Origin of the sequence: Tessaracoccus sp. OS52 (assembly GCF_020687685.1) — a bacterium.
Lineage (GTDB): Bacteria > Actinomycetota > Actinomycetes > Propionibacteriales > Propionibacteriaceae > Arachnia.
Genome location: NZ_JAJEWM010000001.1, coordinates 1,927,840 through 1,985,175, shown reverse-complemented (window position 1 = coordinate 1,985,175; position 57,336 = coordinate 1,927,840). Strand labels below are relative to the sequence as shown.

General features: G+C 68.6%; 51 protein-coding genes and 1 tRNA gene (2 of these 52 cut by a window edge). 36 read left to right on the top strand and 16 right to left on the bottom strand.

The genetic code is table 11. From position 1 onward, the window contains the following. The 3 genes in view from LKO27_RS09390 to LKO27_RS09380 are tightly spaced (at most 42 nt apart) and all read left to right on the top strand, a layout consistent with a single transcriptional unit that may run on beyond the window. Positions 1-416, top strand: partial view of a carbohydrate ABC transporter permease gene (locus LKO27_RS09390; protein WP_227737131.1) — the final stretch only. 451 nt of this gene lie to the left of the window's left edge; 416 of the gene's 867 nt are visible here — the last part of the coding sequence; its start codon lies off the left edge, out of view; its stop codon occupies positions 414-416. A gap of 42 nt (positions 417-458) precedes the next feature. Further along, positions 459-1,835 (top strand): extracellular solute-binding protein, encoded by a 1,377-nt coding sequence (locus LKO27_RS09385; RefSeq protein WP_227737130.1) that lies wholly within the window; start codon positions 459-461, stop codon positions 1,833-1,835. Positions 1,836-1,867: 32 nt separating this feature from the next. Further along, positions 1,868-4,552, top strand: a complete 2,685-nt coding sequence (locus LKO27_RS09380; protein WP_227737129.1) for a glycoside hydrolase family 2 protein — start codon at positions 1,868-1,870, stop codon at positions 4,550-4,552. A 115-nt stretch (positions 4,553-4,667) separates the two neighbouring features. On the opposite strand, the gene LKO27_RS09375 is transcribed toward LKO27_RS09380, so the two are convergent. From LKO27_RS09375 to LKO27_RS09355, 5 genes are all read right to left on the bottom strand, one after another. After that, the gene (locus tag LKO27_RS09375; RefSeq protein ID WP_227737128.1) at positions 4,668-5,213 is read right to left on the bottom strand and encodes a hypothetical protein; all 546 of its coding nucleotides are present in this window, start codon (positions 5,211-5,213) and stop codon (positions 4,668-4,670) included. Positions 5,214-5,250: 37 nt separating this feature from the next. Then, on the bottom strand, positions 5,251-6,477 hold the full coding sequence (gene rocD / locus LKO27_RS09370) for an ornithine--oxo-acid transaminase (RefSeq protein WP_227737127.1): 1,227 nt from the start codon (positions 6,475-6,477) through the stop codon (positions 5,251-5,253). Beyond that, positions 6,474-7,325, bottom strand: a complete 852-nt coding sequence (gene ddaH, locus LKO27_RS09365) for a dimethylargininase (RefSeq protein ID WP_227737126.1) — start codon at positions 7,323-7,325, stop codon at positions 6,474-6,476. Before ddaH ends, rocD begins: the two co-directional genes overlap by 4 nt. A gap of 143 nt (positions 7,326-7,468) precedes the next feature. Next, positions 7,469-7,870 carry a hypothetical protein gene (locus tag LKO27_RS09360; RefSeq protein ID WP_227737125.1) on the bottom strand — a complete coding sequence of 134 codons (402 nt, stop codon included), beginning with the start codon at positions 7,868-7,870 and terminating at the stop codon, positions 7,469-7,471. Positions 7,871-7,891: 21 nt separating this feature from the next. Beyond that, entirely contained in the window at positions 7,892-8,629 is a 738-nt protein-coding gene (locus LKO27_RS09355; protein ID WP_227737124.1) for a hypothetical protein, read from the bottom strand. A 291-nt stretch (positions 8,630-8,920) separates the two neighbouring features. On the opposite strand from LKO27_RS09355, the gene LKO27_RS09350 reads away from it, so the two are divergent. Then, positions 8,921-10,693 carry a bifunctional UDP-sugar hydrolase/5'-nucleotidase gene (locus tag LKO27_RS09350; protein ID WP_227737123.1) on the top strand — a complete coding sequence of 591 codons (1,773 nt, stop codon included), beginning with the start codon at positions 8,921-8,923 and terminating at the stop codon, positions 10,691-10,693. Between the two features lie 25 nt (positions 10,694-10,718). Here LKO27_RS09350 and LKO27_RS09345 read toward each other — a convergent pair whose 3' ends face one another. From LKO27_RS09345 to LKO27_RS09335, 3 genes are read right to left on the bottom strand one after another with little or no spacing between them, the layout of a single operon-like run. Continuing rightward, positions 10,719-11,552, bottom strand: a complete 834-nt coding sequence (locus LKO27_RS09345; RefSeq protein ID WP_227737122.1) for an ABC transporter permease — start codon at positions 11,550-11,552, stop codon at positions 10,719-10,721. Further along, positions 11,539-12,480: an ABC transporter ATP-binding protein gene (locus LKO27_RS09340; RefSeq protein ID WP_227737121.1), complete on the bottom strand. Its 942-nt coding sequence runs from the start codon at positions 12,478-12,480 to the stop codon at positions 11,539-11,541. The genes LKO27_RS09345 and LKO27_RS09340 overlap by 14 nt, the downstream gene beginning before the upstream one ends. After that, on the bottom strand, positions 12,477-13,694 hold the full coding sequence (locus tag LKO27_RS09335; protein WP_227737120.1) for a hypothetical protein: 1,218 nt from the start codon (positions 13,692-13,694) through the stop codon (positions 12,477-12,479). The genes LKO27_RS09340 and LKO27_RS09335 overlap by 4 nt, the downstream gene beginning before the upstream one ends. A gap of 72 nt (positions 13,695-13,766) precedes the next feature. Here LKO27_RS09335 and LKO27_RS09330 point away from each other — a divergent pair, with 72 nt between their 5' ends. Next, positions 13,767-14,429: a response regulator transcription factor gene (locus LKO27_RS09330; protein ID WP_227737269.1), complete on the top strand. Its 663-nt coding sequence runs from the start codon at positions 13,767-13,769 to the stop codon at positions 14,427-14,429. After that, complete coding sequence (locus LKO27_RS09325; protein WP_227737119.1) at positions 14,426-15,775, top strand: ATP-binding protein; 1,350 nt, start codon at positions 14,426-14,428, stop codon at positions 15,773-15,775. Before LKO27_RS09330 ends, LKO27_RS09325 begins: the two co-directional genes overlap by 4 nt. A gap of 85 nt (positions 15,776-15,860) precedes the next feature. Here LKO27_RS09325 and LKO27_RS09320 read toward each other — a convergent pair whose 3' ends face one another. Next, complete coding sequence (locus tag LKO27_RS09320) at positions 15,861-16,940, bottom strand: ScyD/ScyE family protein (RefSeq protein WP_227737118.1); 1,080 nt, start codon at positions 16,938-16,940, stop codon at positions 15,861-15,863. A 345-nt stretch (positions 16,941-17,285) separates the two neighbouring features. Between LKO27_RS09320 and chvE the strand changes: the two genes are divergently transcribed. From chvE to LKO27_RS09265, 11 genes are all read left to right on the top strand, one after another. Beyond that, positions 17,286-18,485, top strand: coding sequence for a multiple monosaccharide ABC transporter substrate-binding protein (gene chvE, locus LKO27_RS09315; RefSeq protein WP_227737117.1), 1,200 nt, complete (start codon positions 17,286-17,288; stop codon positions 18,483-18,485). A 67-nt stretch (positions 18,486-18,552) separates the two neighbouring features. Continuing rightward, on the top strand, positions 18,553-20,085 hold the full coding sequence (gene mmsA, locus LKO27_RS09310; protein ID WP_227737116.1) for a multiple monosaccharide ABC transporter ATP-binding protein: 1,533 nt from the start codon (positions 18,553-18,555) through the stop codon (positions 20,083-20,085). Then, positions 20,085-21,254 (top strand): multiple monosaccharide ABC transporter permease, encoded by a 1,170-nt coding sequence (gene mmsB, locus LKO27_RS09305; RefSeq protein WP_227737115.1) that lies wholly within the window; start codon positions 20,085-20,087, stop codon positions 21,252-21,254. The genes mmsA and mmsB overlap by 1 nt, the downstream gene beginning before the upstream one ends. A gap of 112 nt (positions 21,255-21,366) precedes the next feature. Continuing rightward, the gene (gene glmU, locus LKO27_RS09300) at positions 21,367-22,845 is read left to right on the top strand and encodes a bifunctional UDP-N-acetylglucosamine diphosphorylase/glucosamine-1-phosphate N-acetyltransferase GlmU (RefSeq protein ID WP_227737114.1); all 1,479 of its coding nucleotides are present in this window, start codon (positions 21,367-21,369) and stop codon (positions 22,843-22,845) included. Between the two features lie 9 nt (positions 22,846-22,854). Continuing rightward, positions 22,855-23,838, top strand: coding sequence for a ribose-phosphate diphosphokinase (locus LKO27_RS09295; protein ID WP_227737113.1), 984 nt, complete (start codon positions 22,855-22,857; stop codon positions 23,836-23,838). Between the two features lies 1 nt (position 23,839). Further along, the gene (locus LKO27_RS09290) at positions 23,840-24,790 is read left to right on the top strand and encodes an L-lactate dehydrogenase (protein ID WP_227737112.1); all 951 of its coding nucleotides are present in this window, start codon (positions 23,840-23,842) and stop codon (positions 24,788-24,790) included. A gap of 105 nt (positions 24,791-24,895) precedes the next feature. After that, a complete protein-coding gene (locus tag LKO27_RS09285) occupies positions 24,896-28,267 on the top strand; it encodes a phosphodiester glycosidase family protein (RefSeq protein WP_227737111.1) in 3,372 nt (1,123 codons plus the stop codon). Positions 28,268-28,448: 181 nt separating this feature from the next. Then, positions 28,449-29,195 carry an ABC transporter ATP-binding protein gene (locus LKO27_RS09280; RefSeq protein ID WP_370629967.1) on the top strand — a complete coding sequence of 249 codons (747 nt, stop codon included), beginning with the start codon at positions 28,449-28,451 and terminating at the stop codon, positions 29,193-29,195. Next, on the top strand, positions 29,195-31,612 hold the full coding sequence (locus tag LKO27_RS09275; RefSeq protein ID WP_227737110.1) for an ABC transporter permease: 2,418 nt from the start codon (positions 29,195-29,197) through the stop codon (positions 31,610-31,612). The genes LKO27_RS09280 and LKO27_RS09275 overlap by 1 nt, the downstream gene beginning before the upstream one ends. An 85-nt stretch (positions 31,613-31,697) precedes the next feature. Beyond that, complete coding sequence (locus tag LKO27_RS09270) at positions 31,698-32,594, top strand: GTP-binding protein LepA (RefSeq protein WP_227737109.1); 897 nt, start codon at positions 31,698-31,700, stop codon at positions 32,592-32,594. Between the two features lie 59 nt (positions 32,595-32,653). Further along, positions 32,654-33,400 carry a HEAT repeat domain-containing protein gene (locus tag LKO27_RS09265; protein WP_227737108.1) on the top strand — a complete coding sequence of 249 codons (747 nt, stop codon included), beginning with the start codon at positions 32,654-32,656 and terminating at the stop codon, positions 33,398-33,400. Here the strand turns inward: LKO27_RS09265 and LKO27_RS09260 are convergent. Next, positions 33,360-34,460 carry a HEAT repeat domain-containing protein gene (locus LKO27_RS09260; protein WP_227737107.1) on the bottom strand — a complete coding sequence of 367 codons (1,101 nt, stop codon included), beginning with the start codon at positions 34,458-34,460 and terminating at the stop codon, positions 33,360-33,362. The genes LKO27_RS09265 and LKO27_RS09260 overlap by 41 nt on opposite strands. Positions 34,461-34,616: 156 nt before the next feature. On the opposite strand from LKO27_RS09260, the gene LKO27_RS09255 reads away from it, so the two are divergent. The 12 genes from LKO27_RS09255 (at position 34,617) to LKO27_RS09200 (ending at position 46,977) form a co-directional block, all read left to right on the top strand. Next, positions 34,617-35,255 (top strand): 50S ribosomal protein L25/general stress protein Ctc, encoded by a 639-nt coding sequence (locus LKO27_RS09255; protein WP_227737106.1) that lies wholly within the window; start codon positions 34,617-34,619, stop codon positions 35,253-35,255. A gap of 5 nt (positions 35,256-35,260) precedes the next feature. Next, complete coding sequence (gene pth, locus LKO27_RS09250; protein ID WP_227737105.1) at positions 35,261-35,857, top strand: aminoacyl-tRNA hydrolase; 597 nt, start codon at positions 35,261-35,263, stop codon at positions 35,855-35,857. Between the two features lie 18 nt (positions 35,858-35,875). Next, positions 35,876-39,376 (top strand): transcription-repair coupling factor, encoded by a 3,501-nt coding sequence (mfd, locus tag LKO27_RS09245; RefSeq protein ID WP_227737104.1) that lies wholly within the window; start codon positions 35,876-35,878, stop codon positions 39,374-39,376. A gap of 78 nt (positions 39,377-39,454) precedes the next feature. Further along, entirely contained in the window at positions 39,455-39,949 is a 495-nt protein-coding gene (locus tag LKO27_RS09240; protein WP_227737103.1) for a hypothetical protein, read from the top strand. A 37-nt stretch (positions 39,950-39,986) separates the two neighbouring features. Continuing rightward, positions 39,987-40,601, top strand: a complete 615-nt coding sequence (locus LKO27_RS09235) for a MazG family protein (protein WP_227737268.1) — start codon at positions 39,987-39,989, stop codon at positions 40,599-40,601. Positions 40,602-40,640: 39 nt separating this feature from the next. Next, complete coding sequence (gene eno / locus LKO27_RS09230; RefSeq protein ID WP_227737102.1) at positions 40,641-41,921, top strand: phosphopyruvate hydratase; 1,281 nt, start codon at positions 40,641-40,643, stop codon at positions 41,919-41,921. Between the two features lie 31 nt (positions 41,922-41,952). Beyond that, a complete protein-coding gene (locus tag LKO27_RS09225) occupies positions 41,953-42,606 on the top strand; it encodes a septum formation initiator family protein (RefSeq protein WP_227737101.1) in 654 nt (217 codons plus the stop codon). Positions 42,607-42,644: 38 nt separating this feature from the next. Further along, a complete protein-coding gene (locus LKO27_RS09220) occupies positions 42,645-43,106 on the top strand; it encodes a DUF501 domain-containing protein (protein ID WP_227737267.1) in 462 nt (153 codons plus the stop codon). Continuing rightward, positions 43,103-44,023, top strand: coding sequence for a diol dehydratase reactivase ATPase-like domain-containing protein (locus LKO27_RS09215; RefSeq protein ID WP_227737100.1), 921 nt, complete (start codon positions 43,103-43,105; stop codon positions 44,021-44,023). Before LKO27_RS09220 ends, LKO27_RS09215 begins: the two co-directional genes overlap by 4 nt. 13 nt (positions 44,024-44,036) lie before the next feature. Then, positions 44,037-44,114, top strand: a tRNA-Leu gene (locus tag LKO27_RS09210). Positions 44,115-44,141: 27 nt separating this feature from the next. Further along, positions 44,142-45,659 (top strand): deoxyguanosinetriphosphate triphosphohydrolase family protein, encoded by a 1,518-nt coding sequence (locus LKO27_RS09205; protein WP_227737099.1) that lies wholly within the window; start codon positions 44,142-44,144, stop codon positions 45,657-45,659. A gap of 22 nt (positions 45,660-45,681) precedes the next feature. Next, the gene (locus tag LKO27_RS09200; protein ID WP_227737098.1) at positions 45,682-46,977 is read left to right on the top strand and encodes an alkylhydroperoxidase domain protein; all 1,296 of its coding nucleotides are present in this window, start codon (positions 45,682-45,684) and stop codon (positions 46,975-46,977) included. Here the strand turns inward: LKO27_RS09200 and LKO27_RS09195 are convergent. Further along, positions 46,974-47,924 carry a DMT family transporter gene (locus LKO27_RS09195; RefSeq protein ID WP_227737097.1) on the bottom strand — a complete coding sequence of 317 codons (951 nt, stop codon included), beginning with the start codon at positions 47,922-47,924 and terminating at the stop codon, positions 46,974-46,976. The two genes, LKO27_RS09200 and LKO27_RS09195, sit on opposite strands and share 4 nt — an antisense overlap. Before the next feature lie 26 nt (positions 47,925-47,950). Continuing rightward, positions 47,951-49,441, bottom strand: a complete 1,491-nt coding sequence (locus tag LKO27_RS09190; protein WP_227737096.1) for an MDR family MFS transporter — start codon at positions 49,439-49,441, stop codon at positions 47,951-47,953. Between the two features lie 109 nt (positions 49,442-49,550). Here LKO27_RS09190 and LKO27_RS09185 point away from each other — a divergent pair, with 109 nt between their 5' ends. Together LKO27_RS09185 and LKO27_RS09180 are read left to right on the top strand one after the other, a co-directional pair. Next, complete coding sequence (locus tag LKO27_RS09185) at positions 49,551-50,159, top strand: TetR/AcrR family transcriptional regulator (protein WP_227737095.1); 609 nt, start codon at positions 49,551-49,553, stop codon at positions 50,157-50,159. A 103-nt stretch (positions 50,160-50,262) separates the two neighbouring features. Continuing rightward, entirely contained in the window at positions 50,263-51,111 is an 849-nt protein-coding gene (locus LKO27_RS09180; protein WP_227737094.1) for a Bax inhibitor-1/YccA family protein, read from the top strand. On the opposite strand, the gene LKO27_RS09175 is transcribed toward LKO27_RS09180, so the two are convergent. After that, positions 51,096-51,797, bottom strand: coding sequence for an NUDIX hydrolase (locus LKO27_RS09175; RefSeq protein WP_227737093.1), 702 nt, complete (start codon positions 51,795-51,797; stop codon positions 51,096-51,098). The two genes, LKO27_RS09180 and LKO27_RS09175, sit on opposite strands and share 16 nt — an antisense overlap. A gap of 89 nt (positions 51,798-51,886) precedes the next feature. Between LKO27_RS09175 and LKO27_RS09170 the strand changes: the two genes are divergently transcribed. Further along, a complete protein-coding gene (locus LKO27_RS09170; RefSeq protein WP_370629966.1) occupies positions 51,887-52,771 on the top strand; it encodes a neutral zinc metallopeptidase in 885 nt (294 codons plus the stop codon). A 3-nt stretch (positions 52,772-52,774) separates the two neighbouring features. Here the strand turns inward: LKO27_RS09170 and LKO27_RS09165 are convergent, their stop codons facing one another. Then, positions 52,775-53,806: a hypothetical protein gene (locus tag LKO27_RS09165; protein WP_227737091.1), complete on the bottom strand. Its 1,032-nt coding sequence runs from the start codon at positions 53,804-53,806 to the stop codon at positions 52,775-52,777. 32 nt (positions 53,807-53,838) lie between these two features. Between LKO27_RS09165 and LKO27_RS09160 the strand changes: the two genes are divergently transcribed. Then, positions 53,839-54,015, top strand: a complete 177-nt coding sequence (locus LKO27_RS09160; protein ID WP_227737090.1) for a hypothetical protein — start codon at positions 53,839-53,841, stop codon at positions 54,013-54,015. Between the two features lie 7 nt (positions 54,016-54,022). On the opposite strand, the gene msrA is transcribed toward LKO27_RS09160, so the two are convergent. Continuing rightward, positions 54,023-54,685, bottom strand: a complete 663-nt coding sequence (gene msrA / locus LKO27_RS09155) for a peptide-methionine (S)-S-oxide reductase MsrA (RefSeq protein ID WP_227737089.1) — start codon at positions 54,683-54,685, stop codon at positions 54,023-54,025. A gap of 26 nt (positions 54,686-54,711) precedes the next feature. Further along, on the bottom strand, positions 54,712-55,413 hold the full coding sequence (locus LKO27_RS09150; protein WP_370629994.1) for a uracil-DNA glycosylase: 702 nt from the start codon (positions 55,411-55,413) through the stop codon (positions 54,712-54,714). A 70-nt stretch (positions 55,414-55,483) separates the two neighbouring features. Between LKO27_RS09150 and LKO27_RS09145 the strand changes: the two genes are divergently transcribed. The 3 genes in view from LKO27_RS09145 to LKO27_RS09135 are tightly spaced (at most 19 nt apart) and all read left to right on the top strand, a layout consistent with a single transcriptional unit that may run on beyond the window. Further along, a complete protein-coding gene (locus LKO27_RS09145; protein WP_227737087.1) occupies positions 55,484-56,281 on the top strand; it encodes a hypothetical protein in 798 nt (265 codons plus the stop codon). A gap of 1 nt (position 56,282) precedes the next feature. After that, positions 56,283-56,681 carry a DUF2089 domain-containing protein gene (locus LKO27_RS09140; protein ID WP_227737086.1) on the top strand — a complete coding sequence of 133 codons (399 nt, stop codon included), beginning with the start codon at positions 56,283-56,285 and terminating at the stop codon, positions 56,679-56,681. Positions 56,682-56,700: 19 nt separating this feature from the next. Continuing rightward, on the top strand, positions 56,701-57,336 hold the beginning of the coding sequence (locus LKO27_RS09135) for a DUF2254 domain-containing protein (protein WP_227737085.1). Its footprint extends 678 nt past the window's final position; the window shows 636 of its 1,314 coding nt (coding positions 1-636); the start codon lies at positions 56,701-56,703; its stop codon lies beyond the right edge, outside the window.

Here is a 57,336-nt window from a genome sequence, read left to right as displayed (position 1 = left end):
AGGCGCTGGTGATGCCCCGCATCGCCGCCCCGCTCGGTGTGTTCCTGATGACCCAGTTCTACGCCAAGATCCCGCTGGAGGTTGAGGAGGCCGCCCGCGTGGATGGGGCCGGCCCGTGGAAGACGTTCTTCCTCATCATGCTGCCGCTGGCGCGTCCCGGAATGGTGGCGCTGGGCATCTTCACCTTCGTCCAGACGTGGAACGACTACCTCTGGCCCCTGGTGTCGGCGACGAAGGCGGAGATGTTCACCATCACCACCGGGCTGGCCTCACTCCAGGGCAACTTCGCCCAGGCCACCGAACTCGGCAGCCTCATGGCCCGCGGACTGATCGGCTCCCTTCCCCTGCTCATCATCTTCATCGTCTTCCAGCGCCATCTGATCCGTGGGATCGGCATGACGTCCGGCGGCAAGTAATCCCCACCCTGACCACCGCTTCACCGTAGAAGGAGAAACCCCATGAAGAAGCGTGCCCTGTCCATCCTCCCGTTAGCCCTGAGCGCCGGACTTCTGTTGTCCGCGTGCGGTACCGGTACCGGTACCGGTACCACACCCGATCCGGAGACCGGTGACCTCACGGCGCAGATCAGTGCCGTGACCCCCGAGCAGCTCGACGGCACCACGATCACCATGTCGCGGATGTTCGGCGACTGTGAAGAAGCGACGTCGGGTGTCACCGACCCGTCGAAGGCGGGCTCGGAATGTGAGGCAATCCAGATCCTCACCAACCAGTTCAACGCCGAGAACGAATACGGCATCACCGTCGAGCGGCTCGGCGGCGCGGACTGGAACTCGTACTACGACGCTTTCAACGCGTCGGTCGCAGGCGGCGACCCCGCCGACATCGCCAACCTGCACGACTATGCGCTGGGTGACTACGCCAAGCGTGGCCAGCTCCTCGGCTTCGACGCCGCCGGCGTGGGCATCGACCTCGACGACGCGACCGAACAGGCTCAGTCCAGTGTGCAGTGGGACGGCACCACTTACGCGGTGCCGTTCGACTCCCACGCCATCCTGGCCCACGTCAACACCGACATCCTCGCCGAAGCCGACTACATCGGCGCCGACGGCCGGCCCATGATGCCCACCTCCCGCGAGGAACTCCTCGAGATGGGCAAGGCTGTCAAGGACAAGACAGGCAAGTACCTGATGTCCATGGGCTTTGCCAACGACGACATGGCCTGGCGGGTGTTCTACTCGCTGGTCGCCCAGCAGGACTCGGAGTTGATAACCGACGATGGCGCCGCCCAGATCGATTCGGACGCAGCCAAGGAAGCGCTGGCCCTGATGAACGAACTCATTGCAGCCGGCTACATCCACACCGCCGCCGACTACTCCGGTTCCATCGACGAGTGGAAGAACGAGAAGTCCGCGATCCTGGTCAACGGCACCTGGGTGGTCAACGAGTACTCCGCCACGGCCGAGTTCGGCTACGCGGTGACCGACTTCCCGACGATCTTCGACACCCCGGCCGTGTGGGCCTCCTCCCACATGTGGGTGCTGCCGGCCCAGAGCGACAACGACCCGGTCAAGTACCGCGCAGCACTGGAGTTCGCCAAGTTCCTCTATGACAACACCGACGTGTGGGCCATCGCCACAGGGCACATCGCACCGCGGGTCTCGGTGATCGAATCGCAGGAGTACCAGTCGGCACCCAACCGGGAGTTCTACACCGAGACCGCGCTCAACAACATCCGCTTCGTGCCTCAGACGGAGAACTGGACGGCCATCAAGGAGCTCATCCACTCGCAGCTGGAAGAGGTCTGGTTCAACAACAAGGAGATCGACGCCGCCCTGACCGAAGGACAGCAGCGCGTCGAGCAAGCCCTCCGCTGACCACCGCACACCAACGACTGAAGGAAGTAGCAATGTCGCGCGTCGCCCGACCCACGATCAGCCTCGACGGGGACTGGAACCTTGAGATCCTTGGCCACACCGAGCCCAAGCTGACCACCGTGGTTCAGGTCCCTGGCCCGTGGACCATCCAAGTCCCCGGGTACGGGGACTCGCACGACTCGGTCAGGTACAGCCGCCGATTCGTGGTGGAACCGGGCACGCGCGACACCTCCTTCCTCATCTTCGACGGGGTCAACCACGAGGCCGTCGTCTGGCTCAACGACGTCGAAGTCGGCCGCCACCTGGGCGCCTGGGAACCCTTCGAGTTCGACGTCACCCACGCTCTTAACGCAGGCGAGAACCGCCTCACAGTCGAGGTCCACTACCCACCCAGGATCGGGTCCGCCGAGGGCCCCGGCCAGCTTGAGATACCGCACGGCAAGCAGACCTGGTACGGCACCACAGCCGGGATTTGGCAATCCGTGCGCCTCGAACACCGACCTGCCACCCACCTGCAGGACCTCCGGCTCATCGCCGACGCCGAGAGTTCACTCATCCAGGTGAACGCACGGGTGGCCGGACCGTTCGACGACGCAGCGGTCACCGTCGTCGTCGAACACGAGGGCCACGAGGTGGCCCGCATCAAGGAGCCGGTGATCGGTGAGGCCGTCGCCGTGCAGGTGCCTGTGCTTGAGGCCAAGCAGTGGGGGATCGGCGACCCGAACCTTTACCAGGTCAGCACCCGCCTGGAACGACACGGCGTGGAGGACTCTCAGCAGCTCAGCACGGGATTCCGCACCATCGAGACCCGCAACGGCGAGATCTACTTCAACGGGCACCGGCTTGAACTGAGGGCGGTGCTGGACCAGGACTATCACCCCGGTTCGTCCACGATCCCGGGCAGCGTCGAGGAGTGGGAAGCGTTCCTCACCCAGGCCCGGGACCTGGGATTCAACATGCTGCGTGTCCACATCAAACGCCCCGACCCCACCTATTACGACATCGCCGACCGGCTGGGCATGCTCGTCTGGACCGAACTGCCCAGCTGGCTCACCTGGACTCCTGAGGGGGCCAACGACGGCGCCGACCTCCTCCACCGCCTCATCGCACTCGACGGCCATCATCCCAGCATCGTGATCTGGACCGTGATCAACGAAGCCTGGGGTATCGACATGGGCAGCGCACGGCAACGCGCCTGGCTCCACGACACCTTCCGCTCCGTCCGCGACGCCGCCCCCGGATCCCTGATCGTGGACAACTCTGCCTGCTTCCCCAACTTCCACCTCGTGAGTGACCTCGACGACTACCACATCTACCGCGGCATCCCCGAGTCCCGACGCGAGTGGGACACCATCATCGACGAGTTCGCCTCCCGACCCGACTGGACCTGGTCCCCGTACGGGGACGCCATCCGCAGCGGACGCGAACCGCTCGTTCTCTCCGAATTCGGCAACTGGGGCCTACCCCACGCGCTCGACCAGTACGAAGACGGACAAGAACCCTGGTGGTTCGCGCTGGGTGCGGACTGGGCCTACGGGGCCGGCGAGGGCACCGGCCTCCAGCAACGCTTCCACCGCCTGGGCATGGATCGGGTGTTCGGCACCTGGGACACGCTCGTCACGGCGCTGCAGAAGGCTCAGTTCGTCTCGAACCGTTACCAGACCACCAGCATCCGCGCGAAACAGTCCATCAGCGGATACGTCCTCACCGAACTCAGCGACGTCCAGTGGGAGGCCAACGGGCTCTTCGACATGAACCGAACCCCCAAACAGTTCACCGCTCAGTACGCACTCTGCAACGGGCCCCGGGCAATCGCCCTGCGCCCTGAGCGATACTCGCTGGCCACCGGAGAACACGTCAGCTGCACCGTCACGGTCACACCCGCCCGAACCGGCCAACCCGTAGCCCCCCAGAGCGGAGAGGTGCGTGTGACACTCGACGGAACCGTCGTGGCCGTCATGCCCGGCGACCCGACCGACTGGATCACCCACGACTTCGTCGTCGCCGCACCCGCACTGCCCGGCGCCTACACATTCGTCGCCGAACTCTACGAAGAGGACACGCTCATCGCCCGCGATGAAGCCGACCTGATCGTCACTGCCGCAGCCGCCGACGAACGCGACTGGCCCACCGTCGCAACAACCGACCCGGCACTGGCACGCTGGGTGGAGGCGCTGGGCCTGGACACGATCGACGCCGGGACCTTGGATCTGGCGTCCCCGGCCCCGGGGATCGTCTGGGCCACCGGGATCTTCGACGACAACGCCCAGCGCTACGCTCGCAACGGCGGCAGAGTCCTCATCCTCGCCGAAGACCCTGGTGCACTGGGAACAGGATTCAAACTGCTCACCTTCGCCAGCCTCCGGTCTCGCTCCGGTGACGGCGACTGGGTACCCCGCACAGACTGGCTCGACCGCACCGGACCCTTCTCCCAAATCCCAGGCGACACCATCCTCGGCATAGCCTTCGAAGACATCCTCGGCGACCTCGTGATCAGCGGCATTCCCAACGCCATCCGCCCCGCAACGGTGGCCTCTGGGCTCTTCAACGGGTGGCTGCAGGGATCCGCATCCACTACGGTCAGCACGCCGTTCAGCCAAGGCCTCGTGACCATCACCACGCTGCGGCTACGAGACACGGTGGACTCAGTGCCCGTCTCGGCGGCACTCGGTCGCGCTGCTCTTCTGGCAGCCTCTGGGGCCCCAGGCCGCGGCTGAATGGCAAGCCCACAACAACGTTGGTGTGGCTGCCTTGGAGTCGGACATGGCCCAGACCGTCGACCGGCGCGCAGATCTAGAGGACGTAGCTTCTGCCGCGTTGGTCGGACAGGTGCTATTGGTCTTCGTCGAGGGTTTGGCAGTCGTCAGTGAGGGCGAGTTCCAGCCGAGAGGTCGCTTCGCGCTGGCGGAGTTCGCCGTCGACGTGATACGTGATGATCTGGCTGCGGGCCCGTCCGGTTTCTGCTGCGTCGACTGAGAGTGCGAGCGCCAGATGGACAGTGGCACCGGGAGGGATGCTGTACCCGGCTACAGGTTGGCTACCGGCCCACAGGTCGGCGTTCTCCGCTGCCGGATCTTGCATGACGCCGACGCCGAGCATGGTTCCGTCATCGAGTCTCAGTGGGGGCACGGCCAAGGCCTCGTTCAGCAGGAGGTGATCCTGTTCCCCGAGCCGAACGTCCTTGAGCGTGATGGGGCGTTGGCCGGGGTTCGAGACCGGTACCCCGAACCAGTAGGGTTCCGCTTCGCCGGAAAGGACCTTTGCGCACATCGCGTCGCCCTCGGGGACCTCAAGGACACGAGGCCCACCGGCGCAGCCCGCGACGCCGACGGCTGCTACGGCGCACCCAAGGATGCGGATAAATCGCCCGGGTTTCATATCCGAAGGCTATACCGGTCGGCGGTCATGACCGGGGTCAACTCTCCTGCAGTACGAGCCTCAGCTGGTCGACCGCCCAATCGAGATCTGGTGCCTCGATTGTCAGTGGTGGCGCAATCCGGATTGTCTGGCCGTGGGTGTCCTTCACCAGCACGCCGCGGGCCAACAGTCTTTGGGCCACGTCGCGTCCGGTGCCGAGCGAAGGTTCGACGTCGACGCCGGCCCAGAGGCCAGCCACGCGCACCTCGGTCAGCCCGTGGCCCAGCAGTTCGTCGAGCAGGTTCCCCAGGTGGCGGCCCAGGGTCGTGGCACGTTCCTGGAACTCTCCGGTGCGCAATAGCTCCACCACCCGCAGCCCGACGGCAGCGGCGACGGGATTGCCGCCGAATGTCGACCCATGCTCACCGGGATGGAACACCCCGAGGACCTCGCGGTCGCCGACGACGGCCGACACCGGCAGGATGCCGCCGCCAAGCGCCTTGCCAAGCAGGTAGAGGTCGGGGACGACCCCCTCACGGTCGCATGCGAACGTCGTGCCGACGCGGCCTAGACCGGACTGGATCTCGTCGGCGATCAGGAGCACGTTGCGCTGCGTGCACAGCTCACGGACGGTCCGCAGGTAGCCCGGCGGCGGGATGATGACTCCGGCCTCACCCTGGATGGGTTCGATGAGAACCGCGGCGGTGTTGTCGTTGATGGCGGCCGCCATTGCGGCGGCGTCCTGGTACGGCACCATGACGAAGCCCGGCGTGAACGGTCCGAACCCGTCCCTGGTGGCCGGGTCGTCGCTGAACCCGACGATGGTGGTGGTGCGGCCGTGGAAGTTGCCCGAGACGACGATGATCTCCGCGGCGTCGGCAGGCACCCCCTTGACCCGGTACGCCCAGGCGCGCGCGGCCTTGATGCCGGTCTCGACGGCCTCGGCGCCGGTGTTCATGGGCAGGACGAGGTCCTTGCCGCAGAGCTCGGCAAGGGCGGCGGCGAAGGCGCCGAGCCGGTCGTTGTGGAACGCGCGGCTGGTCAGGGTGAGCCGTCCGATCTGGTCCACGGCTGCCTTGACCAGTTCGGGGTGGCGGTGCCCGAAGTTCAGGGCCGAGTAGGAGGACAGCAGGTCGAGGTAGCGCCGGCCCTCGACGTCGGTCACCCACACGTCCTCGGCGGTCGACACGACCACCGGCAGGGGGTCGTAGTTGTGCACCAGGTGCTCGCCCTCCTCGTGGATGAGGCGCGAGGTCGAGGTGTCGGGGTGGGTGGTCGTGCTCATGGTCTGCCTCCTCGCAGTTCCAGCGTGCAGCACTTGATTCCGCCGCCGCCGAGGTGGAGCTCGGAGACGTCGACGTGGATCGGGTGGTAGCCGCGCTCACGCAGCTCGGCGTCGAAGCTGGTGACTGGCGGCGACAGGACGACGTTTCGGCCGTCGCTCACCGCGTTCAGCTCAAGGCTCGCCGGGTCGGCGGCGGGCACGCGGATCGCGTCGGGGAACCGCTCGAGCAGTTCGGACTGGCCGCGCTCGTCGAAGGCCGACGGGAGGTAGGCGATGTTCGCGCGCTCGACCCCGCCCGCGCCCTGGACCGGGTCGAGGACGCAGATGGCGGTGTCGAGGTGGTAGTACGTGGGATCGACCAGCCGCAGCGAGACGACCTCAAGACCGAAGGTGTCCGCGACCTCGGCGTGGCTGTCCGGCTCGGACCGGAAACCATGGCCGGCGAGGATCGTATCGCCCACCAGCAGGAGGTCACCCTCGCCCTCCTGGACGGCGACCGGCTCCACGACGTCGAACCCGTGGGTCGCGAACCACTCCCGGAAGGGCTGTTCCTCACCCCGCCGTTCATGGACGCTGAACCTCGAGCCCAGGGCCACGCCGCCGATGACGAGTCCGCTGTTGGCGGTGTAGACCATGTCGTTGAGGCCCGGGATCGGGTCGATGAGTTCGACCTGGTGACCCAGTGCCACATACGTGTCGTGGAGCGCTTGCCACTGCCGCACCGCCTTGGCGGTGTCGGTGGGACAGGCCCGATGCATCCAGGGATTGATCTCGTAGGTAACCGTGAAGTACTCCGGCCGGCACATCAGGTACCGGCGCTGCTGCTGGATCCGCTCCCCAGAGGACATCCTTCTCCCCACCGAGTACCAACGGCGGACGCTGTCCTGTGGCCCGGCGGCCCTCCGACGCGGCCAGGCCACGTCGGAGGGGCGGTACGAGCACGCCTGTGTCCCATTATTCCACCGACGTGCGCCTCGCACGCTCAGGCCGGTCAAGAAGGACTGGGAGAGCCCCCCGTCGGCATGCGATGCCGGTAGGTCCAGGAGGTCAGCGCAGTGCCCAGCATCACGATCAGCACGCCCGAGAAGATGTGGAGCGCCGTGGCGTCCGCCTCGCCCAGCGCGTACTGGAGCACCACGGCGACGGCGAGTACCAATGCGAGGACGACGTTCACGGTCCCGGCGGATCGCCGCAGAATCACGTAGACGACGGCGCCGATGATGGTGGCCGCCAAGGTGACCCACGCGCCGACCTCATGGTGGACCCGGTAGGCGTTCTCGCCGCCCAGGAAGGCGGCCGCCCAGCCGGCCTGGCCGATCAGGCAGCTCAGCACGACGGTGGCGACGCTGCGCAGCACGATCAGGTGCGGATGCGGCAGTTGGGGCAGTGCCATCCGCCCACTCTGCCACGCCGATCAGTCGTGACGGATGTCGATTACCATCCGGGCGGGGTCGGCAAGGGTGAAGATCCGGTACGCCGTCCTCTCCTCCAAGCCGATCACCACCTGCTGCTGGGCCTCGAACAGCCCTCCGAAGACCACCTGGGTGACCGTCTCCAGTGCGTCGTCCTCGACGGTCTCACCCGAGTAGCGCTCGGCGTGTTCGGTGGTCCAGTCGATCGCCCAGATCCCCAGGTCCAGGAACGCATCCCCTTCCACGTCGAGCGGCAATCCGGACGGGTCCGCGACCGCCTCCGTGGTGAGATTCGCGAACCAACCCAGCAGCGGTTCATCACCCGAGAGCTCCAGCACCACACGGTCATAGCCCTCGTGCAGGCCGGTGCGCACGCCCGTGATCTCCTGCCAGTCCCCCGGGATGGTCTGACGCGGCTCCTGCTCCGAGCGCTGGGTGAGCCACGGGTGGACTGAACCCGGGTCGTCGGACTCCTGCCGGGTGGGGGAGGAGGTGACCTGCTCCGACGGCGACGTCGCAGGGGACACCGGTGGGGAGGTCGTCGGGGATCCAGTGGCTGAAGTCGAGGCCTCGGACGGTTCCCCGGGAGTGTCCGGCGTCGCTGACGTAGGCGATGGCGATGTTGTGGCGGCGTGGATGGGAGTGGAGCTTGTCGGCTCGTCCGGAGGGGAGGTCGGCCCCTCGGCGCAACCGGCGAGCAGCAGTGCCACCGCGGCCGTCGCGGCTGCTGCGCGTCTCATGTCACAACGTTACGCCTCGCTGACCCGTCTCGACAGGGTCTGGTGCCGGCGGCGTTGGCCTCTCGAGGACCGTGAGATTCCAGGACGCCAACCCGGCGTGTCATGGCGGGGGACCGTCCACGACACGCCGAGTTTCGGTACTGGATTCCCAGCGCCCTCACAGCCGCAGCTGATGTCGCCGACGGTTAACCTTCCGGCCACCTTCCTGACACCCCGCGCCGGTAGGTTCTGCGCACAACCGCATCCACAGGAGGACTTGTGCGCACAAACTCCAATCGCAGGACCGTAGCGTTGGCCACGTCGCTGCTGCTCGGGACGAGCCTGCTGGCGCCGGCCATGCCCGCCGCCGCCACGCCCCATGAACGCAGTGAGCAGCGCACCCAGCTGACCCTGCTCGCCACCACCGACCTGCACGGCCGGCTCCAGAACTGGGACTACTTCAAGGACGCTCCGTACTCCGACCGGTTCGGCAACACGGTCGGGCTGAGTGCGGTGAGCAGCGTCGTCGACGGCGTCCGCGGCGAACGTGGCGCCGAGAGTGTCATCGTCGTGGACAACGGCGACTTCCTGCAGGGCACGCCCCTGACCACCTACTACGCCAAGCAGCAGCCGGTCACCCAGACCGGCGCCGAGCACCCGATGGCCACCGGTTACAACGCCATCGGCTACGACGCCCAAGCGCCCGGCAACCACGAGTTCGACTACGGACTGGACCTCCTCGACGCCTACGTCGACGACGCCGACTTCCCGGTGCTGGCCGCCAACGTCATCGACACCGCCACGGGCGAGCCGCTGCTCCAGCCGTACACCGTCGTCACCAAGAAGCTCGGCAACAAGCCGGTCAAGGTGGGCATCCTCGGCCTCACCACCCCCGGCTCGATGATCTGGAACAAGGGGCACCTCGAGGGCAAGGTCACCATCGAGGACATGGTCACCTCGGCGCGCAAGTGGGTGCCTCAGGTCAAGGCGGCCGGCGCCGACGTCGTGGTGGTGCTGAGCCATGCCGGCATCGGGTTGTCCAGCTACGACACCTCCACCGGCCTCGGCGAGGAGAACCCCTCGGACCAGATCGCCGAGCAGGTGCCCGGCATCGACGTCATGGTGATCGGCCACACCCACCGCACCGATGCCGCCGAACGGTTCATCACGAACGAGGTGACCGGGGAAGAGGTGCTGCTGACCCAGCCCATGTACTGGGGCCAGAGCGTCTCCGACGTCACCATCGACCTGCAGAGGGTCCGCGGCAAGTGGGACGTCACCGGCGCGAACGCCGAAGCGATCCTGACCAGCACGGTGGCCGAGGACCCGGCCGTCGTCGCAGCCACCGACCCGGCCCACGAGACGACCATCGACTACGTCAACACCGTTATCGCCCAGTCCGTCACCGAACTGCCCGCGACGGAGTCCCGCTACCGCGACACCGCGATCATCGACTACATCCAGATGGTCCAGACCCAGACCGTGGAGGAGGCGACGGCAGGTGGGCAGTACGCCGACCTGCCCGTGCTCTCCATCGCGGCACCGTTCAGCCGGACGGCCGTCTTCCCCGAGGGTGACGTCACCATCCGCGACATGGCGGGCCTCTACATCTACGACAACACGCTGGAGGCCGTTGTCCTCACCGGCTCCCAGGTCAAGGACTTCCTGGAGTACTCCGCCAAGTACTTCGGCACCGTCGCGCCGGGGGAGACCTTCGACCCGGAAACCGACACCTCGGTGGTCCACCAGGGCCAGCAGGTCTGGGACTACAACTACGACATCATCGCCGGCGTGGACTACGAGATCGACCTCAGCCAGCCGGTTGGGTCACGGATCGAGAACCTCACCCACGCCGACGGCACCGCCGTGGCTGCCGACGACCAGTTCGTCGTGGCCGTCAACAACTACCGCCGCAGCGGTGGCGGCAACTTCCCCCACATCTCGACCGCGCCCGTCGTCTACAACGAGATGCAGGAGATCCGTCAGCTGCTCATCGACTGGGCGGTCGAGCGGGGCACCATCGATCCCGCCGACTTCTTCGACGAGAACTGGACGCTGACCGTCGACGGCGCTCGCGTCCCCTGACCGAACGCCAATCGGGTGGGCCGGTTCACGACGTCACGTCAGCCGTCGTGAACCGGGCCCACGCCAGGGAGGCGAACACCGCGACCCAGCCCAGCTGGACCGCCAGACCGGCGCCCAGCACGTTCCAGTCCACCTCGATCCGGAGGAACTCGGCGAAGTCGAACCAGTGATGGGTCAGCAGGTACGGGTGGATCACGGCCAGCTGGGGTAGTGAGTCCAGCACGGTGGAGACCACCGACACCACCGTCGTCGCGGCCATGGCCCCGACGGGCACCTCGGTCAGCGTCGAGAAGAACACCCCGACGGCGACCAAGCCGGTGAGCGAGAGGGCGACGTAGCCCGCCACCCCCAGCATCCGGCCGACAGCCTCGCCCAGCCCGACGGTGGCCCCGGACAGCAGCGTCAGGTCACCGAATCCGAAGAAAGCCCCACCGGCGGCCAGGGCCATGGCGGCGATTACGAGCACGGCCACCAACGCGAACGCGAGTGCGACCAACGCCTTGGCCAGCAGCAGTCGCGTCCGCGCGACGGGAAGCGTGAGCAGGTAACGGAGGGTCCCGGCCTGGGCCTCGCCCGCGATCGAATCGCCCGCTGTGATGCCGATGGTGAGCGGCAGCAGGAACGGCAGGCACATGAACAGCGCCGCCACCACCAGGAACAGGCCGTTGCCCGTGACCCTCCCGATGAAGCCGGGACCCTGGCCCTCCAGGCCCGAGCCCCGCGCGATGAACAGCACCACCGCAAGCAGCAGCGGGACCGCGCCGAGGCCCGCCAGCAGTGCGAGCGTGCGGCGTCGCCCGAACAGCAGCCTCAGTTCGCTGCGCAGCAACCGGCCGAAGGATCCCCTAGCGTGCGACATCGAAGCCCTCACCGGTCAGTTCCACGAACAACTGCTCCAGGCTCCGACGGCGGACCTCCAGCCCCAGCAGGGCGACCCCGGCGTGCACGAGCGCGGCCGAGACCTCTTCCGGCGGCCGGGCGCCCAGCGCAGCCTGCAGCTGCGCGCCCTCGGCGTGCACGTCGGTCAGCCCGAGCGAGGTCAGTACCTCGGCGGCGGCGGTGAGGTGATCGGGGCTGGTGGTGACGACGAGGGTGGCTTCGTCGGCGGCCGCCAGGGAGCTGCGCTCGCCCTGGGCGAGCAACCGGCCCTGCCCCATGATCCCGATGTGCGAGCAGACCTGCTCGATCTCGGCCAGCAGGTGGGACGAGACCAGCACGGTGGTGCCCTCGGCAGACAGCTCCCGGATCAGGTGCCGGACCTCCCGCGTCCCCTGCGGGTCCAGGCCGTTGGTGGGCTCGTCGAGGACGAGCAACTCCCGGGGCCGCAGCAGCGCGGCGGCCAGCCCGAGTCGCTGCTTCATGCCGAGCGAGTACTGCCGGTACGGCTTGGCGGCGGCCGCGGTCAGGCCCACGCGCTCCAGGGCCGTCCCGATCCGTTCCCGCGAGGTGGCCGGGTCAGCGGTGGCGTCGCACGCGTCGAGGCGGGCGAGGTTGGCCTGCCCCCGCAGGTACGGCTGGAACGCCGGCCCCTCGACCAGCGCACCCACCTTGGGCAGGACCGTCCCGCCCTGACCGGGCATCGGCTGCTCAAGCAGCCAGGCGGAACCGGCCGTGGGGCGCACGAGCCCGAGCAGCATCCGGATGGTCGTCGTCTTGCCCGAGCCGTTCGGGCCGAGGAACCCGTAGACGGCGCCGCGGGGCACCTCAAGGTCGAGCCCGTCCACCGCGACCTGACCTGAACGGAACCGCTTCGTCAGCCCCTCGGTTCGGATTGCAGGGGCGCTCACGCCATCGAGCGCAGCGTCAGGGGAGGCACCGCGCCCACCAGGACCCGCCCGTCGTCGGTCACCAGGATGCTCAGCAGGGCCGAACTCAGCAGGCGCCCCTCGGGCACCTCGGTGGTCAGCTGCTCGTACAGAGCGCCCGCATCCAGCCCCATCCCGTCGGAGTGGTCGGGCTTGAACTCCTTCACCAGGTCGCCCGCCTCCTCGGAGCCGGTGAAGTCCTCCGGCATTCCGGAGACCGCGCCCGGGTCGCCCGCAAGGAGCTTTGCGACGTCCAGGTCGGCGAACTCGACGACGGTCTCCCAGCCGGAGCCGGTGACCTTGGGCGTCGGGTGCGCCTTGCCGGGGTCGGGCATCGTCGCGTCCTGGTCGGGCAGCGGCACGACGACGTCGCGCTGGGTTGCGCCGGCAGGAGCGGAGAACTCGAACACCGACTCACTGGGGGCGCTGAAGTCGACGTCGGTGAAGGACACCTCGAGGGCGGGAGCGCTCTGGTCCAGCGTGCTCCACGTCTGCACCCGCAGCGGCGTCATGGTCTCGCCGTCGACGGCCAGCACCACATGGTCGACGAGGGTGCCGTCGGTCTCGGGCGTCACCACCAGTTGGTAGGCGTCGCGCCCGGCGACCGTGGTGTGGGTGTCGACGACGACGGTCGAGGATTCCTCCACCTTCTCCAGGATGTCAGCGGCCGCCTCCTGCGGGGTGGGGAGCTCGGCCTTCCGGGCGAGCGCCTCCTCGCGGGCCCGCTCACCCATCGCCTCGAGCCGCTCACGGTCCGCGGCGCTCAGGGTGTAGTGGACCACCTCGTCGTCGGAGCTGGAGTAGGTCCAGACCTCGGGGCCGTTGGCCACGACGGACCATTCCGACATCGTCCCGAGCAGCGCCACGCGGGAGCGCTCGGCGCCGTCGGTCCACAGCCGGATGGTGGAGCTGCCGCCCAGCAGCGAGATCGGGTCGGCACCGGACGCCTCTGTGAACAGCAGGTCGGGAAGCCCGAGCCTCGCGGTGTGCACGACGGTCCCGGACATTGCCTGAGGTTCGGCCTCCAGCACCCGCGCGACCAATTCCTCGGCCGAGAGGTCCGGCAGGTCGCCGGACTCGCCGGAGGCGAGCAGGGGCTGCGCCACCAGGCCGATGGCGACGGCGCTCACCACAGCGATCGGAGCGGCCCAGGGCGTGCGGAGGAGACGGCGGGGTGCGGCGTCGGTGCTGGTCATGGTCACCACGCTAGACCCGGCTCGCTGAGAGGACGCTGAGAGCCCCGGCCGCCCGCCCGCTGCGCTGGCATGATGGGTGGCGTGCGGGTACTGGTGGTCGACGACGAGCGTGGCCTCACGCGGACGCTCCAGCGCGGCCTGGCGGCCGAGGGGTTCGCCGTCGACACCGCCCACGACGGCGAGACGGGGCTGGAGCTGGCCACCTACGGGGACTTCGACGCCATCATCCTCGACGTCATGTTGCCCAGGCGCAACGGCTACGACGTGGTGGCAGCACTCCGGGAACGGAAGGTGTGGACCCCGGTGCTGATGCTCAGCGCCAAGGACGGCGAGTACGACGTCGCCGACGCCCTTGACCTGGGCGCCGACGACTACCTGACCAAGCCCTTCTCGTTCGTGGTGCTGGTGGCCCGGCTGCGGGCCCTGGTCCGGCGGCCCGCCGAGGCCCGGCCCGCCATCCTGGCCGTCGGCACGCTGGAGCTCGACCCGTCGGCCCGCACGGTGACCCGCGACGGCGTCCTAGTGGACCTGACCGCGCGGGAACTTGCCCTCCTGGAGTACCTGATGCGCCACGCGGACCGGGTGGTGGGCAAGCTGGAACTGCTCGACCACGTCTGGGACGGCACCGGCGAGGACGCCAACGTCGTGGAGGTCTACGTCGGATACCTGCGGCGCAAACTCGGGCGCGACACCGTCGCGACCGTGCGCGGAGCCGGCTACCGAGTCCTGGGATGAACGGCCCGGGCCGACGGTGGGGCGGGCTTTCGCTGCGGCTGCGGCTCACCGTCGTCACAGCCGGGCTGCTGGCGGTCGGGCTCGCGCTGGGTGCGGTGGCGTTGTCCGCAGTGGTCTCGGCCAGCCGGGTGGCGGCGCTCGACGAGGTGGCCAGGGCACGGGCGGAGACGGTGGCGCGGCTGGCCGCCGAGGACCGCCTCCCCGAGCCGCTGCCCGTCACCGAACCGGGGGAGATCGTGCAGGTGCTCGACGCCGCTGGCCTCGTCGTGGCGAGCTCCGCCAGCGCGAGCCGGACGCTCCCGCTCCTGACACCGGCGGAACTGGGCCGGTTGGGCGCGGGCCGCGCGACCTTGGGCACCGCCTACGACGAGCGCGCCCGCGTGGTGGCGATGGACGCGACCTGGCGCGGCGATCCGGTCAGGGTGGTGGTGGCGCTCCCGTTGCGCGACGTCGAGGGCGTGCTGAGCGCCCTGCGGCTGTCGCTGGTGGGCGTGGTGCCGACGCTGACCCTCGCCCTGGCCGTCGTCATCTGGCTGGCACTCGGCCGCGCGCTGCGGCCGGTGGAGCAACTCCGCCGGGCGGCCGAACGCGTGGCTCGCGAGGGCGGTCCCGGCGCGCTGCCGGTGCCGTCGGCCGACGACGAACTCGGGGCACTTGCCCGCACCCTGAACGAGATGCTGGACCGGCTGGAGCGTGCCGCCGCCAGACAGCGCGCGTTCGTGGAGGACGCCGCCCACGAGCTGCGCTCACCGATCTCGTCGCTGCGCGCCACGGTCGAGGTGGCTCGAACACATCCCGATGCGTGGGCAGGCGACGAGTTGGCCGCAGACCTGGAACCCGAGGTGCTCCGGATGCAGGCACTGGTGGATGACCTGCTGCTGCTGGCGCGCGTCGGCGCGGCCCCGGCGCAGCGGGGTGAGCATGACCTGCGGGACCTGGTCGAGCAGGTGGTTGGAACCGTGCGGGCCGAGGTCGCCTTCGAGGTCGCGGGCGAGGGGAGGGGCTGGGTGGACGCGCCGGCGTTCCAGCGGGTCGTGCGGAACCTCGTCGAGAACGCCGCGCGGCACGCCCGGACGCTCGTGCGGGTGAGGGTCGCCGACGGGAGCGTCGCCGTCGACGACGACGGCGCGGGCATCGCGCCCCAGGATCGGCAGCGCGTCTTCGAGCGATTCGTCCGCCTCGACGAGGCACGCGAGCGCGGGGCCGGGGGCAGCGGTCTGGGCCTGGCGATCGCGCGCGAGATCGCTCGGGAGCACGGCGGCGACGTCGTGCTGGAGCGCTCCGACCTCGGCGGCCTGCGGGCGCGGGTCAGCGTTCCCGCGGCACCACCCGCCCCCAACCAGTGAGTTCGAACCCCCTGAACAAGTTGGAGCCGCAGGGGGAGCGATGCCCCCTGCGGCTCCAGGTCACTTCCGACTCAGACGACCTGCCTCAGAGCCGGGTGAGGTCGAGCGTGCCGTTGCCGAACACGTCGTAGGTGTAGTAGAGCGTGTTGCCCTGCACATCGACGTCGGCGGCCAGGGGCACCTCCACCAGGACGCTGACGTCCAGGCTTCCGCTTGCGACCTTCAGGATGCCGGCGCCGAACATGGACGCGACGTAGAGGTTGCCCGATCCGTCCAGCGCGATGCCGGTGGGGGAGAGCAGTCCCTCGACGTAGAGTTCCAAGTCACCGCTGTTGGGATCGATCCGGTACACCGCTCCACGGGCACCCAGGCTGTCGTCCTCGGGGCCACCGGGCAGGGAGGCGACGTACAGCCAGCCGTCGGGACCGATCTCGATGTCGGTGGGCACGGCCTCGAAGGCGTAGGTCAGGCCTTCGCAGGACGGGATCCCGAACGCGGTTGCAGCTGCTTCGGTGATCACGGCCTCGCGTGCGGGCAGGACGGCCAGCGTGTCGATCTCGCCGGTCTTCAGGTTGACGGTCAGGACTGCGTTCGCGCCCGCGTCGGCCACGTAGGCGGTGTTGCCGACGACCTCAAGGCCGTAGGCGTGGGAGTCCGGTTCGACGTCGGCGCCGGTGTAGCTGGCAGGGAAGCCGATGGCGGTCATCTCGGCCACGCAGTCGGGGTTGGCGGCGGCGTCGGCCGGCGAGAGCCCGTACTGGACGTCCGCGTCGGGGTTGTTCGCGATCTCGTAGGCCGCGATCTCGTCGGTGATGGTGGTCACGTTGCCCTTGGCGTCGATGGACTTCAGCACTCCGACCATGGGCCTCGGGTCGGGGCCGGCGCCCACGCTCTCGAGGAAGAACAGTGTGCTGCCGCGGTACTCGGACCCGGCGACGTCCCAGCCGGGATTGCTGTAGGTGACGTCGGCGCCGTCTCGCGTGACGGTGGTGATCTGCCCGGCGAAGGACTCCGAGACCGAAACCGTCTTGCCGGTCACCGCCAGGTGCAGGGGACCGACAAGGCCGTCGATCGGGGTCGTGGTGGGCGGTGCAGCGCTCGCCAACGAGGTGGGGCCGAGAATGAGCATGGCGGCCGTGGCCGTCGCAATGGTGCGGAACTTCATGCGAACTCCTCTGGATGGATGGAAGACAGAGGACTCCCCCGGAAATCAAGCTCTTTCCGCAGCCCTCTGGGGAAACAATCCGTCGGGGCACAGCCCAAGTCAAGGGGTTTTCTCAGACTTCAGTACCGCAGCTCGGACGGGGTCTCTCCCGGCCGCTCCAATGAGAACGTTCACGCTTGTCTGGCTAGGCATTTCGTCATTGTTATCCAATTGATACCGTCCTTGGGCCGGATTCGGTTGTGGCGGGCCCGCCGGAGGTGGAGACTGCTGCCATCGCCGCGTTCAACGCGGCGCCAGACCGGCCAACGGGGGCTGGCCTGAATCCTTGGATCACAGGAGATTCTGATGGACCTGAACCGACGACACTTCCTCGGCCTGGCGGCCGTGGCCGCCACCACCGCCGCGCTCTCCGCCTGCGGCGGCGAGGGTGCCAGCACCGACAACCCAACCGTCGCTCCCACCGGCGGCGAGACCAGCGCCAGCGGCGAGGCGACCACGGCCGGCGAGACCACGGGCAGCACGGGTGCGGGTGGCCGGGTCGGCGTCGCGATGCCGACCCAGACCTCCGAGCGCTGGATAGCCGACGGCGACGCCGTCAAGAAGCAGCTCGAGGACGCCGGATTCGAGGTCGACCTCCAGTTCGCCAACGACGACATCCCCACCCAGTCCCAGCAGATCGACCAGATGATCACCCAGGGTGCCAAGGTCCTGATCATCGCCGCCATCGACGGCACCGCGCTGGCTCCCCAGCTGGACGCCGCCGCCGCGGCCGGCATCAAGGTCATCGCCTACGACCGCCTGATCCGTGACTCGGAGAACGTCGACTTCTACGTCTCCTTCGACAACTTCAAGGTCGGCGTGGCACAGGGCAGCTCCCTGCTCACGGGCCTCGGCCTCCTAGACGAGAGTGGTGCCGAGACCAGCGAGGCCGGCCCGTTCAACGTCGAGCTGTTCGCGGGCTCCCTGGACGACAACAACGCGCACTTCTTCTTCGACGGCGCGATGTCGGTGATCCAGCCCATGATGGACTCCGGCAAGCTCGTGGTCCCCTCGGGTCAGACGGACATCGAGCGCTGCGCAATCCTGCGCTGGCAGCAGGAGACGGCGCAGAAGCGCATGGAGGACCTGCTTACCGCCAACTACAGCGGTGGCACGGAGATCCACGGCGTGCTGTCCGCCTACGACGGACTCTCCCGCGGCATCATCACGGCGCTGCAGAACGCCGGCTACGCGCCGCCGAACATGCCGATCGTGACGGGCCAGGACGCCGAGATCGCCTCGGTCAAGCTCATCAACGACGACGTCCAGTACTCGACGATCTTCAAGGACACCCGCGACCTGGCCGAGCAGGCCGTCGCGGCGGCCGTCGCGCTGCTCGAGGGCAAGGAGCCCGAGGCAAACGACACCGAGACCTACGACAACGGCGTGAAGATCGTCCCGTCGTACCTGCTCGACGTCGTCACCGTCACCAAGGACAACGTCAAGGAAGCACTGATCGACACCGGCTACTGGACCCAGGAGCAGGTCGACTCGGGCGTCGCCTGACCGTCATCCATCACGGTCGGCGGGCGCCCTGGGTGCCCGCCGACCAGTCCTGCGAAAGGTGGCCGCCATGGCCGACGTGATCCTCGAGATGCGTGACATCACCAAGGAGTTCCCCGGGGTGAAGGCGCTCTCCAACGTCAACCTCGCCGTTGAACGCGGGGAGATCCACGCCATCTGCGGCGAGAACGGAGCGGGCAAGTCCACGCTCATGAAGGTGCTGTCCGGGGTCTACCCCCACGGTAGCTACGACGGAGAGATCGTCTTCGACGGTGAAGCGCGGCGCTTCGCCGACATCAACCACAGTGAGGCCGTCGGAATCGTCATCATCCACCAGGAGCTGGCGCTGGTGCCGACGCTGTCGATCGCCGAGAACATCTTCCTCGGCAACGAGGTGGTCCAGGGCGGCCGTATCGACTGGCACAAGACCAACGCCGAGGCCGCCCGGCTGCTGGCCCGCGTCGGGCTCGACGAGAACCCCACCACGCGCATCATGGACATCGGCGTCGGCAAGCAGCAACTCGTCGAGATCGCCAAGGCGTTGTCCAAGGAGGTCCGGCTGCTCATCCTCGACGAGCCCACCGCGGCCCTGAACGACACCGACTCAGCCCACCTGCTCGGACTCCTGCGCCAGCTCAAGGAGCAGGGCATCACCTCCATCATGATCTCCCACAAGCTGAACGAGATCATCTCCATCGCCGACGCCACCACCATCATCCGCGACGGCCTGACGATCGAGACGGTTCCCAGGGGCCCGGAGATGAACCAGAACCGCATCATCCGCGGCATGGTGGGCCGGGACCTCCAGCACCTCTACCCGGAACACACCCCGAGCATCGGGGAAGAACTGTTCCGCGTCGAGGACTGGTCCGTGATGCACCCCACCATCCCGGGACGGCTGGCCATCGACAACGCCAGCTTCGACGTCCGGGCCGGCGAGATCGTCGGGATCGCCGGCCTCATGGGCGCGGGCCGCACCGAACTCGCCATGAGTGTCTTCGGCGAGTCCTGGGGGCACAAGACCAGCGGCAAGCTGTGGCTGCGAGGCAAGGAGCTGCGATTGCGCTCCGCCGCCGACGCCATCGAAGCGGGCATCGCCTACGCCACGGAGGACCGCAAACGCTTCGGGCTGAACCTCATCGACGACGTCCGCCGCAACATCTCTGCGGCCTCGCTGCACCGCCTCGCAAGGAACGGCGTGGTCAACGCCAACGAGGAGATCAGGCGCGCAGAACACTTCCGCAAGAGCATGCGCATCAAGACGCCCACGGTGATGACCATCGTGGGCAACCTCTCGGGCGGGAACCAGCAGAAGGTCGCCCTGTCCAAGTGGATGATGACCGAGCCCGAGGTGCTGATCCTCGACGAGCCGACGCGCGGCATCGACGTCGGAGCCAAGTACGAGATCTACACGATCATCAACGAGTTGGCGGACCAGGGCAAGGGCGTCGTGGTCATCTCCTCGGAGCTGCCGGAGCTGCTCGGCATCTGTGACCGCATCTTCACCCTCGCCTTCGGGCGGATCACCGGGCAGCTTCCGAGGGAAGAGGCCACCCAGGAGAGCCTCATGCGGCTCATGACGAAGGAAAGGGAGGCTGCCTGATGGCTACTTTCAAGCAGATGGTCTCGGGCGGCATGCGGCAGAGCGGCATCTTCGTCGCCCTGGTTGCCATCGTCCTGCTGTTCCAGATCTGGACCGGTGGCATGCTGCTCAGCGCGGGCAACGTAACCAACATCGTGCTCCAGTACTCCTACATCCTCATCCTCGCCATCGGCATGCTCTTCGTGATCGTCGTGGGCCACATCGACCTGTCGGTCGGGTCGGTCGTCGCCCTCGTCGGCGCCGTCGCGGCCACGCTGGTGGTCAAGATGGGGATGCCCTGGTGGGTGGCGGTGCTCGCAGGCATCCTCACCGGTCTGGTGATCGGAGCCTGGCACGGCTTCTGGGTGGCCTACGTGGGCATCCCGGGCTTCATAGTCACGCTCTCGGGCATGCTGCTGTTCCGCGGGGCCACCTACATGGTGCTGGGCTCCATCTCGTTGTCGCCCATGAGCGGTGAGTACCAGCAGATCGCCACGGGCTTCCTGAACGGGCTCTTCGGCGGACCCGGCTACGACGTGTTCACGATCGTCATCGGGGCCGTGGCGGTCGTCGGCTACATCGTCAACACCATGCGGACCCGAGCCAACCGCATCAAGTACGAGCAGACCGTGGACCCGATGTGGCTGCTCATCGTCAAGCTGGCCGTCGTCGCCGTCGTGGTGATGTTCTTCGCATGGCAGCTGGCCAACAGCCGCGGCCTCCCGATCGTGCTGATCATCATGGCGTTCCTGATCATCATCTACGCCTTCATCTCCAAGAACACCGTCTACGGGCGCCACGTCTACGCCATCGGCGGCAACATCAACGCCGCCCGCCTGTCCGGTGTGAAGGTCTCGCGCACCATCTTCAGCGTCTACGTCCACATGGGCCTGCTCACGGGCATCGCCGGGGTCGTCTACTCGTCCCGCTCGAACGGTGCCCAGCCCGGTGCCGGCAACATGTTCGAACTGGACGCGATCGCGGCCTGCTTCATCGGCGGCGCCGCGGTGACCGGTGGCGTCGGCACCGTCGTCGGCGCGATCATCGGCGGCATGATCATGGCCGTCATGACCAACGGCATGCAGTTGCTCGGCGTCGACACCCCGACGCAACAGGTGGTCAAGGGCCTGGTGCTGCTGTTCGCGGTGGCCTTCGACCTGATCAACAAGCGCCGCGCCGCCTCCAAGTAGTGGCAGTGACGATGCCCCGGCCAGGCTTGCGGCCGGGCATCGTTGCGTGCTGCCGGGATCGTGGCTGATAGGCTCGCGAGGACAGCCTCCGGCCCGCAGCATTGGAGATTCGATGACTACAGATCACACCGATGATTTGAGCCCGGTTTCGGCCGTGGTGGTCCTCGCCGCAGGCGGCGGCACCCGGATGAAGTCCAAGAAGGCCACCCTCCTGCACGAGGTCTCCGGCAAGACGATGCTCAGCTACGCCGTCTCCGCCGCCTCCGCGCTCGACCCGGAGCGGCTCGTCGTCGTGGTGGGACACCTGCGTGACCAGGTTGCCGAGCACCTGCAGACCCTCTCCACGACGGTGATGACGGCCATCCAGGACGAGCAGCTCGGCACGGGCCACGCGGTCGCGGCCGGGCTCGACAGCCTGGGGGAGGTCCAGGGTGAGGTGGTGGTCACCTACGGCGACGTCCCGATGCTCACCGGCAGCACGCTGCGCAAGCTCGTCGCCATCCACCGTGCCCACCACAACGCGGTCACCCTCCTGACCGCCGACGTGGAGGAGCCCACCGGTTACGGCCGGATCCTGCGCGAGGGCGACAGGATCGTCGGGATCGTCGAGGAGGACGACGCCGACGACCAGCAGCGCGCCATCTCCGAGATCAACTCCGGGGTCTACGTCTTCGAGTCCGACGCGCTGCGCGCCGGACTGGGCGGGCTGCGCGCCGGACTGGGCGGGCACAACCTGACCGACGTCGTGCGGCTCGCCCATGAGCGCGGGGACCGCGTCGGCTCCCTGATGATCGACGACGTCTGGCAGACCCAGGGCGTCAACGACAGGGTCCAGCTCGCCCGCGTCAACCATGAGATGAACCGCCGGATCCTGGACGCCTGGATGCTCGCGGGCGTGACCATCGTTGATCCCGGTTCCACGTGGATCGACGTGGACGTGGACCTGGCGCCCGACGTGCTGCTGATGCCGGGCACCATCCTCCAGGGCGCCACCACCATCGGTGAGGGCGCCATCATCGGCCCGGACACCAGCCTCATGGACGTCGAGGTGGGCGCGGGTGCCGAGGTGGTCCGCACGCACGGCTCGTTCGCGATCGTGGGTGAGGGCGCCACCGTCGGTCCGTTCGCCTACCTGCGGCCTGGCACCCAGCTGGGCAGGGGCGGCAAGATCGGCACTTTCGTGGAGACCAAGAACGCCGTCATCGAGGGCGGCGCGAAGGTGCCGCACCTGGCCTACGTGGGGGACGCGTTCATCGACGCGGGCGCCAACATCGGGGCGGGCACCATCTTCGCCAACTACGACGGCGTCAACAAGTCCACCACCCACGTCGGCAGGGCGGCCTTCGTCGGCTCGAACTCGGTGCTGGTGGCGCCCGTGGACATCGGCCCGGGCGGTTTCGTGGCCGCTGGATCCACCATCACCGACGACGTCCCGGCCGGCGGCCTCGCCGTCGCGCGGGGCAGGCAGCACGTCGCCGAGGGCTGGATCGCCAAGCGCCGCCCCGGTTCCAAGGCCGACGACGCCGCCAAGGCCCACGACGGGACCATCCATCCCGCCGTCGAAGAATCCCGCGCGAAGCAGAAGGGCTGACCCGCACACATGACCCATCAGATCCACCACACCGCGAACAACAAACACCTCATGCTGTTCACGGGTCGTGCTTTCCCCGAGCTGGCCGAGGAAGTGGCCCGGCTGATGGGGGAGGAATTGGTGCCGACGAGAGCCCTCGCCTACGCCAACTCCGAGATCTACGTCCGCTTCGAGGAATCGGTCCGCGGCTGTGACGCCTTCGTCATCCAGTCCCACTGCGCGCCGGTCAACGAGTGGATCATGGAGCAGTTGATCATGGTGGACGCGCTCAAGCGCGCCTCCGCCAAGCGGATCACGGTGGTCTCCCCTTATTACCCCTACGCGCGGCAGGACAAGAAGCACCTCGGTCGCGAACCCATCTCCGCACGCCTGGTCGCCGACATGTACAAGGCCGCCGGCGCGGACCGGATCATGTCGGTGGACCTGCACGCCGCCCAGATCCAGGGGTTCTTCGACGGCCCCGTCGACCACCTGTGGGGGCTGCCCGTGCTGAGCGACTACGTGCTGGGCAAGTACGAGAAGTCGGAGATGACCGTCGTATCCCCGGACGCCGGGCGGGTGCGCCTGGCCGACATGTGGAGCGACGTCCTCGGCTCGCCGCTGGCGATCGTGCACAAGCGGCGCGACCACAACCGGGCCAACACCGTCGAGGTGCACGAGGTCGTCGGTGACGTCGACGGCAAGACCTGCCTGCTGGTGGACGACATGATCGACACGGCCGGCACCATCGTGCAGGCCGCCCAGGCGCTGCGGGACCGTGGCGCCAAGCGCGTCATCGCGGCCGCGACGCACCCGATCTTCTCCGGGCCGGCTGTGCAGCGCCTCAACGACGTCGGACTCGATGAGATCATCGTCACCAACACCCTGCCGCTCAGGGCCACAGAACCGATCAACAACCTCACCGTCCTGTCCATCGCGCCCCTGCTGGCCAAGGCCATCAACGCGGTCTTCAACGACGGCTCGGTCACCGAACTGTTCGGCGGTCAGGCCTGAGATGCCCGCCAGGCGCGTCCCCAAGGTGGCCGTCGTCGGCGCCGGGGCGGTGGGGTCCTCGCTCGCCTACGCCGCACTGATCCGCGGGGTCGCGCGCCACGTCGTCCTGCACGACATCAACCCCGCCAAGGTGCGCGCCGAGGCCCTGGACATGGCCCACGGCAGCCAGTTCTTCCCGCAGGCCACCGTCGAGGGCTCCGACGACGTCGAGATCACCCGCGGCTCCGACGTCGTGGTGATCACCGCTGGGGCCAAGCAGCGCCCGGGGGAGTCGCGGATGGACCTGGCCGCCTCCACGGTCAACATGATGAAGAAAATGATCCCGCCGCTGGTCGAGTGCTCGCCGAATGCGATCTTCCTGTTGGTCACCAACCCGGTCGACGTCACCACCTACGCCGCCCTGAAGATCAGCGGACTGCCCAGCAACCAGCTGTTCGGGTCGGGCACCGTGCTGGACTCGTCCCGGCTGCGGTTCCTCGTGGCCCAGCGCTGCGGGGTGGCGGTTCGCAACGTGCACGCCTACATCCTGGGCGAGCACGGTGATTCCGAGATCCCCATCTGGAGCAGCGCCAGCATCGGCGGCGTCCCGCTCCTGGAGTGGGAGCGGCAGACGGGGAAACTGGGGGAGTCGGCCCGCGACGAGATCGCCGACGACGTGGTCAACGCCGCCTACGAGGTGATCGAGGGCAAGGGCGCCACCAACTACGCCATCGGCCTGGCCGGCACGGAGATCATCGAGGCCGTGTTGCGCGACGAGAACCGGGTGATGCCGGTGTCCGGCCTGCTCGATGACTGGTACGGCATCTCCGACGTGTGCATGTCAGTCCCGACCATCGTCGGCGGCCACGGCGCGGGCCAGAGCCTGCGCCAGCCCCTCCAGGACGGCGAACTCGGGGCCATGCACGACTCGGCCCAGATCATCCGGGCCACGCTGGCCGACCTCGGCTTCTGACCAGCGTTAACCTGCCGGTCACCCTCCCGTCACCCGGGTGCCGCCTCCAGTTCTTGTACGCGGCATAGAAATTGTCATGGTCCCCGTCCCCCATCAGGAGCAGCCATGACCTTCCACATCCGCCCCCGCGCCGTCGGCGCGCTGGCAGCGACATCGTTGCTGACGTTGGCGCTGGTGGCGCCAGCGGTAGCCAACCCACCCGTCGAGGTGCCGGACGCGCACCTCGTCGTCGACGACGAGCAGCTGGCCCCCGAGGGAACCATCCTCACCCGCCGCGACGACGCCCCCGTCGTCCCCGGCGTTCACTACACCTCCTTCGACCGTTACGCCCCGGCCGGGTGGCTGCGTGGCGACCTGCTGACGCTGGACCTGACCAGCGACTCCTTCGAGCTCGACTACGTCAACTCGGGCAGCGTCGCGGAGACCGACACGCTGACCAACCAGCTGAACGGTGCGGGCGCCATCGCCGGCGTCAACGGCGACGGATTCGACATCAACGACACGGGAGCCCCGAACGGCCTGGGGATCAAGCGCGACGGTGAGGTCATCCAGGCCTACGCAGAAGGCACCCAGTTCCGGCGCGGTCCCAGCGCCATCATCGGCTCCGACGGCCTCGGCGAGGTGGCGCAGCTCTTCCTCGACGCCACCGCCACCGACGGTGAGTTCACCCACTCCATCGAATACCTCAACTCCCCGCGCGTGTCCGCCGACGCCATCGCCCTCTACACCGACGACTGGGGCGACGTCGCGCTCACCCGCACACTCGAGGGCGCCACGAACACCTGGCAGGTCCTGATCCGCGACGGGGTGGTCGTCTCCTCCGGCGCCACCGTCGACCAGGCTCAGCTCGCCGACAACGAGCAGGTGCTCGTCGGCCGGGACGGTGCCGTCGCCGAACTCGCCGAGTTCACAACGGGCGAGGCGATCACCGTCGAGTACGCCATGAAGGGCTCCGACGACATCGCCATGGCCATCAACGGCTTCTTCCCCGTCGCGCTCAACGGCGAGGTGGTGACCTCCAACGACACTGACCTCCACCCCCGCACCGTCCTGGCCCTCAGCGAGGACGGCTCCGAGATGGCGCTGCTCACCGTCGACGGCCGGCAGTCCACCTCGCGCGGCATGACGGAGGTGGAGACCGCCGAGTTCTTCCTGGGCATGGGCTTCGACGACGTGCTGAACCTCGACGGCGGCGGCTCGTCCCAGCTGAACGCCCGCCTGGCCGGCCAGGACGCGCCCGCCATCCGCTCGTCGCCCTCCGACGGCGGGGAGCGCCACACGGCCAACTCCATCGGCATCCTGCCGACCGCGGAGGGCTCCGGTGAGGCAAGGGACTTCTCCCTGGTCGCCACCAACTCCATGATGAAGGGCGCCGACGCCGACGCCTCGCGTGACCTCTACGTCATGACCGGCCTCAGCCGCGTCGTCACCGCGCAGGCCTACGACGAGACCTTCGCGCCCGTCGAGTCCGCCCCGGCCTGGAAGGTCCTCGGGGAGAACGCGCGCGTCTCCGCCACTTCGGAACCGGACACGGTGGTACTCACCGGTCGGGCCGCTGGAACCACAGAGGTCGTGATGGGTCAGGGTGACGCCTCCTCCCGCGAGGAGATCGTCGTGGTGGGCGCACCCGTGCGGGTGTCCACCTCCACGCCGCAGGTCAGCCTGGCGAGCATCGAGGCCAGGTCGTCGTTCCAGGTCTTCGGTCACGACGCGCAGGGCTTCTCCACCTGGGTTGAGCCCCGCGACGTCGACCTCGACTACGACGAGTCCCTCGTGCGCATCGAGGCCGTCGACGACCACTTCGTCGTCACTCCGCTGGTGGATTCCGGAGCGGCGGTCATCACCGTCGAGGTGGTGGGGCTGACCACCCAGCTGGCGGCGAGCATCGGCCTGGCCAGCACCGTCATCGACGACATGGAGTCCATGACCGGCTGGTCCGCGGTCAAGTACCCCTCCTACGTCGGTGCCTCGGCCTCCCTGGCCGTGGGAGAGGGACGCGACGGCGGCAACGCCATCGCGCTCGACTACTCGCTCACCGGCGGTACCGCCACCCGTGCCGCCTACCTGGCCAAGAGCCCGCGGCCGGTGCTCGAGGGCACCCCGCAGAAGCTCGGGGTGTGGGTCCACGGCGACGGCAAGGGCGCCTGGTTGCGCGCCAACATCTACGAGGCCACCGGTGGTGCCGCCAAGACGATCGACGTCGCCGCAGCCATCGACTGGACCGGTTGGCGCTACGTCGAGGCCAACCTCCCGGCAGGCCTGAACATGCCGATCTCGTTCTTCCGCTTCTACCTGGTGGAGACCGTCCCGGCCCGGCAGTACTCCGGCCGGGTCCTGTTCGACGACGTGACCGTCCGCTCCGCACCGACCATCCCGCCGCTGAGCGTCTCCAAGGAGATCAACCCGGCGCTGGTCGCCGACGGCGGCATCCCGGAGTCCTACTGGCGCTACGCGGTGCTCTCCGACGCGCAGTTCACCGCCGACGCCCCGAACTCCGACATCGTCGCCCAGGCCCGCCGCACGTTGCGCGAGGCGCTGGCGGCCGATCCCGAGTTCATCATCATCGCCGGTGACTTCGTGGACCGCGGTTTCGCCCGGGACATCGAACTGGCCAAACGGGTGATCGACGAGGAGATCGGCGACGCTGTACCCGTCCACTACGTGCCCGGCAACCACGAGTACGCCGGACCCGGCAGCCTGGCCGCGTGGAGCAAGGTCTTCGGCGAGCCGGCGCGCACCTTCGACCACCTGGGCACGCGCTTCATCATCCGCTCCACCCCCGGATACACCCTGCGCTCCGGCGGGTTCGAGCAGATCCTGGACCTGAAGGCCCAGCTCGACGACGCGGCCACCGACCCCGGGGTGAACAACGTCGTGGTCGTCCAGCACCACCCGATGACAGACCCGAGCGCCACCGGCGGCTCCGCGATCTCCGACCCGCTGGAGGCCGAGATGCTGGCCGACTGGCTGGCGGACTTCAAGCTGGCCTCCGGCAAGGGCGTCGCACTGCAGGGAGCGGGCGTAGGGACCTTCCACGCCTCCAGCACCGACGGCGTGCTGCAGCTGATCAACGGCAACTCCGGCAAGTCCCCGACGGCGGCGCCCGGCGAGGGCGGCTTCACCGGCTGGTCGCTCATCGGGATCAACCCCGAGGCCGTGGCCCAGCCCCTGACGGGACGCCGCTGGGAGGAGCCCGTCGAGTGGATCAAGGTGGCCATGACCCCGCACGTCGACCAGTTGGTGATCGACGCGCCGGCCACGGCCGCCGTGGGCGAGGCGGTCACAGTGACCGCGACGGTGGTGCAGGACGGCCGAGAGGTCCCCGTCGCCTATCCGGTGGCCGCGGACTGGGCGGTCTCGGATGGTGCCCGCTTCGACGCGGCGACGGGCCGGTTCGTGGCGACGGTGGCGGGCACCCACACGGTGTCGGTGACCGTGAACGGCGAAACCTCGCAGGTCAGCATCACCGTGGCCTGAGTGGGTCGGTTCCGGCCGGGGGCCGGGTCGGGGCGCCCAGCCCTGACCCGGCCCCTTGCCCTTGGGCAGGGGTCCCTCAGCCCGGGGTCATAGAAGGCGTCGCCCACCCGACGTCCCCGGGCCGATCCGCCGAGGGGAACACCGGCCATAGGTTCAGGGCGACCCTCCAGAAAGGCTCTCCATGACCATCGCAGCACCTCCCGCCGCAGCCTGCGGCACCTTCAACCTGACCAAGGTCTATTCCCCGAACAGTGATCGCCCGGTGGTCGCCGTCGACGGCGTCTCCGTGCAGATCCGTCCTGGCTCCTTCACCGCGATCATGGGCCCCTCCGGCTCCGGGAAGTCCACCCTCATGCACTGCATGGCAGGGCTCGACAAGGCGACGAGCGGGGACGCCTACATCGGTGGCCACAACCTGTCGGCACTGCCGGAGAAGCAGGTCACGCGGATCCGCCGCGACAAGGTCGGCTTCGTGTTCCAGTCCTTCAACCTGTTGCCCACGCTGACGGCGGCGCAGAACATCGCGCTGCCACTGGAACTGGCCGGGCGTCGGGTGGAGCGGCAGCACTTCGACACCATCGTGGATTCGCTCGGGCTCTCCGACCGGCTGACCCACCGCCCCAGCCAGCTCTCGGGCGGCCAGCAGCAACGCGTCGCCATCGCCCGCGCACTGGTGACCCGGCCGGAGGTGGTCTTCGCGGATGAACCCACCGGGGCACTGGACTCGCGCACCGGCACCGCGCTGCTGGAGTACCTGCGGGCAGCCTCCCGTGAGCAGCACCAGACCATCATCATGGTCACCCACGACCCGAAGGCCGCCGCCTACGCCGACCGCGCGCTCGTACTCCTCGACGGCCGCATCGTCGATGACGTGGAGGACCCGACTGCAGACCGCATGCTGTCCATCCTCGGAAGCCTGGGTGCCTGATGCTCAGGGACGCAGTCAACGAGATCCGGCTCCACCCGGGCCGGTTCGTGGCCACGCTGCTGGCCATCGCCATCAGCGTCGGCTTCATCGCCGCCATCTCCACCGTGGTCAACACCGAGTCCGAGGCCATCGCCCGCTCCAACTCCCTGCCCATGAGCAGGGCCGACGTCGTGGTCCTCGGGTACTACGAGGACGCCCCGGCCATCATCGAGGCCATGGAGAGCGTCGACGGTGTGGCCGCGGCCGCCACCGGTGAGACCAGCATGTCCATGCTCAGCGCCGGGGACGCCACCGTGTTGGTGAACCTGCTGCAGGTGCCGGCCGAGGAGTTCCGCTGGGCTGAGATCGCCGAGGGCCGCTGGCCCAGCGAACCCACCGAAGTCGCCCTCTCCACCGACGGGCTCTCGAAGCTTGGGGTCAAGGTGGGAGACGAAGTCCACCTCGGCAGCACCGACGGCCCCGCCGCGACGGTGGTGGGACGGACCCAGGACGCGAAGTCACTGTTCAGCGTGACGGCCTACACCGACCGGACCGGCACGCCGGAAGCCTCCAGTGCTGCCGGAACCTTCGTCGCCAAGGTCGACGGCAGCCGCGAGGTCGCCGACGTGATCGCGGACCTCGAGGAGAAACTGCCCGCGCCGGGCGACGCCGAGATCCAGGTGCTGAGCGGGCCGGAGGCCAGGCAGCAGATGCTCAACGACATGACCGGCGAGGTCGACATCTTCAAGTACCTGCTCTATGCCTTCGCGGCGGTGGCGTTGCTGGTGGGCATGATCATCATCTCCAACACCTTCACCATCCTGGTGACCCAGCGCCGTCGCCAGATCGGCCTGCTGCGCGCCGTCGGCGCCTCCACCGGACAGGTCCGGGGCCGGCTGGTCACCGAGGCCCTGTTGCTCGGCATCATCGGATCGCTGATCGGCGTGGCCATCGGCATCGGCGTGGCGGCCATCGCGGGCACCTTCACCGGCTCATTGTTCTGGGGTCTGGTGATCCGCCCGACCGAGGTCGGGGTCGCGATCGCCGCGGGCGTGGTCGCCACCATGCTCTCCGTCATGGGGCCGTCGCTGGCCGCCACCCGGGTTAAGCCGCTGGAGGCACTGCAGACCGTGCCGACGGCGTCGGAGGCCAAGCGAGCCGGTGCCGTCCGGATGGTGCTGTGCGCCCTGCTGCTGGCCGGTGGGATCGGACTAATAGCCTTCAGCCGGGCCGAGACCACCTATTCGCTGGTGTGGGCCATGGCCGCCGGGGCGCTGATCTCCGTGGCTGTCCTCGCAGCGGCCCCGCTCTACGTGGCACCGATCCTGCGGGTTCTCGGACGGGCGTTCGGGTTCGCCGGCCCGACGGTGCGGCTCGCGGCCGAGAACTCGGCCCGGAACCCGAAGCGTGCGGCCGCCACCACCGTGGCGCTGATGCTCGCCGTCGGGTTGGTGGTGACGCTGCAGGTGGCGGTCGCCAGTGTGCGCACCTCCGGCATGGCCGTGATCGACGAGGAGTTCCCGATCGACATCTCCGCACGGTCGCAGTCGGCTCTCGAGGAGGACCTCATCGCCTCAGTCCGGGACACCGACGGCGCCGCCCAGGTGGTCACGGTGGACAGCAAGCCGGCCTCGCTCGGCTTCGGCGACGTCCGGGTACGCAGCATCAACCCCGCGCAGGCAGAGCTGGGGCTTCCCGCTGACCTGGCCCTGGCCGATGGGGTCATCCTGATGAGCAAGGACTCAACGGATGCCCAGGAGATCCAGCTCGAAGGGGTCGACGGCCCGGTCACCCTGCGGGTGAAGACCGCCGAGAACGTTCCCTACGACCCGGCCGTCTCCGAGGCCACCTTCTCCGAGCTGGCCGGAGTGGCCGAGACGACCGAGGTGTGGGTGAAGCTCACCGACCGCACGTCGGCCACCGCGCTGAACCAGGTGACCAAGGCACTTGAAACCGGGGGAGACGGCCTGCTCATCGAGGGCGGTGCGGTCTTCGCAGGGATCCTGGAGCAGGTGCTGGGCGTGGTGCTCCTCGTCCTCACCGCACTGCTCGGCGTCGCGGTCCTGATCGCACTCGTCGGGGTGAGCAACACCCTGGGCCTGTCGGTGATCGAACGGCAGCGGGAGTCAGCGCTCCTGCGGGCCCTCGGCATGCAGCGCGCCAGCCTCCGCCTGATGCTGCTGACCGAGGCGTTGCTGCTGGCCGTCGTCGGCACTGTGATCGGCATCCTCGCCGGCGTCTTCTTCGGCTGGCTCGGGGTGTCCTCGGCCTTCCTGATGATGTCCAGCGACGTCAACATCGACCTCCACCTGGGGATCGACGTGCCGCTGACGGTGCTGCTCATCGTCGTGTGCGTCGCAGCTGCGGCCCTGGCCTCGGTGCTGCCTGGCCGACGGGCCGCCAACGCCACCCCGACCGAGGCGCTGGCAGCGGAGTGAGGTAGTGGTCATGGGGCGCGGGAACCGATTGCCGGGCCCGCGTCCCATGCTCGCGAAGACCATGATCGGCCGATACAGTGAAGGCGTGGCCACACCGCGGATTACTGAAGCCTCACTGAAGCAATTCGTCCTGGACCTGGGTGACAAGCACCCCCCGATCTCACTGGGATCAGCGGACCGGACGGTGCTCAACCCTGAGCGTGTCAAGGAGCGGTTCGCCGGGGTCATCGACTACCTGGCCCGCGTCGAGCTGGAGGTGGACCGCAACGTCCTGGAGCTGCTGACCATCCTCCCCAACGTCTCAGAGGTGGACAAGATCTTCTACCAGGACGTCTGGTACGACCAGGAGATGGCCCACGGCTACCTCCTGGACCAGCTCCAGGCGGACCTCGGGATGGAACCGGCGGAGCCCTTCATGACCATCCCGGTGCGGATGAAGCTGCTGGGTGCCCTGGCCCACTGGGAGCCGATCCACGACATCTCCCGCTTCCTGTACTACCTGACCGGAGCCTCCACCGAGCGCCAGGCCGTGATCGCCTACAGCGGCTTGACCAGGGAGCTCAAGCAGATGGGGGAGACGGCGATCGCCGAGACCATCATCCATCCCATCAAGCAGCAGGAACCGGGACACTTCGCCTTCTACCGGATGAGCGCGGAGAAGATGATCCAGGACGAGGAGCTCAGGCCCTGGCAGCTCTACGTGGCCCGGCTGCTGCGTTCGAAGAGCTTCACAATGGTCGGGGTCGACTATGTGAAGCAGTACCAGAAGCACTTCGGCGGAGTCATGAGGGCGCTGTCCATAGACCAGGAGATGGAGGTCTACGCCAAGGAGATCGGCCGGCTCGAGGCAAAGCTGCTGTGGGCCAACGAGAAGGGCATGGAGTTCCCGCCGTACTTCCTCAAGGCGCTGCGCGAGTCCGTCGAGCTCTACGAGGCACAGGGCAGCTTCGAGCGGCCCGACCCGAACAAATTCGTGATCTGAGTGCAACTGATGGCCTTGGGGTTGACCCTCACGTGGCGTCAGGTTCTAGGTTCACCGCTATGAGCAACACGACACAGTTCCTGTCGGAACTGACACATGAGGAGCGCAACGTCCGGCTGCGCGCCGCGATGGTTCTCGCAACCACCCACGAGCCCGAGGTGACCGACGCGCTGGTCACGCGGCTGACCGTCGAGAAGGACTTCCACGTCCTCGAGGACGTGACCTGGGCCGTCGTCCAGCATGGTGCCCGCGCGGTGCCCGCAGTGCTCCGACTGCTCGGCGCCGAGGAAGCCCTCGTCCGGCGGCAGGCGGCCCACGTCCTGTCCAAGCTCCCGGACAAGGCCCATGCCCCGCACCTGCACGGCGTGATCGCCGACGCGGATCCCGACGTCGCCATCAAGGCCTACCGGGCCGCAGCCAACACGGGTGCGCCAGAGGTCGTGCCTTCGCTGGCCGCCCGGCTCGGGGACGGCGACCAACTGCAGCGGGACCAGCTCAGCGTCGCCTTCGCGAAGCTGGGCACCGTGGGGGTGCCCGAGTTGGTCGCCGCCCTGGCCAGTGCGGACGCAGGTGTGCGCCTGCACGCCGCCGAGGCGCTGGCCCAGGTGGGGGATGTGGCCGACGACGCGGCGGCTGCCCTGCGCAGTGCGGCAACCGATCCCGACCCCGAGGTGCGGCTGGCGGCCGTGATGGCGCTGGGCGTGTTGTCGCCGGAGGCGGGTGACGCGGAACTCCGCGAGCTGGCAAGCTCCGACGACGCGCAGGTCAGCGCCGTCGCGCGGAACCTGCTCGCCGGTCGCGGGTGAGCCGTTGGGCCACCGCCCGGAGGCGGGAGTCGTCGGATCCCTGGGCGGATTCGACGGCGGCCGCCGCCGCCCGGCCCGGAGTCTGGCCCAGCGCCACCAGCGCCTCATAGCGCACTCCCGCGCTGGCGTCGCCGAGTGCCGCCACCAGGCCAGTGGCGGCACGCTCGTCTCCGATGAAGCCGAGCGCCTCCGCGGCACGTCGGCGCGCGGGCTCGTCGCCGTCGGTGAGCAGGCCCAGCAGCCCCGGAACCGCGGCCGAGCCGACGGCCCCGAGCGCCAGGATCACCGGGTCGGGGTCCGGCGCCTCGCCCAGCCGAACCACCAGCAGGTCTGCGGCTCGCTCGCCCCCGATGGCGCCGACCGCCTGCGCAGCCTTCGCCGCCACGTCGGCGTCGGCGTCACGAACGAGCGGCGCCAGGTCGTCGAGGACCGACGGATCGCGGAGCTTTCCCAGGACGTGCGCGAACTGGTGGCGCACCCCCGGATCAGGGTCGTCCAGCTTCTCTACGACCGGGTCGATCGCCGCCGTCCCGTGGTGGGCCAGCGCCCAGGTGAGGGCTTCCCTTACGCCGGGTTCCGGGTCGGTGGCCAGCCGCTCGACGAGTTCCGCCACGCTCGTTCCCGACGGCGCCTCCAGCGCGGCCCGGAACCTGACGTCTGCGTCGGGGTGGCGCAGCCGCTCGGTCAGGGCCACCACCTCCAGCACCTCCTCCCAGCCGGTGGTGGCGGCCGCGCGGAGCCGCGTGAGCCGACGCAGCAGTTCCTGCTCGGCGGCGATCCGCTCCTGGACCGTCTCGATGTGGCGTTCCAAGGCCTCGGCCGCGTCGAACTCGCCGGAGTCGAGGGCGGCGGCCACCTCGTCGAGGCTGAGTCCGAGGGACTTGAGGTGCTGGATCCGCAGCAGCCGGCGCAGGTCGTCGGCAGAGTAGAGGCGGTAGTCGCTCGCGGACCGGCCACTCGGGACGAGCAGCCCGCGCTCGTCCCAGTGGTGCAGGGTCCGCACGCTCAGCCCGGTCCGTCTGGCGACCTCGCCCACCCTCAGCCACACCTCGTCGTCCATGCCTCCACGCTACTGGCCACCCGGCCCGCGCCGGTTGGGTTTCGTCCCGGGGCTGGGGTAAGCTGTGCGGGCTGCCTGGCGAGGGACCTTCGTCCGTTATCGACTAGCCACCTTGTCCGGCGTGCGCCCAAGTTAGACGACGTCAGGAGACCCGCCGTGGCCAAGCCGCAAACCACCCAGCTCAACGCTTCCACCCGCACCGAATTCGGAAAGGGTGCCGCCCGCCGCACCCGCCGCGCCGGCCAGATCCCCGCGGTCCTCTACGGTCACGGCACGGATCCCGTCCACATCGCACTGCCCGGCCAGGAGACCTTCCTCGCGCTGCGTCAGGCCAACGTCCTGCTGGACATCGCGGTCGACGGCGCCAAGAACCTCATGGCCCTCCCCAAGCAGGTCCAGCGCGACCCGATCACGCACGCTGTCGAGCACGTCGACCTGCTGATCGTGACCGCAGGCGAGAAGGTCTCGGTCGAGGTCGCCCTCATCGTCACGGGTGAGGCCGAGCGCGGCTCGCTCGTCAACCACGACCTCAACACGCTGACCGTCGAGGCTCCCGCCACGGCCATCCCCAACGAGATCGAGGTCTCGGTCGAGGGGCTCGTCATCGGCGACCAGATCCTCGTGAAGGACCTGGTGCTCCCCGAGGGCGTCTCCACCCACGTCGATCCCGAAGCACTCGTGGTCAACGTCACCCAGCCGCAGGTCGTCGACCTCGAGGTGCCCTCCTCCGACGAGGACGCCGTGGGCGCGGCTGGCCAGGAAGAAGCTGAGGACGAGGCTTCCGAGGAAGCCTGAGGCCTGTGACCTCCAACGGCGCGTTTCTCGTGGTCGGGCTCGGAAATCCGGGCCCGACCTACGCGTTCACCCGCCACAACGTCGGTTTCTGGGTCGTCGACGACCTGGCCGACCGCCACGGTGCCTCCTTCTCCCTGAACTCCAGGCAGCGCGCGGAGGTGGCCCAGGTCACGCTCCCGGCAGCGCCCGGTACCGACGCCGTGAAGCTGGTGCTGGTCAAGCCCACCACCTTCATGAACAACTCCGGCCAGGCCGTGGGCGCGGTCTGCCAGTTCTACAAGATCCCGCCCGGCCAGGTGGTCGCCGTCCATGACGAACTGGACCTGGACGCCGGCAGGCTGAGGCTCAAGTTCGGCGGGGGAGACAACGGCCACAACGGGCTGAAGTCGATGCGGTCCCACCTCGGATCCGGGGACTTCTTCCGGGTCCGGGTCGGGATCGGGCGGCCCCCGGGGCGCCAACCGGCGGCCGACTACGTCCTGAACAAGCTCTCGCCCAAGGCCGCCGACGAGATGCGGGTCGACGCCGCCGTCGCGGCCGACGCCGTGGAACATCTTGTTCGCCACGGGCTCGAAGCCACGCAGAACCAGTTCAACGGCTAGGTGAAGTAGGTTGGTGCGGTGAAGTTCGCCGGTCTGGCCAGTGCCCTAGAAGCAGATCCGGGTTTACGGGCAACCCTCACAGATGCCCGCTCCGCCGGTGTCAACGCACTCGACGTCACCGTCGTGCCCGCGTTCTTCCCGGTCGCCGCGGCCATGATCGCAGTCGAGTCGGGCCGGACCGTCCTGCTGGTCACCTCCACCTACCGTGAGGCCGAGAACCTGACGGCCGAGGTGGGCAGCCTGCTGGGTCCCGACGCCGTCGCCTACTACCCGGCTTGGGAGACCCTCCCGCACGAGCGCCTGTCGCCGCGCGCGGACACCGTCGGCCGGCGCCTGGCGGTGCTGCGCCGGCTCACCGGCAAGGACCCGGGCGTTCCCGTCCCGCAGGTGGTCGTCGCCCCCGTGCGCTCACTGCTGCAGCCGCAGGTCCGCGGTCTGGCGGACATGGCGCCGGTCACGGTCACCGTCGGCCAGGACTACGACCTCACCCAGCTCATCACGGACCTCGTCGGCGCCGCCTACAACCGGGTGGACATGGTGGAGCGCCGCGGCGAGTTCGCAGTCCGCGGCGGAATCGTCGACGTGTTCCCGCCCACCGAGGAGCACCCGGTCCGGATCGACTTCTTCGGCGACGAGGTCGAGGAGATCCGCTACTTCACCGTCGCGGACCAGCGCTCCACGGGAGAGACGGTGGAGACGGTCACCGCGTCGCCGTGCCGCGAGCTGCTGCTCACCGACGCCGTCCGCGCCCGCGCCAAGAAGGTCATGCAGCAGCACCCGGAGCTCTCCGACATGCTGGAGCGCATCAGCCAGGGCCACGCCGTCGAGGGCATGGAGGCGCTGACGCCGGTGCTGGTCGACGGCCTGGAGATGCTGGTCGACGTCCTGCCCGAGCACTCGATCGTGCTGGCCACCTCACCGGAGTTGGTCAGGGCGAGGGCCGCGGAACTCGTCACCACCAGCGAGGAGTTCCTGCAGGCCAGCTGGGCAGCGGCGGCAGGTGGCGGCAAGTCGCCGATCGACCTGCGGGCCTCGTCGTACTGGAACCTGGGAGACGTCCGGGAGCACACGCTCGCAGTGGGTCACAAGTGGTGGTCCCTGACGCCGTTCGCCGCCGACGAGGAGCCCGACGTCGCGGACTACGACGCCGGATCCGTCCACTCCCGCAAGCTCGCCGTCTCCCAGCCCGACGGGTTCCGCGGGGACACCGACGCCGCCGTCACCCACATCCGCAGGGCGGTCGCCGAGGGGTGGCGCGTCCTGGTCGGCGTCGAGGGCCGAGGCCTTGCCACCCGCATGGTGGAACTGCTCGGGGAGCAGGGGATCACCGGCGAGATCACCGAACTCGAGCAGGAGCCGCGTGAGGGCGTCGTCGGCATCGTGCTCGTGTCGTTGCGTCTGGGGTGGCGTGCCGAGACGAGCCGGGTGGAGCTCATCACGGCTGCGGATCTCTCCGGACAGGTCGCCGCGGACCAGGTGCGGCGCAAGCTGCCGAGCAGGCGCAAGAACACCATCCAGCCGCTGGAACTCAAGGCGGGGGACCCGGTGGTGCACGAGGTCCACGGCGTCGGCCGGTTCGTGGACATGATGCAGCGCGAGGTGCAGGGCGCCGTGCGCGACTACCTCGTCATCGAGTACGCCCCCAGCAAGCGGGGACACCCGGGGGACCGCGTCTTCGTCCCGATGGACCAACTGGACCAGCTGACCCGCTACGTCGGCTCCGACACGCCGGCGCTGGACAAGATGGGCGGCGCGGACTGGGGCAAACGCAAGTCCCGCGCCCGCAAGGCCGTCCGCGAGATCTCCTCGGAGCTGATCAAGCTCTACGCCGCGCGGCAGGCCACCAAGGGGCACGCCTTCGGGCCGGACACCCCGTGGCAGCGCGAGCTGGAGGACGCCTTCGCCTACATCGAGACCCCGGACCAGCTCGAGGCGATCACCGAGGTGAAGCGTGACATGGAGAAGGTGGTCCCCATGGATCGCCTGATCTGCGGCGACGTCGGCTTCGGCAAGACCGAGATCGCCGTCCGGGCTGCCTTCAAGGCCGTCGAGGACGGCAAGCAGGTGGCCGTGCTGGTGCCCACGACGCTGTTGGTGACGCAGCACTACCAGACCTTCGCGTCGCGGTTCGCGGGCTTCCCGGTGCGGATGGCCCAGCTGTCGCGGTTCCAGACCGACGCCGAGGTCAAGCGGGTGCTGGAGGAGGTCCACAGCGGGCGGCTCGACGTCGTCGTCGGCACGCACCGGTTGCTCTCGAAAGAGGTGAAGTTCAAGGACCTCGGCCTGGTGATCATCGACGAGGAGCAGCGCTTCGGCGTCGAGCACAAGGAGCGGCTCAAGGAGTTGCGGGTCAACGTCGACGTGTTGTCGATGAGCGCCACGCCCATACCGCGCACCCTGGAGATCGCCATCACAGGCATCAGGGAGATGAGCGTCATCGCCACCCCGCCGGAGGAGCGGCACCCCGTGCTGACGTTCGCCGGCCCGTACGACCAGGCCCAGGTGCGCGCCGCGATCAGGCGCGAACTGGCCCGCGAGGGGCAGGTGTTCTTCGTCCACAACCGGGTCCAGACCATCGAGAAGACCGCCGCCCAGCTCCGGGAACTGGTGCCCGAGGCGCGGATCGTGACGGCACACGGCCAGATGAACGAACACCGGCTGGAACAGGTGATGCTGGACTTCGGCGAGCGCCGCGCCGACGTGCTGGTGTGCACCACCATCGTCGAGGCCGGTCTGGACATCTCGACGGCGAACACGCTGATCATCGACCGCTCGGACCTGCTGGGCCTGTCCCAGCTGCACCAGCTCCGCGGCCGCGTGGGCCGTTCCAGTGAGCGCGGCTACGCCTACTTCCTGTACCCGCCGGACAAGACGCTGAGCGAGGCGTCCCACGAGCGGCTGACCACGATGGCCTCCCACACGGACCTGGGCTCCGGCATGGCGATCGCCATGAAGGACCTGGAACTCCGGGGTGCCGGCAACCTGCTGGGCGGGGAGCAGTCGGGCCACATCGCCGACGTCGGGTTCGACATGTACCTGCGACTGGTCGGGGAGGCGGTGGCCACCTACCGAGGGGAGGACACCGAACCGGAACCGCCGATGCGGATCGAGCTGCCCGTCGCGGCCCACATCCCGGAGGACTACATCGCCTCGGAGCGGCTGCGCCTGGAGATGTACAAGCAGATAGCCGAGATCCGCTCGTCGCCCGACATCGACGCCGTCCGCGCCGAACTCACCGACCGTTATGGCCCCCCACCCGAGTCCGTGGAGGGGCTGCTGGCGGTCTCCCGGCTGCGGAACCTCTGCCGGGAGTACGGCATCGAGGAGATCGTCGGGCAGGGCAAGTACATCCGGTTCTCACCCGCCAGCCTCCCCGAGTCCAGGCAGCTGCGCCTGCAGCGGCTCTACCCGGGCAGCGTCGTGAAGACGGCGGCCGACCAACTGCTGGTGCCCCGACCCGAGGACGGAGAACTGGGCTGGGCCACGAAGCTCGTCGAGCAGATCTTCGCAGCCTCCTGAGGGCGTGGAGGGGGAATCGTTCCCGCCCGGTGTGCGCGGTAGGATCGGCAACGTTCCGCCGAGGAAGAAGGAAGACTCATGAAGCTCGCCCGTCTCGCAACGCTCGTCCCAGCCATTGCACTCGTGGCACTTGCGGGGTGCAGCCCCGCTCCCACCACCGCAGCGGAGGTGGGTCCCACGACCATCTCCGAGGCCGAGCTGAGCGCCGCCTACGACGGCTGCAGCGAGCTCGGGTTCCAGGTGACCCGCGCCGCCGTTCTGTCCCCCCTGGTGATCGGTGAGGCGGCCCGCCAGGTAGCCCGCGAGAACGACGTCGACACCTCCCAGTTGGCCGAGGTCCTGGCCTCCGACCCGCAGATCGCCCCCTTCATGGCCAACGAGGGCTGCGCGCGCGTGGGTGAAGCGAGTGGTCTGCTCACCCTCCTAAGCGCCCAGATGGAGCAGGACGAGTGGGTCAGCGCCGTCGTGGAGTCCGACATCCAGGTCAACCCCCGCTACGGCACCTGGGACGAGCAGAGCGGCACCATCGGCGGGTCGGGCTCCATCTCCGTGCCCGCGGCTGCCGGGAGCTGACCCGGTGACCTCCCAGTTGGAGCGCCTCCGGGAAGTCATGTCCCGGCTTCGCACGGACTGCCCCTGGGACGCCCAGCAGACCCATGAGTCGCTGTTGAACCACCTCATCGAGGAGACCTCGGAGGTGGTCGACGCCGTCGAAGCCGGTGACGACGAGGACCTGCGCGAGGAACTCGGCGACGTGCTGCTCCAGGTCTACTTCCACGCCCAGATCGCCACCGACGAGGGTCGGTTCACCATCGACGACGTCGCCGCCGGCATCGCCGACAAGCTCATCCGCCGCCATCCGCACGTGTTCGCCCAGGCCGACGCCCCAACCGACATCCACGGGTCGTGGGAGCGCGCCAAGCAGCAGGAGAAGGGCCGCAGGTCGGCCGTCGAGGGCATCGCGGAATCACTCAGCTCTGTCGCCAGGCTCCACAAGGTGGTGTCCCGTGCACGCGCCCACAAGGTGCCGCTGGACCTCCCCCAGGACCCCATCAGCGCCGACGAGGTGGGCGCCCGCGTCCTGGAACTGGTGGCCCGCGCGCAGGCCAGCGGGGTGGACGCCGATGCGGCCATCCGAACCACCCTGAGGCAGCTCGAGAGCCGGATCAGGACAGCCGAAGAACAACGGGACACCCCCGGGAGCAGCCAGCCCTCGGTTGTATAGGCTGGGCTGCGCATGACCAACTTCTTGGAAAGGGAGCACATGGCATCCATCGAATTCATCGAAGCACGAGAGATCCTCGACTCGCGAGGCAACCCCACGATCGAGGTCGAGGTCCAGCTCGACTCCGGTGCCGGCGGCCGTGCGGCGGTCCCTTCGGGCGCCTCCACGGGTGCCTTCGAGGCAGTGGAACTCCGCGACGGCGACAAGTCCCGCTACGGCGGCAAGGGCGTCCTGACTGCGGTCAAGAACGTCGTGGACGTCATCGGTGAGGAGATCCTCGGCTTCGATGCGAGCGAGCAGCGCCTCATCGACATGGCCATGAAGGAACTCGACGGAACGCCCAACAAGGCCAAGCTCGGCGCCAACGCCATCCTCGGCGTCTCCCTCGCCGTGGCCCACGCGGCCGCCGAAGAGGCCGAACTGGCACTGTACAAGTACGTCGGCGGCCCCAACGCCCACATCCTTCCGGTCCCGATGATGAACATCCTCAACGGCGGATCCCACGCGGACTCCAACGTCGACATCCAGGAGTTCATGATCGCCCCGATCGGCGCCGAGACCTTCGCCGAGGCCGTCGAGATGGGCGCCACCGTCTACCACGCCCTCAAGAAGGTCCTCAAGGACCGTGGCCTGTCCACCGGCCTGGGCGACGAGGGCGGTTTCGCCCCCAACCTCGAGAGCAACCGCGCCGCACTCGACCTGATCCTCGAGGCCATCCGCAACGCGGGCTACGAGCCCGGCACCCAGATTGCCCTGGCCCTCGACGTCGCCGCCTCCGAGTTCTTCGAGAACGGCTCCTACAAGTTCGAGGGCGCCGAGAAGTCGTCGGCCGAGATGATCGAGTACTACGCCGGCCTCGTGGCCGACTACCCGCTGGTCTCCATCGAGGACCCGCTGAACGAGGAGGACTGGGACGGCTGGAAGGCCATGACCGAGCAGCTCGGCGACAAGGTCCAGCTCGTCGGCGACGACCTGTTCGTCACCAACGTCGAGCGTCTCCAGCGCGGCATCGACACCGACACCGCCAACGCGCTGCTGGTGAAGGTGAACCAGATCGGCTCGCTGTCTGACACCATCGACGCCGTGGACCTGGCCCACCGCAACGGCTACAAGACCATGATGAGCCACCGTTCCGGCGAGACCGAGGACACCACGATCGCAGACCTCGCGGTCGCTCTCGGCTGTGGTCAGATCAAGTCCGGCGCCCCCGCGCGCACGGACCGCGTCGCCAAGTACAACCAGCTGCTTCGGATCGAGCAGGACCTCGACGAGGCAGCCGTCTACGCCGGACGTTCCGCCTTCCCGCGTTTCCAGGGCTGAACAACGCACTCCATGCGCGAGACTGGTTGCAATGGCCAGAGTCTCTCGTAACAAACCGACGAGCACCGGTCCGGGAAGCGGGTCACCCCGCTCCCGGACCGCTGCGCGTCCGGGTGAGCGCGCCGCGAGCCAGCGCTCGCGCACCCGCGCCGTCGCACCACCGGAACCCGAGGACGACGCTGCGGCTGCGGCCCCGCCGCGGGCGATGGCCAGCCGCGCGCTCGGCCTCACCTGGCGTCTGCTCGTGCTGGGGGTGGTGGTGGCGGCCATCGCCGTCACGCTCGCCCAGAGCTTGCGGGTCTACTTCGTGCAGACCGATCAGATCGCCGAACTCCGCGCCGAGATCGAGGGCCGGCAGGCACAGATCGACGAACTGGAGGACCAGCTGTCCCGCTGGGAGGATCCCGCCTTCGTCGAGGCACAGGCCCGCGAGCGGCTGGGCTGGGTCTTCCCGGGTGAGGTCGGCTACCGCGTGATCGGACCCGACGGGGAGCCCATCGGCGGCGAGTCCGACGTCCTGGGCGTCGACGAGACCGAGGAACCCCCAGCCCTGTGGTGGGAGAAGATGTGGGGCTCCGTCGCGGTTGCCGACCAGCCCCTGCCGGAGCCCACCGCCGAACCTGAACCCAGCGCCGACGTCACCATCGGCGTCTCCCCGCAACCTTCACCGAGCAGTACGGAGTGATACCCGTGAGCGAGCCGACAGCCGAGGACCTCGAGATCATGGAGGCGCAGCTCGGACGCCCTCCGCGCGGGGTCGTCGGGGTGGCGTGGCGCTGCCCGTGCGGCAAGCCCGGAGTTGCGAAGACGGCCCCTCGGCTGGAGAACGGGACGCCGTTCCCGACCACGTACTACCTGACGTGTCCTCGGGCGGTGTCTGCCACGTCCACGCTCGAGGCGTCCGGCTTGATGGCGGAGATGACCCGGCGCCTGGCCGAGGACGAGGAACTGGCAGCCGACTACCGCGCTGCCCACGAGTCCTACCTGGCCGACCGCGCGCGGCTCGGCGAGGTGCCGGAGATCGAGGGGATCTCCGCCGGCGGGATGCCCGATCGGGTCAAGTGCCTGCACGTCCTGGTGGGCCATTCACTTGCCGCCGGGCCCGGTGTCAACCCGTTGGGTGACGAAGCCGTCGAGGCCATCGGCGAGTTCTGGCAGCGCCCCTGCCTGTTGGAGGACAAGTGAGCACCACCGTCGCCGCCATCGACTGCGGAACCAACTCCATCCGCCTGCTGGTCACCAGGCAGGAGGCCGACGGCTCCCTCACCGAACTCGCCCGCGAGGTGCGGCTGGCCCAGCTCGGCCAGGGTGTTGACGCCACCGGTGAGTTCCACCCCGAGGCGCTGGAGCGCACCTTCGCGGTCTGCGAGGAGTACGCCGCGCTCATCCGCAGCCACCGCGTCGACCGGACCCGCTTCGTCGCCACCTCCGCCGCCCGGGATGCGTCCAACCGGGAGGCCCTCGCCGACGGCGTCCGCGAGCGCCTGGGCGTCGAGGTCGAGGTCATCTCGGGAGCGGAGGAGGCCAGGCTCTCCACCGAGGGTGTGCTCAGCGGCGTGGGCGCGGCCAAGCCGGTGCTGGTCTTCGACATCGGTGGCGGGTCCACGGAGCTGATCGTGGTCGAGGAAGGGCGCGTGATCTCGTCGTCCACCAGCCTCGACATCGGCGCGGTGCGAATCACCGAGCGGTTCCTCCGGACGGACCCGCCCACTGCCGACGAGCAGGCGGCGGCGCGGGTGCACATCGCCACCTTGCTCGACGGTGCGGGTGTGGACTTCGGCCGGATCGAGACCGCCATCGGCGTTGCGGGCACCACCACCAGCGTCGCGGCCCACGTCCTGGGCCTGCAGCAGTACTCCCGCCAGGCCGTGCATCGTTCCCGGCTGCAGCGCGACGACATCGTCGGCACCGCGCGCCACTGGTTGTCGGTGCCGGTCGCCGAGATAACTCGGGAACCGTTCATGCACCCACTGCGCGCCAAGGTCATCGGCGGCGGTGTGCTGATCCTGGATGAGATCTCCACCAGGGTACCGGGGGGCAGCGTCCTGGTGAGCGAGACCGACATCCTCGACGGCATCGCGCTCGGAATGCTGGCAGAGTAGGCACCGCCGATTCGCCCCCGTGGCCCAATTGGCAGAGGCAGGCGGCTTAAACCCGCTACAGGTACGGGTTCGACTCCCGTCGGGGGCACCAGGCCGATCCACGAGAAGGGCGCTTTTGATGCGGATTCATCGCAGGGAATGGGAGGGCATCGACGCCCCGGAGTTCGCCGAGGGTGACACCCCCTTCCGGACTGACCTGGAGCGGATCCGGTTCTCCCCGTACTACGCGCGCCTGTCCGCGGTGACGCAGGTGATCGGGCAGACCGCTGCGGGTCCGCTGGTCCACAACCGGCTCACCCACTCGCTGAAGGTCACGGCGGTGGCCCGCTCGATCGCGGTGGAACTCTCCGCGAAGCTGCAGTCCATGCCTGGGCTGCCCCCGGAGTTCGTGTGCGATCCTGTCGTGGCGCAGGCGGCCGCCAGTGCGCACGATCTCGGCCATCCGCCCTTCGGGCATCTCGGCGAGTCGGTGCTGGACCGGCTCGCACGCGAGACCCTCGGGCTGGCCGACGGGTTCGAGGGCAACGCGCAGACCTACCGGATCCTCGCCACCCTGGACGTCTGCCACGGACCCTCCAAGGGACTGAACCTGACCGCCGCGAGCCGCTCTGCCGTGGCGAAGTACCCGTGGACCCCCGCCGTCGACGTCTCCGCGCTCGGGCAGGGGCCCCTGCCGCCGGGGCTCCGTCGGGTGGGGGACGAACTGGCCGTGCGGAAGTACTCCGCCTACTTCCTGGAGGCAGCGGACCTCGCCGATGCCCGCCGATCCTCCCACGGCCTGCTGCCGCTGCAGCAGTCGCTGGAGGGCTCGGTGATGGACATCGCCGATGACATCGCCTACTCGATCCACGACGTCGACGACTTCCACCGGGCGGGGCTCCTCAGCCAGGGCGCGGTCTCCCGCGAGTTCCGGGAGTGGGCCGAGCACGTGGTCGAGTTCCGCCAGCTCGACGACGGGCAGCTGCTCTCCCAGCGCAACCGTCCCGGCGGCGCGCTGGAACTCCTGCGGCGCAAGCTCCACCACGACGACGGGTGGATCGCCGACGACGACGCCTTCGTCGCCGCCGTGGCGCAAGTCTCCGAGGACGTCGTCGATGGATTGCTGGCCGGAGACTTCGACGGCTCGATCGCGGCCGAGCGCGCGTTGTCGTCGTTCACCAGCCGCTGGATCCACCACCTGCAGGACTCCGTGGTGCTGGCCCCGCGCGACAACGTCCGCACCGGTCTGGTGACCTTGGACCAGCGCGCCTGGCACGAGGTCGAGGTGCTCAAGTTCGTCCACAAGCACTTCGGGCTCAACCGCTCCGACATCGCACTCCACCAGCGCGGCCTGAGCCGGGTCCTCGTGCGCGCGGTCAAGGGCCTGATCGCGTGGTTGGGGGACAACCTGGATCGCTACCGGGTGCCGCCCCGGCTGCAGGAACTGGTCGAGATCGCCACCGAGGGCTATGACGAACTGGCCCGTGAGCGTCCCGAGGGCGTCCCGCCCGTCGCACCCGACGATGTGCGCCGGTTCGGCCGGGCCCGTGGGGTGCTGGACTACGTCGCCTCCCTCTCCGACGGCCAGGCCATCGCCGTCTCCGAGGCGATCGACGGCCGGCCCGGCCGGTTGTGGGACATCGGTCAGAGTCTCTGACGCCCGGCCATAGGCTGGGTCCATGACCGACCTCATCGACGCCCTGACAGGGATCCGGCCCGGTGACGCGCTGGACTCCGCCCGGTCCCGCCGCCCCGACGCCAGGACGCACGCTCAGGGGAGCTTCCTGGCCCTCTTCCAGCCCGCGGACGCCTCCGAGGTCACGCTTCCCGAGCGCGCCGCGGTGGCCCTGTTCGTGGCTCGTCTGCACGGCAACCAGGCAGCGGTGAGCTTCTACGGCTCGCTGCTTCTGGAGACCGGCGGGGGAGCGGCGCTCGAGCCGCTGATCGTCGCGGAGGCGACGCGGGCAGGAGGATCAGGCCCTTACGGGGCGTTCCGCGCCGAGAACGCCGACGAGAGCGTCCCCGGCCCCGAGTACACCGTGGATTCCGTCGAGGCCTCCTACGTGCTCGACGACCGGCTGGCCGCTGCGCTGGAGCACGCGCACTTCCTGGTCATGCACCCCCGCGACGCCAGCCGGGATCGGCTCCGGCGCCTGCTCGATGACGGCTGGAGCACCACTGGCGTGGTCACCCTGTCCCAACTGGTGTCGTTCCTGACCTTCCAGCTGCGCGTCGTGCACGGATTGACGGTGCTGCGCGAGGCCGCAGGAGGCAGCGTCACTGCGCCTACCGACGAGGAACTGGGCGCGCTTGCCGAGGAGGTGGCCGTCACTGCCGCCAGGCGCCTGGAGGACTCCGGCGGCCTCCGGCGCAGCGGCGCCCCGGAAGAGCTGCCGGACGCGCCCAGGGTGAACGAGCCACCCCGCTTCACGGCGGACAACCTCGGCTGGAAGCCCTGGTTGGCGCCCCTGCCGGTCTCGGAGTTCACGGAGCGCCACTACGAGGCGCTGGTGGAGCGCGAACGCGTCCACATGCCCTACTTCCGGCTGCTCGCGCGGGACCCGGAAGCCCTGCACGAGCGCACGCTCACCGACATGGACATCTTCTACAACACCGACGGTGGCCTGCCCCGCGCGGACCGTGAACTCGCCGCGGCCGCGGCATCCCGCTTCAACGGATGCGTGTTCTGCGCCTCGGTCCACGCCCGGTTCGCGGCTGAGCAGGGCGCCCCCCGCTCCGACGTGCAGCGGCTGCTCGACGAGGGCGTCACCGCCAGGATCAGCTCCCGCTGGGATGCGTTGATCGACGCCACCGTCGCCCTCACGGCCACGCCGCCACGCTTCGGTGCGGAGGAAGCGGCACGCCTGCGCGCAGCCGGACTGGCGGAGCTCGAACTGCTGGATGTGATCCAGGCCGGTTCCTTCTTCAACTGGGCCAACCGGCTGATGCTGTCCCTGGGTGAGCCCACGCTCTAGGCCTCGCGATGCCGGGCCGCGTCCCGACGTCGTCTGGCCGCCCGCCCGACGATCAGGCCCCAGGCGACGCCGCCGAGGGTGAAGCTGACCGAGCCCAGTTCGTGTGCGGCGGGGAGTCGCGTCTCCAGGAGCAGTGTGTAGATGAGCGCGAAGATGACCTCGGTGACGATGAGCATCCCCAGGGCTGAGGAGCTGAAGTAGGTGCTGGCGCGGCTCCACAGGGCAGTCGCCACCCATGATGCCCCCAGTCCGAGCACGACGCCCCACGCGAGGACGCCGGGTTGGTAGGCGCCCCAGAACGCTCCGGGCGACGGCGCCCCCAGCGCCTGCACCAGCACGAGGATGGGCAGCGTGACCAGCGTGCCGACACCGGTGAGGCTGGCCCACAGCACTGTATTGGTTCCAGGATGGTCGGCCAGGTACTCGGCGTTCCAGGTGCTGTAGACCGTCCAGCAGGCCAGGGCCACGGCCGACAGCAGCAGGCCCAGGGCAGGGGCGTTGCCCACCGGTCCGGCTGCCGGCTGGGAGAGGGTGGAAGTGGTGGTGATGGCCAGACCGACGGCGATGCACGCCATCGGACCGGCGAGGGCGCCCCAGCCGAGCACCTGGCGTCGCAGGTTTCCCACGACGGTCATGATGATCGGCAGGGCACCGAAGATCAGCGCGACGGGCGCTGATCCGATCGCCGCGACGGCGCCGGACATCGAGGTGTAGTAGAGCGTGTTGCCCGCGAACCCGATTCCGATCACGCGCAGCCAGCCCTTGCGGTCCAGTTGCCTGAACGGGTTGAACCTGAGCACCCTGAGGATGACGACGGAGGACAGCCCGAACACCGAATACCGAACCAGGGTCAGCGGGATGCCCCCGACACCGCCGGCTGCGGGGGCGACGAAGGCGAGTCCCCACAGTGCGCAGGCCCCGAGCGCGTACACCAGTGCCGACCGCATGCCTGGAGCCCCCTTTCCTCGTTTCGCTACGAGACTAACCCAGCCTCCCGCTCCATGATCAGGTCGTCGGGAGCGGGGACATCGTGTGCGACGGTGGGCAGGCGGCGGACGAAGAACACGCCCACCACGGCCAGCAGGGCGACGACGCCACCGACGGTGAATGCCTGGCCGGTGCCGATCCCCGTGGCGACGGCGGAGCTCCGGCCTCCGGCCTGCGCGCCCGCCGAACCCAGCGACATGACCGCGATGAACACCGCAGTGCCGGCGGCGCCTGCCAGTTGCTGCATGGTGTTCATGATGGCCGAACCGTGGGCGTACTGGTGCCTGGGGAGCGAGCCCAGGGAAACCGTCATCAGTGGCGTCATGAGCAAAGCCATGCCGACGCAGAACATGACGTGCATCGCGATGACGAAGCGCAGGTCGGAGTCGGAGTTGATCGTTGCCAGCGACCACTGGCCGCCGGCCAGCAGGAGCGCGCCCGGGACCACCACGGGCAGCGGGCCGAGCTTGTCGTAGAGCCGGCCGACGATGGGGGAGAGGATGCCCTGCACCAGTCCGCCGGGCAGGAGTGCTAGTCCCGTAACCATGACGGTCACTCCGAGACCTGCCTGCAGGTAGATGGGCAGGACGATGACCGTGCCGAGCATGGTGGCCATGGCCACCATCACCACGATCACCGAGACGGTGAAGTTGCGCACCCTGAACGGCCGTAGGTCGAGGAGGGCGGCGTCGGTGCGCTGCAGTCTGATCTGCCGGGCGACGAACAGCGCCAACGCGGCTGCACCGACGACGAGCGCGACTATGGGGATCACGGAACCGGCGACGACGCTGCTCGCGGTTGAGAGGCCGTAGACGATGCCGCCGAACGCGAACACGGAGATGATCACGGAGGTGACGTCGAACTCCGCGGGAAGGCGGTCATTGTTCGTCCGGATCATGAATGCGCCCAGGACGAGGGCGACGACGACCACGGGGACCATCAGGCCGAAGATCCAGCGCCAACCCATGGAGTCCACCACGAGTCCGGAAAGGGTGGGTCCGATTGCGGGCGCCACGGAGATGACCACCGAGTTGAGACCCATCACCATGCCGCGGTAGGCGACCGGCACCGACGTGAGCGTGGTCGTCATGAGCAGGGGCAGGATGACGGCGGTACCGCAGGCCTGCGCCACCCGGGCGAGCAGCATCACCCCGAATGAGGGCGCGATGGCGGCCAGCAGGGTCCCGACGGTGAAGATGCTAACTGCGGCGAAGAAGAGTTCGCGGGTAGTGAAGCGCTGGATCAGGAAGCCGGTCATCGGGATGACCACCGCCATGGTCAGCAGGAAACCGGTGGTGAGCCACTGGGCGACGCTGGCGGTGACGGAGAAGTCCGTCATCAACGCGGGCAGCGCGACGGTCAGCACCGTCTCGTTGAGGATCATCACCAGGGCGGACACGACGAGCACCGCGATTACTGGCGCGACCTTCGTCGTCACCTTCTCGGTCTCGATGCTGGGAGGGGAATTGTAGGACATGCGTGCCTGACTCTCTCTTCGGGGGCCGAGATATTGTGTCACATCGTGCCAACTTGGCTGAAATCGGCGTGTCTCCGTTAGGCTGTAGGTCGAGCCCTGGAGGAACCCAATGCCCGACGACGACGTCCCCCTCGACCTGCGAACCCGCCGCCATCTCGCCACCCGCGCCGAGATCCACAAGGCGGCTCTGGATCTGTTCGAGTCGAATGGGCTGCGGGCCACGACGGTCCACCAGATCGCAACGCGGGCGGGCGTTTCCACGAGGACCTTCTTCCGCCACTTCTCGTCCAAGGAGCAGGCTGCGCTGCCGGGGCAGCAGCGCCTCCTGCAGATGATCGAGACCCTCGAGTTCCCGGACCCGACGCCGTCGGCCATCATCGTCACGATCTCCGAGCGGACGCAGGAGGTCGTGGCCCACGACGCGGATCCTGACATGCTGGAGCAGCGGCGCATCGCCAGTCTGTTGGCGGCCGAGCCGGAGCTGCGGGTGGTGGCCCTCACGCAGGAGGCGATCCTGACAGATCGTCTTTACGAGCGGCTCCGGTCCCGGGTTCCCGACGGCGACCCCGTCGGACTGAGGGTGACGGCCGAGGTCGCCGTCGCCCTGTGGCGCACGACTTGGGAGCACTGGGGTGAGCTGGCGGCTGCCGGGCGCAACGTCTCGCCGGCCGAGGTCTACCGCCAGGTACGGGAGCAGGCGCGCCTGATTCTTCGCTGACGACGGTGAATGGCCTAGTGGGCCAGCCTGAAATGACTTGACCACGCGGTACTCTGGAAGTGTCAGGTTTTTGCAGCAGCAGCAGTAGTAGGAGACCACCAAGATGGCCAACCCGGTATTCGCCCGCAGCGACACGTTCAACGGTCGCGCCCCGCAGCAGAACAACTTCCAGCAGGGTTACCCCCAGCAGGGCTACGCGCCCGGTGGTTACCAGCAGGGCTACGCGCCTGGTGGTTACCAGCAGGGCTACCAGCAGCAGGTGCCCACGCAGCAGCCCACCGGCGGCGTGATGACCCTCGACGACGTCCTCGCCAAGACCGCCATCACCATGCTGGTCCTCTTCGCCGCCGCAGCAGCCACATTCGTGCTGCTCCCGGTTGAGTTGCTCTTCCCCGCGCTCATCGGCTCGGCCGTGGTCGGGCTCATCACGGTCTTCATCGTGGCGGCCAGGCGCAACATCCCGGTCGGCGGTGTGCTGTTCTACGCGGCGGTGGAGGGTGTCTTCGTCGGCGCCTTCTCCGCCTACTTCGAGATGATGTTCCCCGGGATCGTCTTCTCCGCGGTGCTGGCCACCTTCGTCGCGGCCGGAGCCACCCTGGCGGCCTACAAGTTCTTCAACATCCGGGTCACCCCGAAGTTCCGCAAGTTCGTCTCCATCGCCACCTTCGCGATGGTGGGCGTCCTCCTGGTGAACTTCGTCGCGGCGCTCCTGGGTGCTGACCTGGGCATGCGTGACATTGGTTCCGGTGCCGGTTGGCTGTCCATCGGCATCTCGGTCCTGGCCGTCGGCCTGGCGGTGTTCAACCTGATCGTGGACTTCGACTTCGTCGAGCGCGGCATTGCCTCCAGGGCTCCGGCCCGCGAGTCGTGGCGCGCCGCCTTCGGCATCACGGTCACCATGGTCTGGCTCTACGTCGAGATCCTGCGCATCCTGTCCTACTTCAGGGACTGATCAAGGGCGAGCTGGCCCGCGTACCGGGCCAGCACGCTGCGCGAGCTGATGGTCCAGTGCAGCTTGCGCCACAATCGCCAAGGCACCCAGCCTGCCCGCTCCGTCGACCCACCGAGGTCGTGGACAACGGGCTCGCTGGGTGTCTTGCATGTGGCGCCGTAGACCACCCTCAGTGCGTGGAAGTCCTCCAGTACCCCGGCGTGGGAGCGCCCCACCCAGTGGTCGGAATCCAATGTCAGCACCCGATCGATCTCGATCTGTTGACCCGTTTCCTCATAGACCTCGCGGATGACCGCCTCCGACGGCGACTCTCCCGGATCGATCCCGCCCCCGGGCAGGGCCCAGGTGCCGGGGGCAGCGGTCAGTTTCGAGTTCACGGTGCCAAGCAGGCCACGCTCGGAGACCACGACGGCGTAGGCCCCGATGCGCTGATTGAACACCGGCTGCTCGTTGCGGAGTGGGCGGTCGAACACGATCGGGGACGGCCTGCGCGGTCCGCAATCCGGTGTGTGGGCCTCGCGCACCAGATAAGTGAAGACGATCTCTTCCCCCGCGAGCACCGCTGAGAGCGGGTGGACGGGCACGTAACCGAGCGCCAGCAGCCGTTCGCGTGGGTGCTCCCCGTGGCCGACGGTGAACTGTGCGCTCGGCTGGCCCACTGGTGTGGTGACCCCGATGACGCGCATTGTGACAGTCTAGTAGGAGCTTTTTCCGCCTCCGCCGCGGAGCGAGGCTGCTGGGATACGCTGATTTCGCCCGCCGCAACATAGAGGGAGTGGTCGCCGTGGAGTACAGGGGAGACGCAAGGATCGATCAGTCGCGCGTGCGGTACGGAGGCGGCGGTGGCAGGTCCGGCGGCCGGGGCATGGCAGTGGGTGGTGGGCTCGGCGGCATCGTCATGATCGTGCTGGTCCTCCTCTTCGGCGGCAACCTGGGCGACGTGCTCGGCGGCACGGGGATGCCCGACACCCAGCCGCAGCAGACGCAGCCGGCTCCCGAGTGCGATGAGGGATCCGACATCGAGACCAACCGGGACTGCCGTTGGCCCGCCTACGAGAACGCCGTCCAGAACTACTGGAGCTCTGTGATGCAGGGCTACGAGTACGGCTCGATGATGCTGTTCAGTGGGCAGGTGCAGACCGCGTGCGGTACCGGCTCCTCGGAGATGGGGCCGTTCTACTGCCCCGGGGACTACACCGTCTACATCGACACCGACTTCATGGGCACCCTGCTCGACCAGCTGGGAGCCGTCGGAGGCGACGCCGCCGAGCTCTACATCGTCGGTCATGAATTCGGTCACCACGTCTCCAACCTCACCGGCCAGATGGAACAGGCCCGCGCCGGCGGCCAGGACACCGGACCCACGTCAAACCAGGTCCGGCTGGAACTGCAGGCCGACTGCTACGCGGGCGTCTTCTTCAACAACACGCTGAAGGACCCGGAATCGCCGATCGAATCGGTCACCAGGGACGACCTGCTGCGCATCGCCGACGCGGCGCGCGCCGTCGGCGACGACCACATCCAGCAACAGCAGGGTGGCCGGGTGGTTCCGGAGAGCTGGACGCACGGCTCTTCGGAGCAGCGCCAGCGCTGGGTGGCCAAGGGCTACGACTCGGGTGACCCCAATGCCTGCGACACCTTTGCCACCAATGATCTCTGAGGCCTAGTCGAAGTACGCCGAGAGGTCACGGCCCCGCAGGTCTGTGTGGTGGATGGTCCCGCCGCAGTCATATCGGATCACGGGCTGCACCCGGCGGTGGCGGTTGTCCACCTCGACGGCGCAGGCCTGGTCCGACACGGTGCGGAACTGCGCGATCGCCTTGCTGATCACGGCGGCGTCGAGCAGGTCCGGATCGAAGGGCTCCATCCCCAGCGTCTCGGTGCGCTGCGCGCTGAACATGGGCAGGTTGCCGATTCGCATTCGGCGTTCGAGTACCCCTCCCGGCTTGGGAACGTCGGCCCAGTAGCCCTGTTCGATGTTGAAACCCACGGTGAGTACCACCTGGGTCGAGCTCGTCACGGCAGCCAGGCCCGCTGCGATGTCTGCCACGCTGCTGGTGCCCAGCTTCTTCACGACGGTGCCGTCGCCGTTGAAGAACACCGTCCGCGACTCCGGCCGGGTGGTGACGGTCATGTAGACCTCCCCGCCGCGGTACTCCACCACCTGCAGGACCTGGCTCTCGGACGACGACGACTGCAACGCCGCGACGTCGAAGATTCGACGCAGGTCGTGCAGGGGGAAACGCGTTGGGTTGAAAGTGACCTGTCCCAGGTACTGGACGTCGCTGTCTGCGGTCCCGACGACGCCGTCACGCCAGCGGTAGCTCCGGACGGCCCCGCCGTCGTCGACGACCGTCAGGGTCGCCTGCTCGGCGGTCACGTCCAGCTTCAACGCTGGGAGCCACCCGGAGACGCGGTGCAGTTCGCGGACCACCACGTCGGCATGGTCCACCAGGTCTCCCGGAACGGTGAACTCCGACGGCAGTGTGGCATCGGGTGCCGGCTCTGCAGACCTCGGCTCGGAGCGCGAGGGCGTGGTGGTGCGGGGATCCTCGGGGGAGGTGGGGTGGGACGGCGAGCCGGTGGCCGACGGTGTCGGCGTCGGTTGGAGGGACTCGGCGGGACCGGGCGGGAACGAGCATCCCGCCAGGAGCGCCACCGAGATGGCCGCAACGGCCAGAGGGCGCAATCTCACTAGCCAAGACTAGCCCGCGCTAAGGTCGTTGCATGGCTGCAAGATTCCTGGACTCGAAACCCTGTCAGGACGCCTGCGGTGTCATGAAGACCGGCGAGTTCGTCGAGGGCGCCCCGGTGTATTCCTGCCCGGGCTGTGACACCCGGTGGATCGAACTGGCCGAGCGCAGGCCCGAACTGGCCGACCCACCGGCAGCGCCGACCGACTGAGACCTCGTCAGTCCCGCGGACCGCACTTCACGCCGGTGGCGTGCACGGGGCAGTAGCCGCCCGGGTTCTTGTGCAGGTACTGCTGGTGTTCCACCTCTGCGTAGTAGAACTCCTGACCCGGAGTGATCTCGGTGGTGATGTCTCCGTAACCCGCCTCGTGCAGCCGCTCCTGGAACTCCTCGCGGGAGCGTTCGGCTGCGCGCAACTGTTCGTCGTCGACGGGGAAGATGGCCGAGCGGTACTGGGTCCCGATGTCGTTGCCCTGCCGGTTCAGTTGGGTGGGGTCGTGCGCCTCCCAGAAGATCCTCAGGAGGTCCTCGTAGCTGACTCGGGCCGGATCGAACACCACGCGCACCGTCTCGGTGTGCCCGGTGCTTCCCGTGCAGGATTCCGCGTAGGTGGGGTTGGGCGTGTAGCCGCCCATGAACCCCACGGCAGTGTTGACCACGCCGTCGGTCTCCCAGAACATGCGCTCCTCGCCCCAGTAGCAACCGAGGGCGAAGTAGGCCACCTGGCTGCCCTCGGGCACCTCGTCCAATGGGAGTCCGAGAACCTCGTGCCGGGGCATCGGGAACAGGACAGGGGTGTCGCGGCCGGGGAGGGCCGCGTCGGGAGTCACCAGCCGTGGCCTGATGTTCTGCTTGATCCAACCCATTACGTCGATGTCCATGGGCCAAGCCTACGTTGGCGCCGAAGTCAGCGGACCCGCCAGTCGATGGGGCCGCCGCCCTGCCGGAGGAGTTCGGCATTGGCGCGGCTGAAGGGCCGCGAGCCGAAGAAGCCCGTACGGGCAGACAGCGGCGAGGGGTGGGCGCTGCTGATGACCGGAACCTCGCCCAGGAGGGGCGCGATGCCCTGTGCGTCGCGCCCCCACAGGATCGCCACCAGCGGGCCAGGCCGCCGGGCCAACGCCCGGACCGCTTCCGCTGTGACCGCCTCCCACCCCTTGCCCCGGTGCGAGCCCGCAGCGCCAGGGCGCACGGTCAGGACTCGGTTCAGAAGCAGGACGCCCTGGTCGAACCAACTGGTCAGGTCCCCATGGGTGGCCGGTGCGACTCCCAGATCCGCCTCCAGTTCTGCGTAGATGTTCACCAGACTGCGCGGGATCGGCGAGACGTCCCGGGCAACGGAGAAGCTCAGTCCCACGGCGTGCCCGGGAGTGGGGTAGGGGTCCTGCCCGAGCACGAGGACCCGCACGTCGGCCAGCGGTCGGGTGAATGCCCGCAGCACGTTGCCGCCACTTGGCAGGTAGCCCCTGCCGGCGGAGACCTCAGCGCGCAGGAAGCTGCCCATCGCCGCGACGTCGTCCGCAACGGGTTCGAGGGCCTCCGCCCAGTCCGGGGCGATCAGTTCGGGCAAGGGTTTCGCCATGGCAGAACTGTGCCACAACGAACTCAGGGTCCATTCAGGGTTTCGAATCATTGAAGTGGCCTTCACGGAATGGGAAGCAGAGCTTACCATTGTGGTCATGAACAACTTGGATCTGGGGCCCATCCTGGACGATCTGGCAGCGGGGCGTATTGACGCCGCCGAAGCCAATCGCCGGATCGAGGAACTGAAGCAGAAGTCCAGTGGGGCCGAGGACGTACCTCCGGCTCAGGAGAGCGAGCCGAGGTCGAAGCCGCGAGCGGGAGGACTGGAACGGGTCTCCATCACCGCCGTGGGGCGTCGCGTCCGCGTGGAGGCGGACCCGTCGGTGGCGACGCTCACCGTCGAGGGGCAGCACGTGCTGCGCCGCAACGGCACCGTCATGGAGATCAGCAGCACGGGAGACTTCGGGCCGAGCTTCAACGGCTTCTCGCTGATCCGGCCGCCGCGCAACCTGGACGACCTGCGCGACATCGGGCTGGGCAAGGAACTCCTGGTCAAGGTGAACCCGCGGCTCGTCGTCGACGCCGAACTCACCACCGGAGGCCTGCGGACGTCGGGAGTGCCGAAGTTGGGCCGGATCCGGGTGACCGGCGGCGGCTGCAGCCTGGAGGGCGTCACGGAGGTGGGGGACCTGCTGTCCCAGGCCGGGGCGGTCACCATCGAGGGGCCAATCAGCACGGGGCGCTCCAAGCTCCGGGTGGAGTCCGGCAGCCTCACCATCCACCTCACCCAGGGCGCGAACGTCACGGTGCGGGGCGAGGCCAAGCTCGGGCGCATCAACTGGCCCGGTGACAGCGACAACGTCGACGAGATCATCATCGGCAACGGCTCGGCCCGTCTCGACCTGAGCGTCGTCATGGGCCTGGCCACCATCAAGACGGCAGAGGAGGCCTGAAATGGCGCATCATCTCTACCACGCCCCGGCAGATTGCCCGGTGTGCGGCGACGAGCTCATCATCACCCGCAAGGGCTGCCTCAAGTGCGGTACCGAACTGGCGGGCGAGTTCGCCAGCTGCGCCTACTGCGCTCTGGAGGACTCCGACCACGAGATCCTGCGCGTGTTCCTGTCCTCCCGGGGCAACCTGCGGGAGGTCGAGAAGCACCTTGGCGTCTCCTACCCGACGGCGCGGGCGCGGCTCGACGCGGTGATAGCCAAGCTGGGGTTCGCTCCGGCCACGTCGGACGAGCCGGGCGAGGCCCCGGATGGCGAGACACCGCAGGAACAGATCCTTGCCCGGGTGCAGTCGGGCGAGATCAGCGCGGAGGTCGGCGCGCAACTCATCGCCAACCTCTGAACCGGACTAGCCTGCTGGCATGGGCAGATTCCGCAGTTGGCTGCAGAGCATTCCGGAACGGTTCTGGTTCATTCCTGCCCTGTTCATCGCTGGGGCGATCATCGTCTCCCAGGTCCTCGTGGGCGCGGACAGGGCGAAGCTGCCACTACCGGCCGTTCTGGAGGGTTTCCTCTTCGACACGGGCGTGGAGGGAGCACGGGCCCTCCTCACGGCGGTTGCATCGTTCCTGGGAGTGGCAGGCACGGCGTTCTCGATCACGATCTCGGTGATCAGCACCGCGTCCACCACCTACGGGCCCCGGCTGGTACGGAACTTCATGCGCGACCGCAACAACCAACTGGTGCTGGGCGTGCTCGTCGCCACCTTCGTCTACACCCTGATGGTGTTGCGAACCATCCGCTCCGAGGGTGATGACGGTGCGGCATTCGTCCCGCCCCTGGCGGTCAACGGGGCCATCGTGCTGGGGGTGGTGGACGTGTTCCTCTTCGTGTGGTTCATCCACCACATCGCCTCCTCCGTCCAGGTGGACAGTCTGGTCGAGGACGCCCGCAGGGACTTCGTGCGCGCGGTTGACAGCAACTGGCTCGACATCGAGGACGCGCGGGTGGCCGACCTACCGCCACCCGTCGAGCCCGGTGGGGTGGTGACGCTCGGT

Excerpts from the sequence above, each read along its gene's own strand:
- LKO27_RS09145 (WP_227737087.1), top strand. The coding sequence starts at position 55,484 with ATGAACAACTTGGATCTGGGGCCCATCCTGGACGATCTGGCAGCGGGG.
- LKO27_RS09275 (WP_227737110.1), top strand. The coding sequence starts at position 29,195 with ATGCTCAGGGACGCAGTCAACGAGATCCGGCTCCACCCGGGCCGGTTC.
- LKO27_RS09190 (WP_227737096.1), bottom strand. The coding sequence starts at position 49,441 with ATGTCCTACAATTCCCCTCCCAGCATCGAGACCGAGAAGGTGACGACG.
- ddaH (WP_227737126.1), bottom strand. The coding sequence starts at position 7,325 with ATGTCCTCTGGGGAGCGGATCCAGCAGCAGCGCCGGTACCTGATGTGC.
- LKO27_RS09240 (WP_227737103.1), top strand. The coding sequence starts at position 39,455 with ATGAAGCTCGCCCGTCTCGCAACGCTCGTCCCAGCCATTGCACTCGTG.
- LKO27_RS09355 (WP_227737124.1), bottom strand. The coding sequence starts at position 8,629 with ATGAGACGCGCAGCAGCCGCGACGGCCGCGGTGGCACTGCTGCTCGCC.
- LKO27_RS09290 (WP_227737112.1), top strand. The coding sequence starts at position 23,840 with ATGCCCGCCAGGCGCGTCCCCAAGGTGGCCGTCGTCGGCGCCGGGGCG.
- LKO27_RS09160 (WP_227737090.1), top strand. The coding sequence starts at position 53,839 with ATGGCTGCAAGATTCCTGGACTCGAAACCCTGTCAGGACGCCTGCGGT.
- LKO27_RS09360 (WP_227737125.1), bottom strand. The coding sequence starts at position 7,870 with ATGGCACTGCCCCAACTGCCGCATCCGCACCTGATCGTGCTGCGCAGC.
- LKO27_RS09345 (WP_227737122.1), bottom strand. The coding sequence starts at position 11,552 with ATGTCGCACGCTAGGGGATCCTTCGGCCGGTTGCTGCGCAGCGAACTG.
- LKO27_RS09180 (WP_227737094.1), top strand. The coding sequence starts at position 50,263 with ATGGCCAACCCGGTATTCGCCCGCAGCGACACGTTCAACGGTCGCGCC.
- LKO27_RS09200 (WP_227737098.1), top strand. The coding sequence starts at position 45,682 with ATGACCGACCTCATCGACGCCCTGACAGGGATCCGGCCCGGTGACGCG.
- LKO27_RS09380 (WP_227737129.1), top strand. The coding sequence starts at position 1,868 with ATGTCGCGCGTCGCCCGACCCACGATCAGCCTCGACGGGGACTGGAAC.
- LKO27_RS09235 (WP_227737268.1), top strand. The coding sequence starts at position 39,987 with ATGTCCCGGCTTCGCACGGACTGCCCCTGGGACGCCCAGCAGACCCAT.
- msrA (WP_227737089.1), bottom strand. The coding sequence starts at position 54,685 with ATGGACATCGACGTAATGGGTTGGATCAAGCAGAACATCAGGCCACGG.
- LKO27_RS09185 (WP_227737095.1), top strand. The coding sequence starts at position 49,551 with ATGCCCGACGACGACGTCCCCCTCGACCTGCGAACCCGCCGCCATCTC.
- rocD (WP_227737127.1), bottom strand. The coding sequence starts at position 6,477 with ATGAGCACGACCACCCACCCCGACACCTCGACCTCGCGCCTCATCCAC.
- LKO27_RS09330 (WP_227737269.1), top strand. The coding sequence starts at position 13,767 with ATGGGTGGCGTGCGGGTACTGGTGGTCGACGACGAGCGTGGCCTCACG.
- chvE (WP_227737117.1), top strand. The coding sequence starts at position 17,286 with ATGGACCTGAACCGACGACACTTCCTCGGCCTGGCGGCCGTGGCCGCC.
- mmsA (WP_227737116.1), top strand. The coding sequence starts at position 18,553 with ATGGCCGACGTGATCCTCGAGATGCGTGACATCACCAAGGAGTTCCCC.
- LKO27_RS09265 (WP_227737108.1), top strand. The coding sequence starts at position 32,654 with ATGAGCAACACGACACAGTTCCTGTCGGAACTGACACATGAGGAGCGC.
- LKO27_RS09220 (WP_227737267.1), top strand. The coding sequence starts at position 42,645 with ATGGAGGCGCAGCTCGGACGCCCTCCGCGCGGGGTCGTCGGGGTGGCG.
- LKO27_RS09175 (WP_227737093.1), bottom strand. The coding sequence starts at position 51,797 with ATGCGCGTCATCGGGGTCACCACACCAGTGGGCCAGCCGAGCGCACAG.
- LKO27_RS09285 (WP_227737111.1), top strand. The coding sequence starts at position 24,896 with ATGACCTTCCACATCCGCCCCCGCGCCGTCGGCGCGCTGGCAGCGACA.
- glmU (WP_227737114.1), top strand. The coding sequence starts at position 21,367 with ATGACTACAGATCACACCGATGATTTGAGCCCGGTTTCGGCCGTGGTG.
- mmsB (WP_227737115.1), top strand. The coding sequence starts at position 20,085 with ATGGCTACTTTCAAGCAGATGGTCTCGGGCGGCATGCGGCAGAGCGGC.
- LKO27_RS09295 (WP_227737113.1), top strand. The coding sequence starts at position 22,855 with ATGACCCATCAGATCCACCACACCGCGAACAACAAACACCTCATGCTG.
- LKO27_RS09280 (WP_370629967.1), top strand. The coding sequence starts at position 28,449 with ATGACCATCGCAGCACCTCCCGCCGCAGCCTGCGGCACCTTCAACCTG.
- LKO27_RS09385 (WP_227737130.1), top strand. The coding sequence starts at position 459 with ATGAAGAAGCGTGCCCTGTCCATCCTCCCGTTAGCCCTGAGCGCCGGA.
- LKO27_RS09325 (WP_227737119.1), top strand. The coding sequence starts at position 14,426 with ATGAACGGCCCGGGCCGACGGTGGGGCGGGCTTTCGCTGCGGCTGCGG.
- LKO27_RS09335 (WP_227737120.1), bottom strand. The coding sequence starts at position 13,694 with ATGACCAGCACCGACGCCGCACCCCGCCGTCTCCTCCGCACGCCCTGG.
- LKO27_RS09375 (WP_227737128.1), bottom strand. The coding sequence starts at position 5,213 with ATGAAACCCGGGCGATTTATCCGCATCCTTGGGTGCGCCGTAGCAGCC.
- eno (WP_227737102.1), top strand. The coding sequence starts at position 40,641 with ATGGCATCCATCGAATTCATCGAAGCACGAGAGATCCTCGACTCGCGA.
- LKO27_RS09225 (WP_227737101.1), top strand. The coding sequence starts at position 41,953 with ATGGCCAGAGTCTCTCGTAACAAACCGACGAGCACCGGTCCGGGAAGC.
- LKO27_RS09140 (WP_227737086.1), top strand. The coding sequence starts at position 56,283 with ATGGCGCATCATCTCTACCACGCCCCGGCAGATTGCCCGGTGTGCGGC.
- LKO27_RS09195 (WP_227737097.1), bottom strand. The coding sequence starts at position 47,924 with ATGCGGTCGGCACTGGTGTACGCGCTCGGGGCCTGCGCACTGTGGGGA.
- LKO27_RS09260 (WP_227737107.1), bottom strand. The coding sequence starts at position 34,460 with ATGGACGACGAGGTGTGGCTGAGGGTGGGCGAGGTCGCCAGACGGACC.
- LKO27_RS09320 (WP_227737118.1), bottom strand. The coding sequence starts at position 16,940 with ATGAAGTTCCGCACCATTGCGACGGCCACGGCCGCCATGCTCATTCTC.
- LKO27_RS09205 (WP_227737099.1), top strand. The coding sequence starts at position 44,142 with ATGCGGATTCATCGCAGGGAATGGGAGGGCATCGACGCCCCGGAGTTC.